This window comes from Subtercola sp. YIM 133946, assembly GCF_036553535.1.
GTDB lineage: Bacteria > Actinomycetota > Actinomycetes > Actinomycetales > Microbacteriaceae > Subtercola.
The window spans coordinates 225051-278920 of record NZ_JAZHPE010000051.1; the positions used below are offsets into that span (position 1 = coordinate 225051).

The window sequence follows — 53870 nt, forward strand, 5'->3', positions numbered from 1 at the left end:
GCGGCGGCCTCTTCGACGAGTTCGCCGCGCGGAATGCTGAAGCCGACAAGGCCCTCGAGCTTCTCGATGAGTGCCAGTGTGGCTTTCGGCGAGGGTGCGTTGTGAACGTAGTGCGGCACCGACGCCCACATGGTGACGGTCGGGATGCCCGCCTGCTCGGCCGCGTCGGCGAGCACGCTGAGAATGCCGACCGGCCCCTCGTAGGTGCTGCGCTCGAGGTCGAGTTCGGTGCGCACGGTCAGGTTCTCGCTCGTGGAGTAGACGCTGATGGGGCGGGTGTGCGGCACGTCTGCCAGCATGGCGCCGAGGAAGACCATGCCCGAGACACCGGAGTCGACGGCCACGTTCAGCACCTCGCTGGTGAACTGCTTCCACCCGCGGGAGGGCTCGGTGCCGATGAGTAGGAAGACGTTGCCCTCGGCGCCGGCGGCCGGCCCGTGGATCGTGGCCGTAGGCCAGACGAGGATGCGGTGGCCGTCGTCGTCGAACTCGCTGGTGGGGCGGTTGAACTGGTAGTCGAAGTAGTCTTCGGAGTCGATGTCGGCGACCAGGGCCAGCTCCAGTTCGTCTTTCACCATGCGCACGGCACCGGTGGCCGCCTCTCCGGCGTCGTTCCAGCCCTCGAAGGCGACGATCATCAACCGCCCGTTCAGGAATGCCCTGCCGTGCGCCTCGTTCGCGTGCGCCTCGTGCGCATCGTTCGCACGCGCTCGGTCGTCGTGCGCGTCGTTGCCGTGCGCCTGGTCGTCGTGCGCGTCGTTTCCGTGTGCCACCGTTGTGATAAACCTCTGGGTTGCTTGCCCGTTGCGAGCGACTCTCGCCGTGCGGATTGTTCAAGGATAGGCCGTCGCGGCACCCGCCGGGCGGTGAGTGTGCCGGTAGGCTGGCATCCCGTGACCGAACTGTATCCTGCCGCCGTACTCTGGGACCTCGACGGCACACTCGTCGACACCGAGCCCTATTGGATGAGCGCACAGACCGCCCTGATCGAATCGTACGGCGGCACCTGGAGCCACGACGAGGCGATGGACCTGGTCGGTTCGGGGCTCTGGCGCACCGCCCAGACCATGCAGCGACACGGCGTGCAGCTGACCGAAGACGCGATCGTGGCGCTGCTCAGCGACCAGGTCATGCAGCAGATCAGCGTGAGCGTGCCGTGGCGGCCGGGCGCGAAGGAGTTGCTGCTCGCGATTCGCGAGGCGGGCATCCCGACCGCCATGGTGACCATGTCGATCGGCCGCATGGCCGAGCACGTGCGCTCGTTCATCCCGTTCGACGCCTTCGACGTCGTCGTCTCGGGCGACCGGGTCGCCAACGCGAAGCCCGACCCCGAGGCGTACCTGCTCGCCGCGGTCGAGCTGGGGGTCGCCCCGGCCGACTGCCTGGCCATCGAAGACTCGACAACCGGCGTCGCCGCGGCAGCCGCGGCCGGCGTCGTGACCATCGGCGTGCCGCACATGCTCGATCTCGACGACAGCCCCGCCGACGTGCTCTGGCCGACGCTGGCCGGCCGCTCGGTCGCCGACCTCGTGGGTGCCTTCGCCGATGCCCGCGGCGCGGTCAGCCGCACCGGCTCGAACGGCGCACTCGCGTGAACAGCATCTTCAGCGGGCCGTTCCGCGCCGGCGACCGCGTGCAGCTGACCGGGCCGAAGGGCAAGCTCAACAGCATCAGCCTCGAGCCGGGTGCCGCCTTCCACACCCACCACGGCTTCATCGCTCACGACGACCTGATCGGGCAGCCCGACGGCACCGTGGTCGCCAACTCGGTGGGTGTCGAATATCTCGCGCTGCGGCCGCTGCTCACCGACTTCGTCATGGCCATGCCGCGCGGCGCCGCCATCATCTATCCCAAAGACGCCGCGCAGATTCTCGCCCAGGCAGACGTGTTCCCCGGCGCGACCGTGGTCGAGGCCGGTGTCGGTTCTGGCGCCCTCTCGCTCTGGCTGCTGCGGGCGCTCGGCGCCGAGGGGCGGCTCTCGTCGTTCGAACGGCGCGAGGAGTTCGCGGCGATCGCCCGCGAGAACGTGGCCTCGTTCCTCGGCTACGACCCCGACAGCTGGAGCGTCACAGTCGGCGATCTGGCTGAGGCTCTGCCGAGCATCCACCCCGATCACAGCGTCGATCGTGTGATTCTTGACATGCTCGCGCCCTGGGAATGCATCGATGCGGTGGCCGCCGCACTGCGCCCCGGGGGAATCGTGCTCTGCTACGTCGCCACCGTCACACAGCTCTCGCGGGTCACCGAGACCATTCGCAGCACCGGCCTCTTCACCAACCCCGACCCGAGCGAGACGATGGTGCGCACCTGGCACGTCGAGGGCCTCGCGGTGCGGCCAGACCACCGGATGATCGGCCATACCGGCTTTCTCGTCACCGCGCGCCGGCTCGCCCCCGGTGCCGTTCTGCCCGAGTTGAAGCGTCGCGCGTCGAAATCCGAGTACTCCGACGACGACGTCGAGGCGTGGACCCCGGGCGCCCTCGGCGAACGCGGCATCAGCCCGAAGAGCCTGCGCAAACGCGTGCGGCAGGCCGGTGCGGGTGGCGCCGTCGCCAGGCAGCGCGAGCAGGCGGCGAACGAGCCTGCAGAATCCGATCGATTAGAATAGGCGCGCTCCGTCTGCGAGCCGTTCTGTACCACCGGCCGACGCGTCTGTGGCCCGACATCTGTGAATTGAGGATCCGTGCGTAAGTCTGTCGCGCTCATCGTGGCCACCGGCCTGCTCGTCGCCCTGGCCGGGTGCAGCTCGAGTTCAGACTCCGCTGCCGCGGGATGCACGCCGCCCGCGACTGCCGGGGCCGCTTCAGACCTCATCTCTGCCACGACCGACCCGCAGAACCCGGCCGGCACGTTCGGCACCGCCCCCACGCTGACGGTGAACACCCCCGTCGACCTGCAGACCACACAGGTGACCACACTCATCAAGGGCACCGGCGCCACACTTCCCGCCGGCGGCGTCGTCAGCCTCGACTACATCCTCGCCGACGGAACGACCGGTGCGATCAGCAGCAAGACGCCCTTCGACGGATCGTCGTACGTCATCGCCCCGGTCTCGTCGATCAACCTGCCGGGCCTGCGCACCGCGCTGACCTGCGCCACAGAGGGCTCGCGCCTCGCCATCGCCATTCCGCCGTCCGAAGAGGTCGACCCGGCCTCGAGCACCAGCGGCATCCCCACCGACTCGGTCGTCATGATCGTCGACGTCAAGGGCGCCCTGCCGGCCCGCGCCGACGGTGCGGTGCAGCCCGCGCAGGCGGGGTTCCCGAGCGTCGCGCTCGGCCCCGACGGCCGCCCCGGCATCACCATTCCCTCGGGCTCGGTACCGACCACCGCCTCGACCGCGGTGCTGAAGAGGGGCGACGGGGCGACCGTCGCCGCCGGCGACGGCGTCTGGGTACAGTACACGGCCGTGTCGTGGAACACGAAGGCCGTCACCGGCTCGACGTGGAGCGACGGATCGCCCACCCAGGTGACCGCCGCATCCGACGGCAGTTCGAAGGTGCCCGACCTCGTCGGCCAGACCGTCGGTTCGCAGTACATCTCGATCGTGCCGCCCACGGTCACCGACGGCTCGACCACCGGCGACCCGACTGTCTACGTCGTCGACGTGCTCGGCGTCACCCCGGTCGTCTCCTCGACCCAGTAGCGCACCGGGCGCGCCGGTCGGTGCGCCGTCAGCGCAATTGTGCCGGTTCGCACGGCACCCACCGTAGAATTCTGGGGTGGGTACTGACAGCACCGGGGCAGCGCCTGTTCCCGTCGAAGAGCGGCTCTTCAGCCTCGTGCTAGCGCTGCTTGCGAGCGATGCGGGGCTGACGAAGAACGAGATCCTCTCGACCGTTCAGGGCTATCGGCAGAAGTACGCCTTCTCGGGTGAGAACGCGAGCCTCGAGCGCCAGTTCGAGCGCGACAAAGACGACATCCGCGAACTCGGCGTGCCGCTCGAGACCATCGAGCCGCTCGACGAGCCCGGCAGCAACCACAACCTGCGCTATCGCATACCGAAGGGCGCCTACGACCTGCCCGCCGACATCTCGTTCTCGTCTGACGAGATCGCCCTGCTCAATCTCGCCGCGCTCGCCTGGCGTGAGGGTTCGCTGTCGCGTGAGTCGCGGCACGCGCTGCTCAAGCTGCAGTCGCTCGGGGTCGACTCCACCGAGCCTGTACTCGGCTATGCCCCGCGCATCCGCACCCGAGAGGCCGCCTTCGACCCCCTGACCGACGCCCTCAGCCGCCGCGTGCTGGTGCGCTTCTCGTACCTGAAGCCGGGCGATCTGTCGCCGCGCGAGAGAACGGTCGCACCGCTGGCCGTCGTGCAGCACGAAGGGCGCTGGCACGTCACCGGCATCGACCAGAACGTGGGCGAGCCCCGCACCTTCCTGCTCTCGCGCATCATCGGCCCGGTCACCCGCACCCGTACCACGTTCGATGTGGTCGAAGAGCACTCGGCCGAGAACGCGCTCGCCCAGCTCGACGCCATCTGGCGGCGCAACGAGGCCGAGGTGCGGGTGCGCCCGAACTCCGACGCCGAGACCCGGCTGCTGAAGCGAAGGGGCAGCCGGCGCGCGGGCGACGGGATGCTCGCGCTGCACTTCACCGACCTGCACCTGCTCGCCGACGAACTCGCGGGTTTCGGGCCAGAGGTGTTCGTCACGGCGCCGACCGAGCTGGCCGAGGCCGTGCGCAGGCGGCTCGAACTCGTCGTCGCGACGCACCAACCTGAGGAGGGACGGGTTCATGCCGCAGAGACCGTCTGACCGCACCTCGTTCGTGCACGCTCAAGACAAGCTCGCCTTCCTCCTCTCGCTCGTGCCCTACCTGCTCGATCGCGACCGCGTGTCGGTGAACGAGGCCGCCCGCCACTTCGACGTGAGCGAGGAGCAGGTGCGTGAGGCCGTGCGCCTCATCGCCGTGTCGGGCGTGCCGGGCGAGACGGCGCAGTACCAGCACGGCGACCTGTTCGACATCGCGTGGGACGACTTCGAAGACAGCGACGAGATTCAGATCACCCACCGGGTGGCCCTCGACGACTCGCCGCGCTTCTCGGCGCGCGAGGCCGCGGCCCTCATCGCCGGACTGCAGTACCTGCAGGCGCTGCCCGAGACCCTCGACAGCGCGGTGCTGTCGTCGCTGATGGCCAAGCTCTCGCGCGGGTCGAGCGAGGCGCCCAGCCAGGTGGCCGTGGCGCCGTCAGAGGCGAGCGACAGCCTGCTGGTCATCCGTTCGGCCGTCGCGGCCGGCACCCAGATCGAATTCGACTACGTCAGTTCGCGCGGCGACCGCGAGCATCGCATCGTCGATCCGCTGCGCATCGACTCGAACAACGAAGACTGGTACCTGCGCGGCTGGTGCCACACCCGGCAGGGCATCCGCACCTTCCGGCTCGACCGCATGGCAGATCTCACGCAGACGGATGCCCCGAACACCTACAGCCCCGGCGACCTCTCGTTGCCCGACAGCCTGTTCGACGGGTCGGGCGAGACCCAGGGCGTCGTGCTCGAGGTGCTGCCCGCCGCGATCGGGCTGCTGGGGGAGTACCTGGCCGAGGGCGAGCCACAGGTGTCGCGCGGCGCGCTGACCCAGGTGACGGTGCGCGTGGCGCACATCCACGGCCTGAAGCGACTCGTTGCGAGCCTGCCCGGGGTGGTGCGCGTCGTCGGCCCGCCCGATGCCCGGCGGGCCGTGCACGACTGGGCGGCCACCGCGCTGGCCGCGTACGACGACTAGGATTCGGGTATGCCGTGGTGGTCGTGGGTCGTCATCTGGGTCGGGCTGACGCTCGGCCTGTTCGGCATGCTCGCCCTCGCCGGGTACCGGCTCTTCCGCAAGGCGACGGCTGTTCTGGCCGAACTTGCACGGTTGGGCGACCAGATCGCCAAAGTTAACGACAACGTAACAGCGTTGGCTCCCGAGCGGAATCTGCCCAACGCTATTCTGGAGGGGTACCCCGCCGTCTCTCGCCGACGCGATGCATACCAGCAGCGCAGAGAAGACCGCAAGCAAGTTCGCAGGGAGAAAGTGCTCCTTCGGGGTAAACTTCTCGTACGAACCGATTACAGACAAAGGACGTGGCCCCATGCTCGGTAACCTTCAGGGATGGCACCTGATTGTCATTCTCGCCATCGTGCTCCTGCTTTTCGGTGCTCCGAAGCTCCCCGGTCTCGCCCGCAGCGTCGGCCAGTCGATGCGCATCTTCAAGAGTGAAGTCAAGACCATGAAGACCGACGATCCGAAGGCCGACGCCGAGAATGCTTCGACCATCGCCGACCCGGCGCCCCTCGCCGCGCCGACCGTCGTCCAGGCACCCGCGCCTCAGGCCCCGGTCGGCTACGTGCCCGCCCAGCAGCCCCCGGCCCCGACAACGGCAACCCTCAACGGCGTTCCGGTCGACACCACCCAGCCCAAAGCCTGAGCGCCGAGGGTCTGCAGCCGGTGGCAATAGAGCCTAAAACCCGGCCCAAGAAGAATGCCAAGAACCGTGACGGCAGAATGTCGCTCGGTGAGCATCTGGTCGAGTTTCGTAAACGCATCTTCCGGGCGATCCTCGGCATAGCCATCGGGTCGATCGTCGGCTGGCTGCTCTCCGACCAGATCCTGGTCGCCCTCAGCTCGCCCGTCAGTGCCATCGTCGATTCGCAGGGCCGGGTCGCGTCACTGAACTTCACCGACATCTCCGAGGCCTTCGACCTGCGCCTACAGATCGCCATCACCGTCGGTGTGGTCATCTCGTCGCCCATCTGGCTCTACCAGATCTGGGCCTTCCTCGTTCCGGGGCTCACGCGCAAAGAGAAGCAGTACGGCGTCGGGTTCGTGCTCACGAGCATCCCGCTGTTCCTGCTGGGCTGTGCCGCCGGCTGGTACGTGCTGCCGCACATGGTGTCGCTGCTCACCGGGTTCGCCCCGCAAGACACCACGGCGATCATCAGCGCCCAGACCTACTACTCGTTCGTGCTGAAGCTCGTGATAGCCATCGGTATCGCCTTCGTGATGCCGGTGCTGCTGGTGCTGCTGAACTTCGCCGGCATCCTGAGCGCGAAGTCGATTCTGAAATCGTGGCGCATCGCCATTCTCGTGATCATCCTGTTCACGGCCATCGCGACACCGGCCGCCGATGTCTTCTCGATGTTCCTGCTGGCCATTCCGATGATCGTGCTGTTTTACTCGGCGGCGCTCGTCGCCTCGGTGCACGACCGGCGCAAGGCGAAACGGCAGGAGAAGTTCGACTCCGAACTGGTCGTGCCGTAATGGCGTCGGAGGCCATTCTCTCTCCGGCCGAACGGTATGCGCTGAGCAAGAAGAAGGTCGGCAGCCCGATCGTCGACGACTTTCGCCAGGGGCTGAAGTTCGATCTCGATCCGTTTCAGGTCGAGGCGTGCACCCTGCTCGAAGCGGGCAACAGCGTTCTCGTGGCCGCCCCCACCGGAGCCGGCAAGACCATCGTCGCCGAATTCGCGGTGTTCATGGCGATGAAGCAGCGATCGGCGAAGGTGTTCTACACCGCGCCGATCAAGGCCCTGAGCAACCAGAAGTTCCAGGAGTTCGTGGCCGAGTACGGGCCCGATGACGTGGGGCTGCTCACCGGTGACACCAACATCAACCCGCAGGCGCGCATCGTGGTGATGACCACAGAGGTGCTGCGCAACATGCTCTACGCCGGCTCCGACCTGCTCAGCAACCTGGCCTTCGTCGTGATGGACGAGGTGCACTACCTCGCCGACCGGTTTCGCGGCGCAGTGTGGGAGGAAGTGATCATCCACCTGCCCTCGTCGGTGCGCATGGTGTCGCTGAGCGCGACCGTGTCGAACGCCGAGGAGTTCGGCGACTGGTTGCAGGCCGTGCGCGGCGACACCGAGGTGATCGTGTCAGAAGAGCGGCCCGTGCCGCTCGACCAGCACATGCTGGTGCGCCACAAGCTGCTCGACCTGTTCGACGGCACCGGCCAGGCCACCACCAGTCGGGTGAACCCCGAACTCATGCGCATCGCCCGCTCGGCCGGGGCCCCCGTCTCGCGCAACCGCAACGACAACCGCGGGCGCGGCGGCAAGTCGCGCTACCGGCCGCAGATCAGCGAGAGCGCCCGCATGGACAGGGCCGAGATCACCGACCTGCTCGACGAGCACAACCTGCTGCCGGCCATCTTCTTCATCTTCAGCCGCAACGGCTGCGACCAGGCGGTCAAACAGGTGCTGCGCGCCGGGGTGCGGCTGACCACCGCCGAAGAGCGCGAAGAGATCCGCTACATCGTCGATGAGCGGTGCCGCACGCTGCTCGACGAAGACCTCGCCGTGCTCGGCTACTGGGAATGGCTCGAGGGCCTCGAACGCGGTGTCGCGGCGCATCACGCAGGGCTGCTGCCGGCGTTCAAGGAGGTCGTCGAAGAGCTCTTCCAGAAGAAGCTGGTTCGCGTCGTCTTCGCCACCGAGACCCTGGCGCTGGGCATCAACATGCCGGCGCGAACGGTGGTGCTCGAGAGCCTCGAGAAGTTCAACGGCGAAGGCCGCGTGCCCATCACGCCGGGGGAGTACACCCAGCTCACCGGCCGGGCCGGGCGACGCGGCATCGACGTCGAGGGGCACTCGGTCATCCAGTGGCGCGACGGCCTCGACCCGCAGGCGGTCGCCTCGCTCGCCTCCCGGCGCAGCTACCCGCTCAATTCGAGCTTCAAGCCGACCTACAACATGGCCGTCAACCTGATCGACCGGTTCGGGCGGCTGCGAACTAGGGAATCGCTCGAGCTGTCGTTCGCCCAGTTCCAGGCCGACCGGGCCGTCGTCGACCTTGCCCGCAAGGTGCGGCAGCAGGAGGAGACACTGGCCGGGTACGAGAAGGCGATGACCTGTCACCTCGGCGACTTCGGCGAGTACGCGGCGCTGCGGCGTGAGCTGAGCGACGTCGAGCGATCGGGTGCGGGCCGAGCCGACATCCAGTCGCGCGCCGAGCGCGACAGCCGCCAGAAGAAGATCACCGAGCTGCGCCGGCGCATGAAGGCGCACCCGGTGCATCACTGCCCCGACCGCGAGCACCACGCCCGCTGGGCCGAGCGCTGGTATCGGCTGAAGCGCGAGACCGACCACCTGGTCGCCCAGATCAACAACCGCACCGGAGCCATCGCGAAAGTGTTCGACCGCATCACCGAGGTGCTGCTGCAGCTCGAGTACCTCAGCGCCGATGCTGAGGGCGAGCTCACGCTCACCGACACCGGCAAGAACCTCAAGCGCATCTACGGCGAGCGTGACCTGCTGGTGGCGGAGTGCATCCGGCGTGGCGTGTGGTCGAACCTCGACCCGGCCGGGCTCGCCGCGATGGCCTGCTCGCTGGTGTACGAGCCGCGTCGTGACGAGAGCGAGATTCCCGAGCGTTTCCTTCCACGCGGGCCCTTTCGAGGCGCGCTCGAGAAGACCAACGAGCTCTGGCACGACCTGCAGGAGCTCGAGACGCGGCACCGACTGCCCGGCTCGTCGCCCCTCTCGGTGGGGCTCGCCAAACCGATGAACGAGTGGGCGCGCGGCGCCAGCCTCGACACCGTGCTCTTCGACGCCGACCTCGCGGCCGGCGATTTCGTGCGCTGGACCAAGCAGACCATCGACCTGCTCGACCAGTTGCAGAACCTACCCGATGTGAAGGTCGCCACCACGGCTCGCGCTGCGCTCGACCTCGTCAAACGCGGCATCGTCGCCTATTCGTCGGTCGCCTGAGCCACCCCGCGAACCGATGCAGCAGATCGCATGAGACACTCAGCCTGAGGCACTAGAAACTGACTATGACCACGCAACTCGCGCGCCCCGCCGTCGACGGGCACGTACCCCGCTCGGTGCTGCGACGTCTGTCGAAGACACGGCTCGGCACGCGACTGGCGGATGCCCGGCCGGCCATGACCGCACCGATTCTGCCGCTCTGGCTCGCCTGCCTGACGGCGGTCGCCGCGGGCGTGGCCCTGGCCGACGGATTTCCCGGCACCGATATCTGGCCCCTGACCCTGCTCGGTGTGGCGCTGCTGCTGCTCGGCCTGGTCGGCCGCAGCTGGGGCGGGGCGCTGCTCGTGGGGCTGGTCGGCGGTATCACCTTCTGGGGCTCGCTCATCTACTGGCTGACGCTGTACCTCGGGCCCGTGCCGTGGCTCGGCCTGGCGATCGTCGAGGCCGTGTTCTTCGCGGCGGGCGCCGTGGCGATCGGCGTGGTGTACCGCTACGCCGATGCGGTGTGGCCGACGAGGCTGGGGCGGCTGGGCATCCTGCCGGTCGTCGTCGCCGGATTGTGGACCGCGCGTGAAGCCATCACCGCCGTGGCGCCCGAGGGCGGATTCTCGTGGGGCAGGGTGGCGTTCTCGCAGTCTCAGGGCCCATTCGCTTCGCTCGTGGCCTACCTCGGCATCTCGGGGCTCAGCTTCGCCCTGGTCTGGTTCGTCGCGTTCGCACTGCAGCTCGCGCGCGAGGGCCGGGCGAGCGCGGTCGGGCGCGTGACGCTCGCGGTGGCCGCGGCCGCTGCGCTGCTCGTGATACCGGCGTGGGCGGCCCCGACGCAGGGCACCACCCGCATTGCGGCGGTGCAGGGCAACACGAAGTCGGGCCTGCTCGACCGCGTCGAGGCGGGTGACAATCTCAACGCGCACATCACCGAGACGCTGGCGCTCGAGGGGCAGAGCGTCGACATGGTGGTCTGGCCCGAGAACGCCTCTGACGTCGACCCCGAGGCGAATGCGGTGGCCGCCCAAGACCTCGACTTCGTGAGCGGCATCATGAAGGCGCCGCTGGTGGTCGGCACCATCGCCGAACGCGATGGAAAGTCATACAACACGTCGCTGCTCTGGGAGAACGGGCAGGTGGCCGACTACTACGACAAGCGTCACCCCGTGCCGTTCGCCGAGTACATGCCGGCGCGCTCGTTCTTTCACGCGCTGGCACCGAGCCTCGTCGACATGGTCACCCGCGACTACCAGGTGGGCACCACCGACACGGTGATGAACGTGAACGGCGTCATTGCCGGCATCTCGATCTGCTTCGACATCACCGACGACCAGGCGGTCTCGTCGATGGTTAACGACGGCGCTCAAGTGATTCTCGCCCAGACGAACAACGCCGACTTCGGCCAGACCGACGAGAACCTGCAGCAGCTCGCGATCGCGCGGCTGCGCGCCATCGAGACGGGCCGCAGTGTGGTCAACATCTCGACGGTCGGCCACAGCGCGATCATCGCACCCGACGGCTCGACGATCGACTCGATCGCGCCCTACCAGCCCGGTGCGATGGTCGACGATGTTCCGCTCTCGACGACGACCACGCCGGCGACTCTGTTCGGCAAGGGCATCGAGCTGCTGGTCTCGGGGCTCGGTGTCGCCGGGCTCGTGCTTGCGCTGGTGGCGGCCGGGCGCATCCGTCGTACGCGTCGCGCCGCTACTCAACCGGCGCAGCCGGCCGCGCCGGTTGAGTAGCGGCGCAGCCGCGTATCGAAACCCGCACGGCGTGGTTTCGATACGCTCCTACGGAGCTACTCAACCAGCGGGGTTCTGCGGAGCTACTCAACCAGCGGGGTTCGGCGAAGCTGCTCGACCGGCGTTAACGACAAACGCCCCGCAGCTGCGAAGGCTGAGGGGCGGGCGTCGTGTGTGAATCGTTCAGGCGCCGATCTTCTGCTGGCCGCGACGGGCCCGCAGGTAGTCGAGACGCTCTTGCAGCAGCTCTTCGAGCTCGGCACGGGTGCGACGCTCGAGAAGCATGTCCCAGTGACTGCGAGGCACCTTGGCCTCAGCACGGTCGAGCACAACAGGCTCTGAGCCGACCATCAGAATGGCCTCATTGCTGCAGAACTTGCATTCCCAGGTCTCGGGCGCTTCGGCCTCAGCCGAGAACACCATGTCGGTCTCTTTGCCACAGGTGCTGCAAAGATATGTGTGTGTCATGCGCGGAGAGAAAACGACTCCCTCTTCACTCTGGAGGCTTTGGCCCCCGAGTCTCATGCCGCGCAAGCTGCGATCTGCCATTGTGTGGTCTCCTCCCGCTTCGCTTACCTCTGTATAAACCCCTCAGCTGAGAGGTTCATTCGCATGCTGGGCTATTCTCAGAACACTCCCAGAGTGGGGTACAAATCACGTGTACTGACAGGCACAGCCTCCTACCGTGACCGATTCTCTACAAGGCCTAGCGCGATGTCTATGCGATCAGTGACAATGCCGTCGACGCCGAGATCGAGCAGGCTCGCCATCTGCAGCGGATCGTTGACGGTCCAGATATGCACCTCGACTCCGGCGGCGTGGATGCTCTGCACCACCCGCGCGCTGGCCACCGTGAGCCCGGCCGCACGCACCGGAACCTGCACTGCGTCGACGTCGCGCAGGGCGAACTTCACGAGCGGGCGCATGCCGAGCTTCGCCGCGACCAGCGCAACGAGAAAGCCGCCGGCCGAGGCCGAGGTGGCGACGCCAGACAGCCGTCTGACGGCGCTGCGGCGTCGGCGCCCGGAGAACGAGGTCACCAGCACCCGGCCGATGGCGTCGGCGCCCAGGATCGCCTGCGCGGCGGGCGCGGCGGCCGCGGCGGCTTTGACGTCGATGTTGATGCGCGCTTCGGGCAGTGCGGTCAGAACCTCGCCGAGGGTGGCGAAGCCCGAGCCGTCTCCGAGGTCGAGCTCGGCGAGCTGCTTCGCCGTGAGCCCGGCGATCGTGTCTGGCCGGCCGACGAGGCGGGTCAGGTCGGCGTCGTGCGCGACGATCGCCTCGCCGTCGCTCGAGGCGTGCACGTCGAGCTCGATGTAGGTCGCCCCGGCGTCGACGGCGGCGCGCAGGGCACCGAGGGTGTTCTCTGTCGCACCGGTAGCCAGCCCGCGGTGGGCGAGCAGCCGGGGGAGCGGCGAGTCGAAGTACGAACTGCGCGGTCGATTCGGCGTCACTGCGAGCCGTACGCCGGGCTGCCGGCTCGCGGCCGGGTCGCCCCACGTATTCTGCGGATCGGCCACGGACCCTACTCTTCGGGAGTCGAGCCGACCAGCGGAATCTCTGACAGGGGGGTGTCGAGCACCGAGGGCGGCGGCGGAGCGGCCGGCCGGGCCGATGACGTCGAGGCGGCGGCGCCCGGGTCGCCATCGGGTGCAGCCGAGCCGTCGGCACTGCCCGCACCGTCGCCGCTGCCGGCTCCATCGGCGGCCCCGGGCTGGAACGAACCGTACCCCGGCAGGTCGGGCGACTTCGCGCCGAAACCCTTGGCGATGCCCTGCAGGGCGTTGGTGAACTCGCTCGGAATGAACCAGAGCTTGTTCGCCGTGCCCTCGGCCAGCTTCGGCAGCGTCTGCAGGTACTGGTAGGCCAGCAGCTTCGGGTCGGGGTCGCCGCGGTGGATCGCGTCGAACACGGTGGTGATGGCCTCGGCCTCACCCTGTGCGCGCAGCACGGCGGCCTTCGCGTCGCCCTCGGCCGAGAGGATCTCGGCCTGCCGACGACCCTCGGCCTGCAGAATGGCCGACTGCTTCGTGCCTTCGGCCGTCAGAATCACGGCGCGGCGCTCCCGCTCGGCCCGCATCTGCTTCTCCATCGAGTCTTGAATCGAGATGGGCGGGTCGATGGCCTTCAGCTCGACGCGGCCGACCCGGATGCCCCACTTTCCGGTCGCCTCGTCGAGCACGATGCGCAGCTGAGCGTTGATCTCGTCGCGCGAGGTCAACGCCTGCTCGAGGTTCAGCCCACCCACCACGTTGCGCAGGGTGGTCGTGGCGAGCTGTTCGACGGCCCCGAGGTAGTTCGCGATCTCGTAGGTCGCGGCACGGGCATCCGTCACCTGGAAGAACACGACCGTGTCGATCGAGACGACCAGGTTGTCTTCGGTGATGACCGGCTGCGGCGGGAACGAGACGACCTGCTCGCGCAGGTCGATCAGCGGTCGCAGCCGGTCGATGAACGGCACCAGCAGGTTCAGCCCGGGCATCAGCGTCTTGTGGTACTTGCCGAGGCGCTCGACCACGCCGGCGTTCGCCTGTGGAATGATGCGGATCGCCTTCGCGAGCGTGACGATCACGAAGATGACGATGATCAGCACGACGATCAGGGCGATGATCTGCCCCACGAGTGTTGCGGTCACGGTTCACGCCTTTCTGGGGGGTCGGGTTCGACGAGCGCCGTTGCGCCGTCGATGGCCTTCACGAACACGGTCTCGCCGGGAAGCAGCTGCTGCGCGGGCGCGGTGGGAAAGACCCGGGCCGTCCAGGTGTCGCCGTTGCTGAGCCGAACCGTTCCGGTGGTGGTGGTGACGGGCGCCAGCACGCGGCCCTCGATGCCGAGCAGGGCCTCGACGTTGCTCTTCGTCGGGTCGCCGCCCCGGCGCAGGCGCCGCAGCAGGGGCGGCCGGAGCGTGAAGATCAGCAGCAGGGCGATGACACCGGCGATCGGAATCTGCAGCAGGAACGGCGCACCGGCGAAGTGGGCGAGCAGGCCGCCCACGCTGCCGACGGCCAGCATGAGGAAGATCAGGTCGAGCGTCAGCGTCTCGACCACGAGGAAGACGAGGATGAGAGCAAGCCAGATCACCCACGCGTACGAAGCCAGGAAGTCGGCCATAGGTGCTCCTTCGACAGTGTCGCCTCCAATGAAACTATCAGCCGCCGGCGCCCTGGCAACCAAAGTCACAGGGTGTCAGAAGCAATTATCTGAGCATAGCTCATGTAGTCGCGGCTGGCCGACCCAGAGCAGAGCCGCCAGTTGGTAGTCTCGATGCGGTGCCTCTGCCGGGCATCCGGCGCCGGCACAGAGCACTCGTTCGAATGAAGGAGACGTCGTGTCAAACCCCCTCACCCCCGGTTCGCTGACCGGCAAGCGCGTGCTCGTCACCGGTTCGTCACGGGGAGTGGGCGCCGACACGGTGTCGTACTTCGCCGAGGCCGGAGCAAGCGTCGTCATCAACTTCCGCAACAAGGAGGCCCGCGCGGTGAAGCTGGCCGACAAGCTGCGCGCGGGCGGAGCGACGGCGCTCACGGTCGGCGCCGACCTCACCGACGCCGGCTCGGTGGCGAAGCTGTTCGAGACGATTCGCGAGCAGCTCGGCGGCCTCGACATTCTCGTGCTCAACGCCTCGGGCGGCATGGAGAGTGGCATGGCCGCCGACTATGCACTCACGCTCAACCGTGACGCTCAGGTCGACCTGCTCACCGCTGCGCTGCCGCTGATGCAGCCCGGGTCGCGGGTGGTGTTCGTCACGAGCCACCAGGCGCACTTCATCCGCACCACCGAGACCATGCCCGAATACGAGCCCGTCGCCCTGTCGAAGCGAGCTGGCGAAGACGCCCTGCGCGCGATGATTCCGCAGCTCGACGATGCGGGCATCGGGTTCGTGGTGGTCTCAGGCGACATGATCGAAGGCACGATCACCGCCACCCTGCTCGAGCGCGCCAACCCCGGGGCCATCAGCGCCCGCAAAGAATCGGCGGGCCGCCTGTACAACGTGGCCGAGTTCGCGGCCGAGGTCGCCGCCGCGGCCGTCGACCCGATTCCCGCCGAGCACACCCGCTACGTGGGCGACACCAGCGACTTCGCCCGTGCCTGACCGGCAGCAGCCGCCGGCGCCCGAAGGCAGCGGGTTCGACTTCATCAAGTCGCGCGTGCTGCTCTTCGACGCGAACGACCGCGTGCTGCTGTTCTACACAAAGGCCCAGGTCGACACCAACCCGACGCGGTGGGTGACGCCCGGCGGCCACGTCGAACGGGGCGAGAGCCACGTCGAGGGTGCTGCCCGGGAACTGTTCGAAGAGACCGGGCTCGCGGTGACTCCGGATGCGCTCGGCGCCCCGGTGTGGTCGCGTGAGTTCAGCGACGAACGTCTTCCTGGCGTCTTCAAGACCAACTACGAAGAGTGGTTCGTGCTGCGCACCACGAACTTCGAACCGTCGAACGCCGGCTGGACCGACGACGAGCAGGTCGACATGGTCGCCAGTCGGTGGTGGAGCATCGACGAACTCGAGCAGACCCGCGACCCGATCGAGCCCGCCGGTGAGTTGGTCACGGTCATCCGGGGCCAACTGCAGAGGCTGCACGCGGGGAGTGAAGCCCCGCCGCGCGCCGTCAGACGTTCTTCGGGGTGCGCAGGGTGATCGCCGTGACGGCCTGCACGATGCCGAGCACGATCAGGGTCCACGCCGCGAATACGGTGAGGATGGCGAGCGACCAGATCGGCACGAAGATCATCACGATTCCGGCGATGATGGCGAGAATGCCGAAGACGATCGGAAACCACTTCGTCTTCGCACCCGACACCTGGGTCAGGGCGATGATGCCCTCGGTGATCCACGAGATGCCGATGAGCAGGGCCAGCAGAACGAGGGTCGCTCCCGGGTTCTTCAGCGCGAACACGCCCGCGATGAGCAGCAGCACGCCGAGAACGACGCTGAGCACGCGCCACCCCGTCGACAGGTCGCGGTCGATGATGCCCACGAACACCCGCACGAGCCCGATCACGAAGAAGTAGAGACCGAAGAAGAAGGCCACGACCTCGAGGGTCGACCCGGGCCAGGCCAGAATGACGATGCCGATGATGACCGACAGAACGGCGCCCACCCAGAGCGCGATCTTGAACCACCGCACGGTCGATGCGGTGACGTCTGCGGCCTCGTAGCTGTAGGTCGGTGTGGTGTTGCTCGACACGCGGAATCCCCTCGAAAACGTCTGCACAGCGGTGCGCTGCGCCTGTGTGCCCCCAACATAGCGCGCCCGGGCCCGCCGCCGCATCAGGCGCGTCGCCCCGTTACGCCCCAGCGTCTCCAGGGGTCAGGGCTCCTGGCGCAGGATGAAGTCGTGCATGCCCGGAACAGTGAAGGCGACCGAGCCGCGGCGCGGCATGAAGATCAGGCCGCGGCGGATGAGGTCGCGGCGGTTCACCGAGATGTCGGTGGTCGAACGCTTGTTCAGGCGCACGACGAGGTCGGCCATCGACGAAGGCTCGCCGGCGTCGGCAGCCATGGCCGCCATGAAGGCCTGCTGGGTGGCGGATGCCCGCTCCCAGCGTGACTGGTAGAGGCCCCGGTCGACCTCGGCACGGGCCGCCTCCACCCCGATCTCCACGTCGTCGAGCGTGATGAGGTTGGTGGCGCGGGAGGCCCAGATGTAGCTTCCGTACGCCTGAATGAAGTAGGGGTAGCCGCCGGTGGCGTCGACGGCTTCGTTCAGCGCCTCGTTCGCCCAGTCGGCGCCGTTGGCCTGCACAGGCAGCAGCAGGGCATCCGTCGTCGCCTGCTCGTCGAGCAGCCCGATGCGGCGGTAGTCGTAGAGGCGCTCGGCGTAGCTCGTCGCGTCGGCCAGAACCGCCGGCAGCGAGGGCAGCCCGGCACCGACGAACAGCACGGGAACGGGTGAGACGGCCTGCCCGAGCCCGTGCAGCGCACGGTTGAGTGCGGCGAGGTCGTTGGCGGGAGCCTCCTGCAACTCGTCGACGGCGAGCAGCAGGGCGGTGTTCTGCTCGCGAGCGGCCAGGCCGATGCGCTCGAGCAGCTCGTGCAGGTCGACGGCGAGATCGCCGCTGTCGGCCACTCCGGGCTGCGGTTCGATGGTCACGCCGAAGCTGTAGGCGCCGGTCGGGTCGACGCGCAGCTGGAACGACCGGAACGCCCGGGCTGCTGCGTGCCACGCCGTTCGAGCTCGGTCAGACGTCGACATGACCCGGCGCAGGGCGAGGTGAAGCTCCTTGGCCAGCGCGGACGCCAGGGGAGTGCTGTTCGAGGCCTCCACCTTGATGAACAGCAGCTTCAGGTCGGCCGCCTCGGCGCCGAGCTGGTTGAGCAGCACGGTCTTACCGACGCCGCGGAGCCCCGTGAGGATCCACGGACGGTCGCTCTCGCCCGTCTCTCGGGCCTGGTACAGCATGCGCCGGTACTGCCCGATGAGCTCGGCGCGCCCGGCCAGTTCGGGCGGGATGCGGCCGGCCCCCGGCTTGAACGGGTTCAGCAGGTACTCCATACCGACAACCTTATACCGTCGAGTAAAGACTCTTTATATAAGGCGTCATAAAGTAGCATCAGGGAGCGATCTGGCCGACGGCGCGGTCGCGCCAGGCGCCCGGCGGCATGCCGGTCTCGCGGCGGAAGAAGGCGGTCAGGGCCGAAGTGTCGCTGAACGCGAGGCGCCGCGCGACCTCTTTCAGAGGCAGCTGCTCGTGCGCCAGCAGACGCTTCGCCTCGAGCACCACCCGTTCCGTCAGGTAGGCCTTGGCGCTTCGACCCGTATTCGAGTGGGCGGCACGAGAAAGGGTTCGCTCGGAGAATCCGAGCGCTCGGGCGTAGTGGGCGACGTCGCGATGACGGCCGAGATCGGATTCGACCGCACTGCGGAACCGCTGGAAGAGGTCGTGGCCTGCACCCACCGCCTGCTCGGCGGGAACGGCCCGCAGCAGGAAGGCCGAGAGCACGCTGCCGAGAATCTCGCTGGGCGGCGCGGCGGTGGCGAGGGCATCCTCGAACTCCGAGCGAAGATGCGCAACAGCCCGGCAGACCAGCCGCCACTGGCGTTCGTCGACCGTGCGCACCGCGCCTGTGCCTGGAGCCGCAGTGAGTGCGCGTGCCGACGGCGCCACAGGGGCGGTGGGCGTGAACAGCACGATGTCGCCCTCGACGCGGGCGATGTCGAGCCACCGGTGCACGACCCCCGGGCCGACCCACACGATGGTGCGCCGTTCGAGCTCGTACTGCTGATAGTCGACGGCCACCGACCCGTGCCCCGATTCGATGAGCGCGACGACGAAGAAGTCGCCCCGCTCGCTCATCTCTTGGTCGAGTTCGCGCAGACGGGCGAACGACATCGTCTCGACGTTGGCCGCGATTCCTTCGGGCGGCTGGTAGGTCATCTGCCGGATGTTCGTCACGTGTCCAGTTTTCACCATGCGATGTCGGGTCCCGCCGATGCCACGCCGTGACTCACCGCGTTGACTGGATACCGAACACACGCACCACTGATCGTTGCGGCTGGAGAGCGCGATCGTCTGCGCGGGCTCCGACGCACAGAGCATGAGGAGTACCCCCGATGACCGATTCACCCACCGTCGTTCTCGTTCACGGCGCTTTCGCCGACGCCTCCGGATATGCCGGCGTCATCACCGAGCTGAAGGCCGCCGGCCATAGCGTCTTCGCCCCCGCCAACCCGCTGCGCAGCCTCACGATCGACGCGAACACGCTGAAGGCCTTCGTCTCGGCCATCGACGGCCCGGTCGTGCTTGTCGGTCACTCCTACGGCGGAGCCGTGATCACTCAGGCCTCGGCCGACCTCGACAACGTCACCGCGCTCGTCTACCTCACCGCGTTCGGGCTCGACGTGGGCGAGAGCCTGCAGACCGTTCAGGAGCCGTTCCCGGTCACACTGCTCGGTCAGAACATCGCGTTCACGGGCTACGACGCCGTCGGCGCACCCGGCGGACCCGACGTCTACGTGGCCAAGGACTTTCGCGAGACCTTCTGCGGCGACCTCGACGAGCAGACCTCTGCCGTGCTCGAGGCCACCCAGCGCTTCCTGAGTGCGGCCGCCTACACCGAGCCGGCCTCGGCTGCAGGCTGGAAGACGATTCCGAGCTGGTACCTGGTCTCCGAGCACGACCACTCCATCGCCCCCGAGGCCCAGCGCTTCATGGCCGAGCGCATGAAGGCGACGACCCAGTCGATCGATGGTTCGCACGTCGCGTTCATCTCGCACCCGCGCGAGGTGGCCGAGTTCATCGAACTCGCCCTCGTCTGACCGACGCGGGCGAGTGCCGGGTGTGAGACAGTCGGTCATGAGGGGGCGGGTTCGGGGGGCAATGGCTCGGCGGCCGCGGGCTCAGTCCGCCTTGGCGGGGTCAACGCGGACGCGGCGGCCGTGGATCCGGCGGCTGTTGCTCGGCGCGCTCGCCATCGTGCTGGGGGCCGCGGCCGCGGCTGGGCTGTACCAGGTCTCGGTTCAGCCCGGCGCGGCGATCGTCAAGGCGGTCTTCGAGGCCGGCAGCGAGGTCACCCCTCCTGCCGACTACGAGAGCATCGCCCAGACGGTGACCGAGACGCGCGGCGTCGTCATCACGGCACCGACGCCGGGCACGCCCGACAGCACCCTCAATCTGTACGCCCCGAGCATCCCGCACACGGGTCTGCCCGTGGTGCTCTGGATTCACGGCGGCGGCTTCATCTCGAGCTCGGCCGACACCGTGAAGCAGTACGTGACGATGCTGGCCGCACAGGGCTACGTCGTCGCCAACCTCGACTACAGCCTCGCTCCGGATGCCCGGTACCCGGTCGCCCTCGAGCAGGCGAATGCCGCGCTGTCGTACCTCGGCACCCACGCGACCGACTTCGGGGCAGACCCGTCGCTGCTCTTCGTCGGCGGGGACTCTGCGGGGGCGCAGATCGCCAGCGAGCTCGCGGCGGTGCAGACCAACCGAGCACTCGCCGATTCAGTCGGCCTCGCCGCGGCGGTGACCCCGGTCGACCTGCGCGGCGTGGTGCTGTTCTGCGGCCTGTACGACATGCAGACGGTCGGGTCAATCGGGTTTCCCGCGCTGCGAACGTACCTCTGGGCCTACACCGGCGCGCGCGACTACTCCTCTTTCGCCGCCGTCGACCAGCTCTCGACGACTCAAACCGCGACGAACGCATATCCGCCGACGTTCATCACGGTGGGTGACGCCGACCCGTTCCGCAGCCAGGCCGACGAGCTGGCAGCGAGTCTCTCGGGAAGGGGTGTGCCCGTGACGAGCCTGACGTGGGACGGCACGGGCGACCGGCTCGGCCACGAATACCAATTCGACTTCAGCCTGCCCGAGGCGAACACGGCGTTCACTGACACCGTGCGGTTTCTGGCCTCGAGATCGGAGAACAGATGACGCCAGCAGATTCACCGGCGCCCCGGCGCCGCACTCGCGTCGGCCGGGTGCTGTGGCCGATCGCCTGGGTGCTCCTCGCGCTGGCGTCGGCGACCGTGACCTACCTGCTCCTGGTGATCATCGGGCGGTGATTTAGGGCCTGCGGTCAGCCTGACTGTACAGGCGACCCTTGTACAGTCACGCTTAATGCTGCCATCATGGGCGGGCAGCGTCGACGCCGACGCCGTCGTCATCACGAAGGAGTGAATAGTGTTCGATCTGTCTGGAAGAGTAGCCGTCGTCACCGGGGGAGCACGCGGAATCGGGAAGGCCACCTCCACCCGCCTGCTCGAATTCGGCGCGACGGTCGTCATCGCCGACAGCCGCCTCGAGGCCGCCCAGCAGACGGCTGGCGAGCTCGGTGCCGGGGCGTCTGCGCGCCAGGTCGACGTGGCCGACAGCAGCTCGGTGCGAGCGCTCGTCGAGGCAGTCACCGCTGAGACAGGCCGACTCGACATCTGGGTGAACAATGCCGGCATCGTCGAAGACGCCCTCGCCCTCGACATGGCCGACGACGTCTGGCAGCGCACGATCGACGTCGACCTGACCGGCACGTTCTTCGGTGCCCGCGAGGCCGGACGCTACATGGTGCAGCACGGCGGCGGCGCGATCGTCAACATCTCGTCGATCGCGGCCTACCGGGCGACGCGCCCCGAACACCACGTGGCGTACGACGTGGCGAAGATCGGTGTGGCGCACATGGCGAAGGTGCTGGCATCCGAGTGGGCGCAATCGGGCGTCAGAATCAACGCCGTCGCACCCGGTTACACCAACACCGACATTCTGAAAGACGTCGGCAGCTCGAACCCCGAGATCATGCAGGCCTGGCTGGCGCAGATTCCGCAGGGTCGCCTGCTCGAGCCCGATGAGATCGCGAAAGTGATCGTCTTTCTGGTGTCGGATGCGGCCAGCTCGATCACAGGCCAGGTCATCCATGCCGACGCGGGCTTCACGGCCTGGTAGGCGGCCGCGCCGACTACGAGCGGTTGGCTTCGGCCCAGTCGAGCGAGTGCTGAGCCTGCTCTGCGGTGAGACCGGTGAGCGTGCCGCAGTTGGTGCACTGGTTCAGATATGTGGTCGAGTACGAGAACAGGGGCACGAAGAACAGCGTGAACCGACTGCGCCGCCGGATGACCTGCTGCGGTGCCGTGGTGTTGCAGTAGCCGCAGACGAACGTGACCACGTTGACGATGGTCTGGCTGACGCTCGACCCGAAGATGAACAGCATCAGCCGACGAGCCCTCGTTCGCGATCGATCTGGGCGAACTCGCGCAGGCCCGCGTCGAGGATGGCAGCGGCGAGCTGCGGCTGAAGATCGTCCCACGAGGCGGAGAGATTCTGCGCCTGCACCTCGTCGACGAGCTGGTCGAGGCGGGCGCCGCGCTGCCGGCGCGACTCCTCGATGGCGACTTTCAGGTCGCGCTCGAAGCTGCTCTGTCGGGGGGAGGGCTGCACGGATGACCTGCTTTCGTCCTGGCGCACGGTGCGCTGCGGGCAACACTACGTGGGGCGTGGTCGCGGCCAGGAGGGTTGACGGATGCCACCGCCAGCGACAGTCAGACCCGCAGTAGCCGGAGGGAGCGCGAGTAGGTGGCACTCAGTGCGTCGCCGCCGACGAGCAGGGCGGTCGCCGCCACGAGCACCGTACGGTCGCGGCGCGATCGAGTTGCCGCGGCGAGCGAGCCGATGGTGTTGATGATGGCTCCGATCACGATGAGCCGCTGTGCGGCATCCACCACGCCGCGGTCTGCCGTGGGGCGGTCTGGCGTGGGCCGCTCTGCCTTCGGACGGTCTGGCGCCGGGCGGTCTGCCTCGCGGAAGGAGCGACGTTGCCGACCCGCCGCCCGGGGGCCGGCGATCGCAAAACGCACAGCGCAGGCCGCGAGCGCGAGGCCCGCCACGCCGACGACCGCCAGGGCGCGTAGGCCCGATGCGACGGATGCCTCGGCGGCGGTGCGGCGCCCGGCTCGGGCGGCGAGCATCCCGAGCGTGGTCACGCCGGTGGCATCGAGCAGCAGGGTGAGTTCGAGCGCCCCGGCCGGCGAGAGCCGGGAGCGCGCACGCGTAGCCGCAGAAGGCGCTGCGGGCGAGGTCACTCGGCGGTGACTCCGCCTTCGCCGTAGCCGTCACCCGAGGAGGCGCGGTAGATGACGTCGTCGCCGTCGGGGTCGAGCTCCCAGACGACGTCGATGGTGGTTCCGTCGCGTTCGACGCTGAGCACAAAAGACTTCTGCGGCAGGCCGCCGATCGTCTCGAGCTCGCGGGTCTCGACTCCATCGTCATCGACGAGGTGGGCGGTGTAGGTCTGTTCGTCTGGCATTGTCTTCCTCGATCTGGGGGGCTTGTCGGCCGGCGTGTGCCGGGTGGCCTGATTCTGTGCGGCCTGTTCACGTGCAGCCGTCTGCGCGTTTACGCGCTGGTGGTCTATTCAACGGGGCGCAGCGGTCTCGCGCACGGGCTTGACTTCGGCCCCGGGCGCAGAGGGCTACGCTGGAAGAGATGGCACAGAACCGCTCGACGCCCAGCCCGTCGCGCGCCTGGCTCGCCGTCGCCCCCGCGGTGGTGGTGCTCGCCTGGGGCGGCAACCAGTTCTTGCCCCTGATGCAGCTCTACCGGCAGGTCGACGGGTTCAGGCAGGTCGAGGTCGACATTCTGCTCGCAACCTACGTGATCGGCATCGTGCCGGGATTCGCCCTGTCGGGAGCATGGTCAGATCGTTACGGCCGCAAGCCCGTGCTGATGGTGGGCCTCGCGCTCGGAGTGCTCGGCAGCGTCAATCTGGCGTGCTCGAGCACGAGCCTCGCGGGGCTCTGCGTGGGCAGGTTCGTGAGCGGCCTCAGTGTCGCGGCCGGCATGGTCGTCGGCACGTCGTGGATCAAAGAACTCTCGGTGCGGGGTGGGGCATCCGGTGCCGGGGCGCGCCGCGCATCGGCTGCGCTGACGATCGGGTTCGGCGCCGGCGCGGGTATCGGCGGAGCTCTCGCACAGTGGGCTCCCTGGCCGGCCGTGCTGCCGTATGTCGTGCAGATCGCGGCGTGTGTGGCCGCGTTCCTCGGGCTGCTGGTCGCGACCGAGACGCGCTCGTTCGACGCCGCGGTTAGGCGGCTGGTCGGCGACCTGCGCATTCCGAAGCCGGCCCGCGCCCGGTTCGTGGCGGTGGTGCTGCCCCTCGCACCCTGGGTGTTCGCCGCGCCCGCCCTGGCGTTCGCCGTGGGGCCCAGTCTCGTCGGCGGGGCGGTGTCGGGCTACGCCGTGGGCTTCGCCACCCTCGTCACCGTCATCACCCTCGGCTTCGGCTGGCTGACCCAGTTCTTCTCCGGGCCGCTGATGGTCGCACTCCGCGGCCGCGCCGGCCTGGTCGGTGTGCTGCTGATCGGGCTCGGCGCCCTTCTGCTGATTCCCGCTGCGCTGAACCAGCAGGTGTGGTCGGTGCTCGTCGCAGCACCGGTGTTCGGCATCGGGTACGGTCTCGCCATGGTGTCGGGGCTGAGTGCCGTGCAGGAGATGGCGACGCCCCACGACCTGGCCGGGCTCACCGCCGTGTACTACTCGCTGACGTACGCCGGATTCCTGCTGCCGGCGACGCTGGCCGCCCTGACGGCGGTGACGACGATGGGGGTGCTGCTAGGTGCGACGGCGGCGGCCTGCGGTGTCTGTGCGCTCGTCGCCGCGCCGGGCATCCGCCGCTTCCGGCAGGGCTCGCGCGGCTTCTAGGATGGTGGCCATGGCATCCTCCGTCGAAGCGGCGTACAGCGATCGAGCCGAGGAATACATCGAGAAACTCGGCTCGACGACGGCCGTTCATCCCTCAGATCTGCAGCTGGTCACGACGTGGGCCGAGCACATCGAGGGGCCGGTGCTCGACGTGGGCTGCGGCCCCGGCCATCTGACTGCACACCTCGCCGAACGAGGGGTCGACGCCCGCGGCATCGACCAGGTCGCCGGGTTCATCGAGCACGCGCGCAGGGCGCACCCGGGGGTACCGTTCGAGGTCGGCGACATCGACGAACTGCCGGATGCCGCACAGAGCCTCGGGGGAGTGCTCGCCTGGTACTCCCTGATCCACCGCGAGCCGGCGACGCTCGGCGTCGCTCTGGCCGAGTTCGCGCGGGTTCTGAGACCCGGTGGAGGGCTTCTGGTCGGATTCTTCGTGGGGCCCGTGCTCGAGCCCTTCGACCACGCGGTCACCACGGCCTACCGCTGGCCCGCCGAGGCGCTCGCCGAGGAGCTGCGCGGGGCGGACTTCGACGTCGTCGAGACGCACACGCGAACCGTCTCGACGCCCCGGCCGCGGCCGCACGGAGCCATCATGGCCCGCCTCGCCGGCGTGCCTTCGGTGTAGCGCGCCTGCCGGCCTGTCGTAGGCGGCGGCCGTCTCGGTGGCGTTCAGGCGTCGGCGTAGAGCCCAGCCAGCGCCTGCTCGATGGTGTCGAACGAGGCGATGACCCGATCATCCTCGTCGCAGAGGTCGAAGCCGGGGCCATCGCCGGTGCCGCTGCCGGTGCCGGTGCCGTGACTGTGGCGCCTGATCACGCCGGCGGGCTCGTCGGTGATCCTGTGTTTGATCTGCCATCGGCCCTGGCCCGCGTGAACGAGGTAGAAGAACTCCGAGAATGCGAGCATTCTGACTCCTGGTCGAAGACGGTCACGTGATGACGCGGCGTAGTGCGTCGCGCCAATCGGGGGAGTGCACGTTTCGGCCCGCGTCGACGGGCGCGGCCACCCACTCGTGTCCGCGAACGTGCAGAAGGTGCGTGACCCGCGGTACTAAGCGTTCGATTCGCACCAGATGCCACGTGCCCTGGCTGGAGTTGCGCAGCGCGTACGAACTGTGACTGGTGCAGAATGTCACCTCGTTGTCGACAGTGTCGGGCAGTTCGATGTCGGCGAGTGTCGGATTACCGTTCAGCACGCTCCGAACGTACGTGTCGAGGGGGAACGGCAGATGACGGGCGCCTGCACAACGGGTGACGGGAAGCGAACGCTTGGCGCGGGGGAGCCGGGCGGCGATACTGGGGTCATGGATGCTGACAAGGAGAAAGAAGCCGTCGAGCAGGTCGCCGAGCGACTGGCCGAGAAGTTTCCCGACACCGACCGCGCGCACATCGAGGAGGTCGTGCACGACGAGTACGAGGCGCTCGACGGCGCGAGAATCCGAGACTACATTCCGGTTCTCGTCGAGCACGAGGCCCGCGCCGACCTCATCGACGAGACCCGCTCGGACGCCTCAGCCGACTGATTGCCGCGAGAACCCGGCCAGCCGCGGACCGGCCGGAGCACGCGCGACGGGGGCCTGCTGTAGCGGGTGCCTAGAGCACCTTGCAAACAATTTCTTGCAAACAGATACTTGCAAAGGGTTCTTTGCAAGAGTAGCTTTGCATCATGACCGAACCGATCCCCGAGGCCACGCCGAGCCGCTCGATCGACATGACCAGCCTGAAGGGGCTGGCGCATCCGCTGCGCGTGCGCATGCTCGACGCCCTCTCGACCTACGGACCCAACACATCGAGCGGGCTGGCCGAGCGTTTTGGCGAGTCGAGCGGATCGATGAGCTACCACCTGCGGCAGCTCGAGCGGCACGGCTTCATTCGCGAAGACACCTCGCGCGGCTCGACCCGTGAGCGCTGGTGGGAGCGTGTGCCCGGCGGCATCGAGGTCGACCACGTGTATCCGCCGCAGAGCGCCGAGCGGGCGGCGAGCGACCTGGTGGTGCGCGAGTGGCAGACCACCCGCACCGCACTGCTGAACGACTTTCTGATGCACGGAGCAGACGAGCTCGAACCGCGCTGGTACGAGGCATCGGCCTTCGACACCGTGAACCTGCGCCTGACGTCAGACCAGCTCGGGGCTCTGGTCGCCGAGTTGCAGAGCATCAGCGCTCGCTACAGCCAGCGCTACCGCAACCAGCAGGGCCCCGGGGTACGCCCGGTGCAGCTGCACCTGAACGCGTTTCCTGTCATGGATGCGCACGAGACCCCACCGAACGAGGAGGCACACGGATGACCGTTCCACCCGCCCTGACGCACGACGCGGCCGCGACGGCATCCGCCGCGCAGACCGCCGCGGCTCCCGCCGACACGACGCCGACCTCCCCGGGGCTCGCGAGCTCGACCCCGGTCGAACCTGCGACCCTGACCTCCGCCGAGCGCGCTGCGCTCAGGCCCGTCGACCGGGTCGCCCTGGCGCTCGGCACGGCGCTTGTCGCGTGGAGCCATCGCGCCGAACGCCGCGTGGCGTCTGATCGCCGCGTGCAATCTGCGGCGACGGCGGCGGCGACCACAGCGTCGACTGCGACGGTGGCGCCCGCCACGACCGCCTTGAACGAGGCGGCAGCTGCCGTTGCGCCCGCACCCGATCGAGACGCGGGGGAGCTGCACAGCATCCGTCGCCGGGCCCTGCACGACGTTGCGGCGATCGAGGCCCGTCGCGGCCTCGGCATCAACCAGCTGCTGCGGTGAAGTGACGGCAGACCGCCGCGACACTAGACCCCGTCGTGCCCGTCTTTTCGGAGCCAGCTGCGCCTGCCCAGAACAGAGGCCGCAATGGCCACCGTCGAGACGATGCTGATCATGATGACTCCGTGCCAGAAGAATTCCACGTTACGCCCCATTCGTAAACCGTGATCATCGGCGCCTGTGCCGACACCCCGATACTGCCCCTCATCGGGGCGGGGCGACGGGGTCTCGACGTGAGGCCCGGCAGGGCGTACTCTTGAGCGCCTGGCCCAGCGCCTGCCTCAGTGCCTGGCGATATCGCGGCACGTGTGCCCGACCCGCAGCCTCGTGCCACCCTTGGTGTATGGACCTCGTCGTGTCACCCGCCCTCACGATTCCGTCGTCTGAGCTCACGTGGCGGTTCTCCCGGTCATCGGGACCGGGCGGCCAGCACGTCAACACGTCCGACAGCCGGGTGGAGCTGATCTGGAGCATCGCAGGCTCGCCGACTCTGACTGAAAGCCAACGGCAGATGCTCCTGGCGAGGCTGGGGCGTCGGCTCGTCGGCGGCGCGGTGACGGTCACGGCCTCCGAGCGCCGGTCGCAGGTGCGCAATCGCGAGACGGCGCTCGCCAGGCTGGCAGAGATCGTCGCCGCCGGGCTGGCTCCGGATGCCGCCCCTCGCCGCCCCACCCGGGCCACTCGCGGGTCGAAGCTCAGGCGCCTCGCCGCCAAAGGGGAGCGTTCGGCGACGAAGCAGCAGCGGCGCCGGCCTTCCGAGGAGTGACGAGCCACACGGACCCCGGCAGCCGAGGGTATGTTGAGACCATGAACAACCGTGGTGGTCGAACAGTCCTCGTGATTCTGGGCGTCATCGCCCTGATCGTGGGCGTGGTGTTCGCGGGGCAGGGTGCGAACCTCATCCCCGGCAGCTCGATGACCGGCGATCGCACGTGGTTGTACATCGGAATCATCGTCGCTGTGGTCGGTGTCATCCTGATCGTGCTCGGCCTGCGCCGGCCGGGTCGCGGCCGCCCGGATGGTGAGAGCTGAGCGTGATGGTGCCGTGAGCGTCATCGGTGCCGTGCGAAGTGCCGCGGTGAGTGTCGACCGGGAGGGCCGGGGAGTGGCGCGATCGTCGTGAGAGCGTGAGGGCGAAAGCCGAGCATCCGATCGTCGTAGACCGTCGAGAATGGAGACCGTCGAGAATGGAGACCGTCGAGAATGGAGACCATGCAGAACCCGATCGGTCGTGCGCTCCGAAACCGCCCTGCCGGGCAGCACACCCTCGTATGGGCCGACCCCCGCGCACGGGCAGCCGACAACTTCGTTCTCACCAGCCCGGCGTTCGAGCACGGAACACCGATTCCCGAGCACCACCGCGGCCACATCTTCGGCGCCAATGTCTCGCCCGCGTTGGCGTGGACGGCACCTCCGGCCGGAACCGAGGAGCTTCTGCTGGTCGTGCAAGATCCGGATGCCCCGGGCAGGCGCCCGGCCACCCATGCCCTCAGCGCGGGCATCGATCCTGCGCTGTTGGGCATTGCGGAGAATGCCCTGACCAGCCCCAGCCCGATCAGCGGACTACGGCACGGAAAGGGCCCCCTCGGGCGGCTCGGCTGGGCGGGCCCTGCACCGATACCGTCACACGGCCCGCATTCGTACGTCTTTCAGCTCTTCGCTCTCGACCGCCGCACAGAGCTGCCCGAGAGGTTTACCCTCGATGAGGCGGTGAACGCCCTGACCGGGCATGTCATCGGCCGCGCGCGGCTCGACGGCACCTACGAGATCGCCTGAGAAGGCCGAGGAGCGCCTTCGGCGTCTCGCGCCGGCGTCGCGTCGTACCGCACCGACGGCCGCTTCTGAGACCGAACGCGCGCGTCGGAGCTCGCGTTCGACGGCGGCCGACGGCGGCCGACGGCTCAGCTTCGAGCGGCAACGACGTGATTGGGCAGCACGCCGGTCAGTGCGAGAACGATCAACACGAATCCGCCCACGGCCAGAAGGATTCCAATGAGGCGCACGTAGCGCGGGGTCATCATGTCGGCCGCGCGCTGACCGTAGACTCGCTGAATATGCTTCATGAACCGCGAGGCCCAGCCGTTGAAGACCGCGACGATCGAGCCCAGACGATCAGCACCGCGCCAGAGATCGAAAAGAAGACCGCCGGATTCACCCCTCGAGTTTATCCGGCGCCGATCTGCCGGTCATCAGTGTCAGCCCGCCAGGTTCCAACGCGCTGATAATGCACATTATGTCAAGAGATAGTCAGAGATACGCAGGCGACGCTTACTCGAAGAAGTCGGCGAGCAACGGGGCGACGAGCTCGGGATGCCCGCGCTCAGCGCGGTTTCCTGTGACGCTGTGCCCTTGCTTGTCGAGAGAGACGCGTTGCGCGCCTGGGATCGTCTCGGCCAGCGTCTCGACCGCGAGGCGCAGATACGGTCGGGTGGATGTTCCGTCAATGAGCAAGGTCGGCTGCAGAATCGCGGCGAAATCATCAGCCCGTTCCGCGTTCTCGCACACCACTGCGAAGTCGGCTCGCAGGGCCTCGGCCAGCCGTCTCATCTCGGACATGCGCAGGATCGGGCGGGAAGCAAGCGCCAACACAGGGATGGGCAGACCGAACATCCACGGGGGGCCCATTTCCGCGGCCTTCATTGCGATGCCCATCGCACGCGACAGGTCATTGCGGTCGAGAGCCGCGTCAACCCGAGACGTCAACTCGACCTTGATCGAGCCGCCGATGGACAATGGAGGTTCAAAGAGAGCCACCCTTTCGACCGCAGAATCTGCGAGTGCCACTCGGCCGGCCACGATTGCGCCGGAGCTGACTCCGAACACTCTGACCGCTCCGGTGGCTCGCAGCACCGCGCGCACGTCGTCCACCTCCTGCACTGTGCTCGGATTGGCGGCCAGTGGGCCCGAACCGCCGCGTCCGCGACGATCGAGTAGGTGCACCCGAAATGTCGGGCCGAGTAGTCCAGCCAATTCGCTATGGCTCAGCCCTGACTGCATCGCGCCGTGCAAGACGACGACTCCGGGCCCATCCCCCATCGAATGCAGGCACAGCTTGGTACCGTCTGAAGCATCGACCGTCGTGGTCGTAAAATGATCCATGCAATTACCTTAGCAACTAAGATAACTGGACGAGGAGGAATGAATGGATGAGCGAGAAGTACTCATCGACCGGCTCGCAGTCCTCGGCGAGAATGAATCCACCCAGACCGCCCTTTTTCACCAGATGGCTGCAGCCCGCTACGGGCTGGGCATCACAGACATGAGGGCATTGAGCATCCTGCTCAGGGAGGGCCCACAATCGGCGGGCGACCTCATGGCCCGACTGCACGTCACTTCGGGAGCGGTCACCGGGGTCATAGATCGACTTCAGGACGCGGGCGTGGCACGACGCGAAACGGATCGGCGGGACCGTCGGCGCGTGCTTGTGTCCGTGGACACCGTTGGGCTCGCGGAACGCGAGAATGTCTACCTGTCGATCGGAGCTGCGTTTAGCGAACTGTATCGTGAATACACTCATGACCAACTGACGTTCCTCGTGCAGCACTTCGAACGCGCGATTGCGATCACGCAGGCGCAAGCGGCGTTACTCGCCCCCTGAATGTGGAAAAGCTGCAGTACGGGTTCGTGGCGATGCACTTCAGTAGGCTTCGATCGGGCACTGCAAACGAAGCCCAGACCTGGGTGAAGATGCCGGGATTGCAGACGGGGAGACGTATGGGTGGAGATGCTTTACTTGCGATCATCTATCGGGGTAGGCCGGATACGGTGGCGGAGCTTGCTGCACTGTCGCATCTTGGGAGGTCGGAGGCCCGTGCGGCCGTTGACGACCTACGTCTTCGCGGTTTGCTGGGCGGCGTAGGCGAGGAACTGGTCTACACGAATCCGGCGTTTTGGGCTGCGGAGGCTGTCTCCGCCCGTTCCGCCGAGTTGCGCCGCACCGCCGCGGAGGCGTTGGCAGACCTCGAGAACATTGTCACTGAGTTACCCGAGATGCTTCGGTATTGGGCTGTCGGCGAAGCGTCGGACGACCCAGTGCCTGTTGTCATCCGGCATGGGCCGCATGCTTCCGAGGATCTGTGGTTCGATACGGTGCGGCACGACACGGGCACGTTGAACGCCGTTCTGCCTCAGGTCGATCGCTTCGCTGGAAGCTCCGCGGAGCGGGCTGAGCGTTTTGGTCAGGCGTTGGCCGGCAAGGATGCGGTGCGTGTCATCATGCCGACGTGGGCAGCTGATGATGCGGATACTCAGCCGAGTACGGCACATTACGGCTCTGTGGGTGTCGAATACCGCCTGATGGACACTCCCCCAAGCTGGTTCTGGGTCGACGGTGAACAACTCGCTGTGCCGTTCGAGTGGGGCGAAGGCCGACCGACGAGTGTTCTCGGGGTTCGGAACGTCGCTCTTGCGGGGATGGCGCGAGCCTACTTCGAGTGTCTCTGGCAGCTCGCCGAGCCTGTACTGCCAGCGGAGAACTCCTGGTCGCCTCTGCTACGGCTCATGCGTCAGGGGGTCACACTCGACACGGCGTCTCGCCGTATCGGTATCGCCCCGCGCACCGGACGGCGCCGGATCGCCGCCGCGATGGCTCATTACGGCGTCTCGACGCTGTTCGCTCTCGGTGTCGCCTGGGCAGCCGACGGGTCGACCACACCCACGACTGGCTAAGCGCCGACGCGCGGGAAGACGAAGGGCGCGTTAGGTACCGCTACTGCTGAGACGGCCTCGGCGATCGCTGCGCTTGGCGGGATGGGTGTGCCGTCAGCACGATTGACGAGGATGTTCGTTGTGGTGAGAACAATGAGCACGGAACCATCATCACGGGCGTACATGGTGGAGGAGTACCCGGGAAGGTCGCCGCTGTGACCGGTCCAGCCGTTCGTGGCCAGGATGCCGAGGCCGTACCCTGTGCCGGTGGGATTGCCTGGGATGTTGATCATGCTCAGGCGTTCCTTCTGGGTCTGTGGGCTGAGGAGAGATCCTGTGGTGAGTTCGTGTAGCCACGTTTCGAGGTCTCCTGCGGTGGAAGCTGCCGCTCCGGCGGCCTGTGCCCATGAGGCGTTCCACTCCGTCGCGTCGGCTTCTGTGCCGTCAGCGGTGAGGTTCGTATAGCCCTGGGCGCGAGGATCGGTGAAGGCGGCGGCCGCTTCTGCATACGTGGTGTGGGCGAGACCGGCTGAGTCGAAGAGGTTCTGCATGGCGGAGGCGTATGGCGTGCCGGAGATTCTCTCGATGAGCTGTCCCAGGATGACGGTGTTGGTGTTCGAGTAGTCGAAGTTCGTTCCGGGAGTGAAGAGCAGACTCAGGGGCTCGACCATAGCAAGCAGCTCGGCGGGGGTGAATTGGCGTTTCGAATCAGCAAGGAACTCTTTGTCGAACGTCGGGGTGCCCGTGTAACTGGGGATGCCGCTTCGCATCTCGGCTAGCTGTCTGACGGTGACGTCTTTCCAGGTCTCAGGGAGTTCGGGCAGATATGCGCGGGCGGGGGTGTCGAGGTCGACCTTCTTCTGGTCGACGAGTTGGAGCACCAGGGTCACGGTCATTGTCTTGGTGATGCTGCCGATGCGGAGATGGTCATCGATGGCCAGCGGTGCGTTGGTCGCTTTGTCGGAGACGCCGAGCGGTTCTTCGAATCGACCTTCTGGCGTTTGGAGGAGCACGATGGCGCCGGGGATGTTGTTCGCCGTCATCACAGTGGTGGCTGCGTTCCTGATCGCGGTCGCCGTGTCAGCGGGATACGCGGATGCCGTCGGGGTCGATGCGGTCAATGAGGTCGATGAGGTGGCTGTGCTGGTGGGGGTGGGGCTTGCGCATCCGGCCAGCAGGCAAGTGAAGACGACGAGTGCGGTGGTAAGGGCGAGGCGGCTGGGCCGGTGCATAGTCATTCCTGGTTCAGAAGGGTTCAGAGGGGCGGGGTGTGAATGAGCGGGTCAGGGGCGGGGGGCGTTCTGCCGGCTGCGTGTTTGTTGGTGGCCGGTGGGGTTTGAGCTGGTTGTTGCGCTGACATGACTGTTGCGACGAGGGCGGCGCCCAGGGCGCCAGTGAAAACCCGGTCAAGAGTCGCGTGTGCCCAGTCCGCCAACCAGCCCTGAGTGGAGTTCTCCCCCACGGCGGCGGCGATGAGCACCGACACGAGGGCGAGAACGAAGGTGATGACCCACAACACGAGCGGCGCACCGTGCGTCGCCGCAGAAAGAAGGACGCGTGCCCGTTTCATCCGTCGCACCCGCTCATGGCCGATTGCACTCCGCCCTCCGTCCACTCCGTCACCCTTTCGCCCGTCTCTGCGCCGAGCACGGCGTGATGATCGTCATGCGCTAGGAGGGACGCTCTGCGGGAAGCGGAACACGTCGGTCGGGTCGTAGGCCCGTTTCACGGCCGACAGCCGCGCGACGTCAGGGCCCCAGTAATCCATCGCCCAGGAGACGGCCCCGGCGTTGGGTACGTTGGGGTACGCACCGTTCGTGAACGGCTCGAGCGCGGCAGCGAAGGCCGCCACCCAGGCGAGGCACACGGGGGTCAACGGGTCGTCTGGCGCGCCGACTCCCCCGCGAACGCCCCAGCCTGCGCCCGGCTCTGCGTAGAACAGGGCATCGCGGTGCGCGAATGCGCTGCCGCCGTGGGGCTCGCTGGTCGCCACGACACCCCCGAACGCGTTCGTGAAGTAGTTGCATCCGTCGGTCGGAGCACCGGCCAGGAACGATCGGATGACCGCGATAGCCTCGGGCGGGAAGGGCTCGGTCACGAACTGCGAGGCGAATTTCCAGTTGGCCGGCTCCTCGCCCAATGGAACCTGGAAGCCCTGGTACGTCTCGGGCCATGGCGCATCGGTTGTCGCGACATCGGGTGAACCGATCGCGAGCAGGGGCTCGAGCATGCGCAGTGCTTCGCGTTCGTCGCCCGACGCGAGTACCGCGAACAGCACCATCGACCCGCGGTTGATCTCCAATTGGCTGGTCAGGCGTTCGTCGGCGAACGGCGCTGAGCGCTGCCAGAGGTCGAACACCTCGGCCAGCGCGTCGAGGCCCGGCCACGTCACCGTGACCGAGGCGACCCGGGCGAGCGGATGCACGGCGAACGTCAGCGACGTGACCACCCCGAAGCTGCCGTTGCCCGCACCCCTGAGCGCACGCAGCAGCTCGACGTGATGATCTGCGTCGACCGTGATCGCCTCTGCGCCGTGCGCCGATGCCACCACGATCTCAGCTGCGAGCAGGTTGTCACACGCCATGCCGAACGCGCGGGTGAGCAGCCCGAAGCCCCCGCCGAGCGTGGCTCCGACGAGCCCGACCGATCCCTCCGTTCCGGTCGGTGCGGCGAATCCGGCCGCACCGAGCGCGGCGACCGCCGCCGCCTGCGACACCCCCGCGCCGACGGTGGCCGTGCGGTTCTCTGCATCGATCGACACCGAGTGCAGGTCACTCACGTCGATCACGAGACCGTCGTCGAGGGTCGACCAGCCCTCGAGGCAGTGGCCGCCGCTCCGCACTCGCAGGGGAAGACCGGCCGTCCGCGCCCAGCTGACCGCGTCGACGGCATCCTGGGTCGACTGCGGATACACGACGGCGGCCGGCTGGTGCGAGAAGAGGTGGTTCCACGACCTGCGGGCTGCGTCGAACCCTTCGTCACCGGGCAGCACGACCCGGCCGGGTAGTGCGCTGGCATCGAGGGGAACCGTGGCAGCCGACGTCTGAACGGAGACGCTCACTCGACAGCCTCCACAGCCGAACCGCCGTCGGGTTCGCTCTCGAGAACGCGCCGCCGGAAGATCATCAGCCAGGCGAAGTACACCGCTCCCGCCAGCAACAGCCCGAGCACCACCAGCGAGGGAACGAAGGCATCGGGCGGCGTCACCAGCACGAACAGCACCAGCGCGACCCAGACCAACGCCACCACCGTCACCGGCAGTTCGAAGCGCCCGAGACTGAAACCCCCGGGCTTCTTCTCCAGCTTGCCGCGCACCACCAGGTAGAGCACCACGATCCCCCCGTACATCAGGGCCGGCAACAGGGTTCCTCCGACGATCAGCTGGATCAGCGCGTCCCCGGGAAGAGAGACCATCAGAACGATCCCGATGACGACGATGAGCACCGTCGCCGCAACGGGCGTTCGCGTGACGGGGTTGACCCTGCTCATCAGCCGCGGCGCAGGGAACCGGCCGTCGCGGGCCATCGCGAAGACCTGACGTGAACAGGCCGCCATCACCACCATGCCGGCTCCGAAGAACGCGAAGGCGATACCGCAGAGCAGGATGCGCTCCCAGACCGGTCCGAGCTGGCCCCGGATGATCGCCGCTACCGGCGAAGGATCGGCCGTGACGGCATCCACATCTTTGATCGACACCGTGAGCACGATGAGAAAGACCAGGCCGGCGACGCTCGCCGCGATCACCGAGCCCACGATTGCGCGCGGAACGGTGTGGAAGGGGTTCTTGGCCTCTTCGGCCAGGTTCGCTGCGGAGTCGAAGCCGACGAGTGTGGTGAGCCCCATCAGTGCCCCGGCCATGAGGCCTCCGCCGATGGCGAAGTAGTTCGGGTCGGCGATAGACGGCCCGCGGGAGACGAGGTTGCCTGGCTCCCCACCTCCGGTCACAGACAGCACGATCAGCAGCGCGACCACGAGCACCACGATGATGCCGAGCTCGACAGCCACCGCGGCTGAGGTGATCAGGCCGAAGAGTCTCGTCGATGCGATGACGAGGGCTGCCTGCACGACGAGGATCACCAGGGTGAGCATGCGCGCCATGCCCTCGTCGGCGTCCATTCCCAGCAGGGGCATCACCGCCTGGCTCGCCATCGCGTTGGCCATGGTGACGACGGCGATGGCGAGGTACCAGAAACTCAGCCAGCCGAAGAACCAGCCGACCTTCGGATTGGCGAGCCGGGAGGCCCACTGGTACGACGAGCCGCTCAGCGCGATCCGCGCAGCGAACTGGGCGACGACGAGCGCGACAAGGGTCTGCCCGACAGCGGCGATCACCCAGAGCCAGATACCGACGGGGCCCGATGTCTGCAGCACCTCGCCGTAGGTCGCAAAGACGCCGACCGCGACCGAGATGAACGCGAACGAGATCGCGAAGACCTGAAATCCGCCCAGAGTGCGCTTGAGCTGCGGTGAGTCACCAGCCGTTGTCGCAGAGTCGATGCGGCTGGACGACGTGAGTCGGTCGGTCATGGCTGCCCCCCAGTTCTAGACGCCTTCAGTGTGTTGGCGTCTGTGCGATGGTGACAAGCTCCTTAAGCGGCCATGACCGCTAGAGGACGCCCCAAATGGTTTCGCCGCGCGTCTCCCCCCGACCATGCTTGTCACGATCTTCGTGCGACGGGCTGTCTCGGCCCGGCGGAGAAAGGAACCTGACATGCCCCGGCCACTCGCCCGTGTTCACGCCGTGGTAGGCATCGCCGCGATCATCTCGTTGGCGGTATCTGTCAGCGGCTGCTCGACGGCCGGGACGCCCGGAACCTCATCGGCACCAACGGGTTCCCCTGACCCAAGCGTCGACAAAGACTTTGCCGCGGCGATGACCGACCCGATCGCTGCGTGGCGCACGTCGTATCTCACCAGCTCGATGACCTTCGCTGTTCCGGGAACAGTGGTTGCGGCATCCGTCGGCACCGGGCCGGTCGCGCGCGTTGCGAGCGGAGACGCCGTGCTCGGCTCGGAACAGTTGGAGGTCGACGACGCCTTTCACATCGGCAGTATGACCAAGCTCTTCACGGCTGCACTCATCATGCAACTCGACCAGGAAGGCGTGCTCTCTCTCGACGACACTCTCGACCGCTGGTACCCCGAAGCTCCCAACGCCTCAGCCATAACGGTGCGGATGCTGCTGCAGCACGAAAGCGGACTGGCCGAACTCGACTTCGACCTCGTCGGCACAGCAACCACCCAGCAGGTGATCGACGACGTCTTCGCCCAACCCCCCGTGAGCCCGCCCGGAACCGCCTACGCCTACCTCAACGCCGGGTACATCATCCTGGGCAGCATCGCCGAGAAGGCCACCGGCTCCTCGTACGACACGCTCATACAGACCCGCTTCATCGGCCCGCTCGGACTGACCAACACGTACCTCGACGGTGCAGGCACAGGCCCGGCGGCAGTCGACGGGTTCGATCTCGGCTGCGCCCAGGGCACAGGAGGCGACTGTCTCGGCAAACCCTCGACCGCGACCCCGGTCACGCCCACCCCGTCACCCCAGTGGGTCGGCGCATTCTCCGCCGGTGGCATGGTCAGCACCGCACACGATCAAGCCGTATGGATTCGCGACCTCGTCGCGGGCGACGTGCTCGACGCACCCCACCGCGCCGAAATGCAGACCCTCACCCCGCTTTCCTCGAACTACTACGGCGCCGCATACGCCAAAGCCGGCGTCCCCGCCATCCAGCTCGGAGAAGGCACCGGGCTCGCTTCGTGGGCCGTGCCCGGCGTAGGCACCTGCTACGGTCACGCCGGCTCCATTCCCGGCTCGAACGGCATCGCCGCTTTCTGCCCGGATACCGACCTCGCCATCGTCATCCTCAACGACCTCAACCCCGCCGGACTGACCCCCGGCTACCCAGGCCTCCTCGAACTCGCCCCACCCGCACTCCACGCCCTCACCGGAAATACGAGCACTCGATCCTCGTCGTGACGTAGTCGTGAACGCCTGACGCCCGTTCGTCGCGCTCCCTCCCGCCATCTACGCTGGAAATCAACCAGGAGATGCTCGGAATGGATGAAATGAACGGCCCACCAGCCGGAACCGCGTTCGACCGCGTGAGCGTGCGTGGTGCCCGTGAGCACAACCTGCGTTCGATCGACGTCGATATCCCGCGTGACGCCCTCGTAGCCTTCACCGGCGTATCAGGATCAGGCAAGAGCTCTCTCGCCTTCGGCACCATCTATGCCGAGGCCCAGCGCCGATTCTTCGAATCAGTCGCGCCGTACGCGCGTCGCCTCATCGACCAGGTCGGCGTACCCGACGTTGATTCGATCGACGGCCTGCCGCCCGCGGTCGCCCTCCCCCAGCGCCGAACGGGTGGCACCGCACGCTCGACGGTGGGAAGTGCCACGACGGTCGCGAACGTCGTGCGCATGCTGTTCTCCCGCGTCGGAACCTACCCGCCCGGCGCGCCGATGCTGTTGGCGGAGGATTTCTCGGCCAACACCGTGCAGGGCGCCTGCCCCGCGTGCCACGGACTCGGTCGCATCTACGACGTGCCCGAAGAACTCATGGTTCCAGACGACACCCTCTCTATTCGCGAACGAGCACTCGCGGCCTGGCCCACGGCCTGGCACGGCAAACAACTCCAGGACAGCCTCGTCTCCCTCGGCTACGACATCGACGTGCCGTGGCGCGAACTCCCCGCCGACAAGCGGAACTGGGCGCTCTACACCCAGGAGTCTCCGCAGGTGCCGATCTTCCGCGACCTCTCCCCCAGCCAGGTACGCCAAGCCGTCGCAGCTGAAGCAGAACCGTCGTACATGAGCACCTTCCTCGGCGTGCGGCGGTACGTGCTCGACACGTTCGCGGGCTCGAAGAGCGCTCGAATGCGGCAGAAGGCCGCCGAGTTCATGGTGAGCGTGCCCTGCCCCACCTGCGGCGGAAAGCGATTGAAGCCGGAAGCCCTCGCCGTCACCTTCGAGGGTGCTGACATCACCGACATCTCGTCGATGCCTCTGCATGACGTCGCCCGCCTGATGGGGCGGGTGCTGCTGCCCGACTGGGGAACAGCCGGGCAGACCTCCCGGCCCGTGTCACAGGATGATCTGCCCCCCGAGAAGCGTCTGGCCGCCCAGCGGCTCGCTGCCGAGCTGCTTCAGCGCCTGTCGCCGATCATCGACCTCGGTCTCGGCTACCTGACGCTCGACCGCACGACTCCCACCCTGTCGTCGGGTGAACTCCAGCGCATGCGGCTGGCAACTCAGGTTCTCTCACGTCTCTTCGGCGTCGTGTTCGTACTGGATGAACCGTCGGCAGGGCTCCACCCCGCCGACACCGAAGCGCTTCTCCGAATTCTGAGGAGTCTTCGAGACTCCGGCAACACGGTCTTCTATGTCGAGCACTCCCTCGACGTCATCCGCGAGGCCGACTGGATCGTCGACATCGGTCCAGGGGCAGGTACCGCCGGAGGCACCGTCGTCTACTCGGGCGCGATCGAGGGCCTGCGCGACGTGGCGGAGTCCGCCACTCGCCGCTACCTCTTCGAGAACACTGGTGCGGCGGATGCTCGAGCCCGCCGGCGACGAACCGGTGACGCGCAGCTCACCCTCACCGGCGTCACTCGGAACAACCTCTCCGCCGTCTCCGTGACATTCCCCCTCGGGGCTTTCACCGCTATCACCGGCGTCTCCGGATCCGGCAAGTCCACACTCATCAACCACGGCATCCCAGACCTGATACATGCTGACCTCGCCGGCGTCTCGGACGAGGTGCACATCGAGGGCGAGCCAGAACTCGCAACAGACGATCCGCTCCTCTCAGAGGCGCCCGTGTCGACATCCGGTCGCGCCTCCGCACCGGCCGACCGGGTTCGCCGGGTGGTGCAGGTGACCCAGAAGCCGATCGGGCGAACGCCGCGGTCGAACGTGGCGACCTACACCGGCGTCTTCGACCAGATCCGTCGGCGTTTCGCTGCGACACCGGATGCCCGGCAGCGCCACTTCGGTGCGAGCCGGTTCTCCTTCAACCTCCCGAGCGGCCGGTGCCCGGTCTGCAAGGGCGAGGGGATGATCGAGGTCGAACTGCTGTTCCTGCCGACGGTGCACGCACCCTGCACCGCCTGCGGCGGCACGCGCTACAACCCGGAGACCCTGGAGATCCGTCTGAGCGGTATGACCGTGGCCGACACGCTGGCGATGAGCGTGAGTCGCGCGCGGGAATTCTTCGACGGTGACGCCGACGTCACGCCACATCTCGACGCACTTCTCGACGTGGGTCTCGGCTACATCGCGCTTGGACAGTCGGCCACCGAGCTGTCAGGCGGCGAGGCGCAGCGGGTGAGGCTGGCCTCGGAACTGCGCCGCGCCCAGCGGGGTGACACACTCTACCTTCTCGACGAGCCCACCTCTGGGCTGCATCCGGCCGACTCCGACCGACTCATCGGGCACCTTCAGCGCCTCGTCGACGCCGGAAACACCGTGATCATCGTCGAACACGACATGCGTGTCGTCGCGCAGGCGGACTGGGTCATCGACCTCGGGCCCGGAGCGGGCGACGCGGGAGGTCGGATCGTCGCTGAGGGCACCCCGGAGACCATCGCTGGCAACCCCGTGAGTCGCACAGCCCCGTTCCTCACAGCAGCGCTCGACCGGCTCGCACCTCGGCCTTCGTCGAGATCCTCCACCTGAGGGTCTGGCAGTCGGAACCTCGGCGAGCTGCCGGTGCATCTCGCCCGCAAGCTCCCAGAGGTGGGCTCGGCATTGCGGGGCGTAGCGAACATGCAGGGCGTAGGAAGATGGACTCCGCGCCGGCCGAAGAGGAGACTGGCGATAACTCTTCGACGCCGGCGGCACCGCTGACCTGGATGTCTCTTGTGTCTGAGTCGACCTTGGGAGACGTGATGGGTTACATCAGATATGACGGCACGCAGGTTCAGTTCGACGATCGCCTGCTCACCCATCTGCAGATCGTCATCGTGCAGAAGTTTCAGCGCGAACAGTCGTTTCTGATGTCGTGGAAAGACTCCCCCGTCACCGGAGACGGCCGCGCGTCGATCTGGCTCACTCCGAACATCCCGATCTACTTCAAGTTTCTCGGCGGCCGCATGCCGACGATAAGCCGGGTGTGGCTCGAAGCGCTCGCCACCTCAGCCGACAGCTCGACTGGACTGATTGTCACTGCCGAGGATGGCAGGGTCGCCTACAGCACTTCTGACCACGATTTCCTCGGATCGTATTCGTGATCCACACGCCTCTGCCGAGACGTTGCACTGGGTGCGCAGCTGAGCGATATCGATTGTCCTCCTGTTACAGAGGTGTGTGAAGCCCCACTTCCACGCAGTCGGCCGGTGCCTACGATTGCCGCGTTCATGTCGAGGGCGCCTTTCGGAGAAGATCCGCCCTCCGTGACTAAAGGAGGAGAAATGGGCGTGAAGACATCAGTCGCCGCCGGCGCGGTCGGCGTGGCCGCAGGCCTCGTGGCGAGAACACTCGTTCGGGAGCGACCCGATTCGAACGGGGATGCTCGGCACCCCGAGGGCTGGAAGGCAGTGACGATTCTCGGGGATGATGCGGCCTTCACGTCAGGCGGCTACCCCGATCCGCTGCAGCGGATCGCCGAGCTGCTCGTGATTCGAGTGGACAAAGCTCCCGGTGACAAAGGATTCGAGGTTCATGCGCGCCTGCGAGCTGACGCAGACACCTCGACGCTCACCGCTGACGACCCGCAGCGGGCCGTGCGTGCGGCGTTGCGCGATGCGAAGCAGCTCTTCGAGACGGGCGAGAATCTACGGGCGACCCCGCGGCCCCACGGGCATCGGCCGACCACGCTCTTCGGAGCGGCCGTCGACAAGGCCGAAGACGAGGCGAAAGGCGAGGGTGTGCTGTGAAGGCTCTGTGCTGGACCGGAGTGAACAAACTCGACGTCGAGAGGGTCGATGATCCGGTCATCCTCAACAGCCAGGACATCATCGTGCGGGTGATCCTGACCACCACGTGCGGGTCAGACCTGCATCTGCTGGGCGGTTACGTGCCGACCATGCGAGCCGGGGATGTGCTCGGCCACGAGTTCCTCGGAGAGGTTGTCGAGGTCGGGTCTGCCGTGACGAGACACCGTGTCGGCGACCGCGTGGTGGTGTGCTCGTTCATCAGCTGCGGCAAGTGCTGGTACTGCCAGAACGAGCTGTATTCGCTCTGCGACAACGGCAACCCCAACGCCGGAATCCCAGAGATGCTCTGGGGTCAGGCGCCCGGTGGTTGCTACGGCTATTCACACGCGCTGGGCGGCTGGGCGGGCAGTCACGCCGAGTACATCCGGGTGCCGTACGCCGATCAGGGCGCGTTCACGGTTCCCGAGGGCGTGAGCAACGAACGAGCGCTCTTCGCCTCGGATTCAGCACCGACCGGATGGATGGGAGCGCATTTGGGCGGCGTGCAGCCGGGCGACACCGTGGCGGTGTGGCATCGAAGCAGTGGGAATGGAAGCACACAGCGACGGAATCGACTTCGCCTATGACCAGGTCAAGCAGCAACTGCGATTGCAGACCGACCGGCCCACCGCCGTTCGAGAGGCGATCTTCGCCGCCCGCAAGGGTGGAAGCGTCTTCGTTCTGGGCGTGTTCGGCGGTTTCGTCGACAAATTCCCGCTGGGGCCACTCATGAACAAGGGCCTCACCCTCCGTTCCGCGCAACAGCACGGACACCGGTACATCCCGATGCTTCTTGAACGGATGGCGCGGAACGAACTCACGACAGAGCACCTCGCAACCCATGTCATGCCCCTCGACGATGCGCCTCACGGTTACGCGATGTTCAAGGAGAAGAGCGACGGATGCGTGCGGGCGGTGTTCCAGCCCTAACCGCGTCCGATGATCCAGACAGCGTGCTCGCACGCTGGCAGCCGAAGAAATCGAGGACATTCATGACAGCCGACATCATCTGTTGATTCCCATTCATCGTTCACCATAGTTGGAAGGCAAGAAAATGAAAGCGGTAGTCTACGAAGGTCCGCGCAAGGTCAGCGTCATCGACGTTCCCGACGCCCGGATCGAGCGTGCGACCGATGTGCTGGTACGTATCACCACCACGAACATCTGCGGGTCAGATCTGCACATGTACGAAGGCAGAACCGACTTCGAAACCGGTCGGTGGTTCGGCCACGAGAACTTAGGCCAGGTCATCGAGGTCGGCGACGGTGTCGACAAGGTGAAGGTCGGCGATTACGTCGTCATCCCGTTCAATGTCGCGTGCGGGCACTGCAAGAATTGCGAACGCGGCCTCACGAACTACTGCCTTACGGCCCAGCCCGTCCCAGAATGGGCAGGTGCGGCCTACGGCTTCGCCGACATGGGTCCATGGGCCGGCGGCCAGGCAGACCTGCTGCGTGTGCCGTGGGGCGACTTCAACTGCCTACGACTGGGCGACGACGCCGAAGAGAAGCAGGCCGACTATGTGATGCTCGCCGACATCTTTCCGACCGGATACCACGCCACCGAACTCGCTCACGTCAAACCAGGTGATCAGACCGTCATCTACGGAGCCGGGCCGGTGGGCTGCATGGCCGCCTACTCGGCCATCCTCAAAGGCGCGAGCAAGGTGATGGTCGTCGACCGACACCCCGACCGGCTGAAGAAGATCGAAGAGATCGGAGCGATCCCGATCGATGACTCGAAGGTCGACCCCGTCGAAGCCGTCAATGAGATGACGATGGGGCTGGGTGCCGACAACGGCTGCGAATGCGTCGGCTACCAAGCCCACGATCCGCAGGGAAACGAACAACCGAACCTGACGCTGAACCGATTGGTGAGGTCGGTGCGCTTCACCGGCGAGATCGGTGTCGTGGGGGTGTTCATCCCCCAGGATCCTGGGGCATCCGACAAGCTGGCCAAGCAGGGCGAGGTCGCTCTCGATTTCGGCGAGTTCTGGTTCCGCGGGCAGAAGCTCGGTAGCGGCCAGTGCCCGGTCAAACGGTACAACCGTCAGTTGCGCGACCTCATTGCCGCAGGAAAAGCCACCCCGTCGTGGATCGTCAGCCACGAGTTGTCGCTCGAAGACGCTCCCGACGCGTACGAGCATTTCGACAACCGTGACGACGGCTGGACCAAGGTCGTTCTGCACCCCGATCTGGCGTCGGCGGCGGCGTGAGATGGCTGCCGAGTTGAATTGACGGCGCGTCGCCGAAGCCGACCGGACACGAGGACGACGTCTCACGATGTGGTCGAGCATCCGCACCGATCTGCGCAACGCCAAAGCCGAGGTCGTCGACGAAACTGTGGCCACCGGTGGCACGCTCACCATCAGCCGATCACCAGGCGACCTCCCCGCCTTCTGCGAGCGCATCCTGCGCGAATTCGCAGAGACACACGAGGAACGAGACTCGAGCACGGCGGCAGGCCATCGGTCTGCCGCCGAGAAGGGTGCAGCCAGTGACACAGAGCGATGAGGGTGACCAGCGAAAGCGGCGAAACACGGCGACACGCTCGGAGCCCGGCCGAGCGATCGCCTTCAGCGACGCGATCATTGCGATCGTCATCACGCTCCTCGTGCTCGATCTCAGGCCACCCGACACCGAGCCGGGAGGGCTGTTGGCCGGTCTGCTGGATGAGTGGCCGACCTACCTCGCCTATGCGGCCTCGTACACGTACCTGGCGGTGATCTGGCTCAATCACAAGGCCGCGTTCACACGAATCCGCGAGATGGATGTCGGGCTGCAGTGGGCCAATCTGGGTATCCTCGCCACACTCGCCCTGGTGCCCTGGCCGACGGCCGTCATCGCCAACACGGCCAGAACCGGTAACCCGACCGACGAACGTGTCGCGGTCGCGCTGTACGCGCTGGTCGGCGCGCTTCTGTGCCTGTCATGGCTGGTGTTCTTCTGGTATCTGGCGCGCCACCCAGAACTCACGAAGGAGAACGTCGACGATCGCTACTTCGCACGCGAACGCCCACGGGCCCTCATTGGCGTGCTGCTGTATCTGGCGGCGGGAACGGCCGGTCTTCTCATCGACCCTCTGATCGCGTCAGTGATCTTCTTGCTCCTGCCCGCGTTCTACGCGCTCACGAGCCACGGAATCGACCAGATGCCGTTGTTCGGTCGAGACGCGCAGCGCGAGGGACGATCGCATCTCTGACCACCGCAGACCTGCCCTGCTCCCCCATCCGCACGGCTCTGCATGCGCGCCACAGATCGTCATGCGAGAGACGGAAGGCTACGGTCGATCTCCGACGCGGAGGGAGCGCAGGCCTGTGCGGATTTCGTCGACCAGGATGCCGGGCTGTTCAAGGGCCGCGAAGTGCCCTCCCCTGTCGGCCTCCCCGTAGTGGATCAGGTCGGTGTAGGTGACTTCGATCCAGCTTCGTGGCAGACGCGGAATGTCTGCCGGAAAGACAGTCACAGCGACCGGCAACGTCAGCTTCGGGCCGGCCAGGCCGCCTGCGTAGTTCTCCCAGTAGATGCGGGCAGATGATGCGGCGCTGTTGGTGAACCAGTACAGCGAGATCGCGTCGAGCATGTCGTCCGTGCTGAGCGCGTCTTCGGCGAGCCCGTCGTTGTCGGTCTTCGACTGGAACTTCTCGTAGATCCAGGCCGCCTGCCCCGCCGGCGAGTCGGCCAGCGCGATGCCGACCGTTTCGGGCTTCGTGGCCTGCAGGTGGTTCGACCCGCCGAGTTCACCGGTGTAACGGGCGAGAGTGGCCACGGCGTCGCTCTCTTCGGGCGACAGGATGTCGGGTATCTGCGCCGGGAAGGCATACTGCGTGTTCAGGTGGATGCCGAGCAGCCCCTCAGGCCGCATGGCCCCGAGTGCGGTGGTCACGATGGCGCCCCAGTCGCCCCCCTGTGCCGCCCACTTCTCATAACCCAGCCGTGCCATGAGTTCGCTCCAGGCGCTCGCGATGCGCGCAACACTCCATCCGGTCTCTGTCGGTTTACCCGAGAACCCGAATCCGGGCAGCGATGGGATGACGACGTCGAACGAGTCTGCCGCGTCTCCCCCGAACGCCACCGGGTCGGTCAGTGGCCCGATGAGCTTCAGAAACTCGACGATCGACCCCGGCCATCCGTGCGTCAGGATGAGCGGCAGGGCGTTCGCGTTCCTCGATCTGACGTGGATGAAGTGAATGTCGAGCCCGTCGATCGCGGTCATGAACTGAGGCAGACGATTGAGCTCCGCCTCGAACCGGCGCCAGTCGTACTCACTCTGCCAGTAGTCGACGAGCGATCGTGCGCTCTCCAGGCGCACACCCTGCGACCAGTCAGCGACCGTCTCCGCGTCGGGCCACCGAGTTCGGGCCAGTCGGAGCTTCAGGTCGTCGATCTCGGAGTCTGGCACCGCAATGGTGAAGGGCCGGATGAGCGGGGAAGATGCAGGGGTGGCTGAGGTCGTCACTGTGGTCTCCTGAGGTGGATTGCTGACGGTCGGATGCGAGCGGATACCATTCCACTGCACACGGATGTGCAATGCACACCACTGTGCAACCTACTCCATTGCACACGGATGTGCAATGATGGGCTGGTGCAGATCGAATCCGCCCGTGCTCGCGCCATGAACGACACACGCGACCGCATTCTCGACGTTGCGCTCGAGGTTCTGGGCGAGAACCCCGAGGCCGGAATGGGCGACATCGCCTCAGCCGCCGGCGTAGTGCGCCGCACGGTCTACGGGCACTTCCCCACCCGCTCAGATCTCGTGCGCACCCTTGCACAGCGGGCGGTGGGCGAGATCGAAGCCGTGCTGACCGAGGTGACCGGTGCCGAGGTGAGCGGCGCCGTGGTGACCGGTGCAGAGGTGACCGGCGCCGCAGTGAACGGTGTCGAGGTGGCCGGTGCCGAGGCAACGGCCGACCAGGAGTGGGTCGACTTCGTCGCGCGCCTGTGGCCGTTGGCACACCGCTACCGAGTGTTGTTGGCGCTGCGGCGCGGCGAGTACGGCGACGAGATCCACTCCCTGCTGGGATCGGTCGACCGGGCACTCGCCGCACTCGTGCAACGGGGCCAGAACAGCGGGGTGTTCGCCCGGCATCTGCCGGCGGGCATCCTCAGCCAGGTCGCCTACGCCACCGTGTTCTCCATTGCCGACAGCGATCGGTCGCAGGGCAACCTCGGCGCCCGCGCGGCGACCATGGCGAGCCTGCTCCTGCTCGGCGTTCCCGAGAGCCGTGCCACGACACTCCTGGATGCCCGCCCGTAGCTCAGCGCCGGTTCGACAGGCACACGACGTGACCGTCGCGGTCGCGAACCACCGCCATGGTCTCTCCCCACGGCTGCGCGGCGGCCTGCTGCATGATCGTGCCGCCGCGACCGCGCCACCGCACAACCATTCCCTCCACGTCGTCGACCACGAAGCCGATCGCGACCGCCGTGTCGCTCGGCGACGACTCCCGCTCGTGCAGCAGCAGTTCGATGCCGTCGGCCGTCGACAACCAGGCGAACCCACCGACGCTCTTCGCCAGCTCGAGCCCCAGGATGCCCCGATAGAACTCGAGCGCGGTGTCGACCGATGAGACAGAGACGATAAGGCGCGCGATCGAGGCTGCAGACGTGGTCATGAACAGATCTTCTGCCTTTTGACAGGGGCCTGTCAATATGGGAGAGTGGTCGACGTGGATGACATCTTCACGACGTTGATCGACGAGATCTTCCAGCTGAACGGCGCACTGCTGGCTGCCGGTGATCGAATCGCCGCAACCTCCGGCCTGTCTGCCGCGCGGTGGCAGGTGCTCGGCCGGGTTGCCGATGCACCCGCATCTGTCGCGTCGATAGCCCGCGGCCGGGGGCTTCGTCGTCAGAGCGTGCAAGAGACTGTCGCACGCCTCGAGCGCGCCGGCCTGGTGGTGCGCTCCCCCAATCCCGCCGATCTGCGGGCGCCGCTGGTCGCGATCACCGACGCCGGAGAGGCGGCCCTGGCCCGCATAGAGCCGGTGCGGTCGGCCTGGGCGGCTTCGACGCCGTCAGCCATCCCCCGCGCCGAGCTCGAGGCTGCTCTGAAAACGCTTCAGAGGCTACAGCGACTCATCGAATGACTATCGGCTCGCCCAATCCCGCCACCGAAGGGCGGTGTGCCGCCAGTCACCCCAGCGGCGTGCCCTTGTGTTGAGGCGTGTGCGAGGCTACGTTAAGTACGCAGATCGGTGTACATAAACGGACGGAGCCACACCATGAGCAGCATCAGCATCATCGGGTCGGGAAACATGGCCGGAGCGATCGGCACCCTGGCCCTGCGGGGCGGTAACTCTGTCGAGGTCATCGGCCGACACACCGCTAAGACCGCGGCCCTCACCAGCGAGCTCGGCAACGGTGCCACGGCCGGAACGTGGGGTGCGGTGCCCGCCGGTGACATCGTCATTCTGGCGGTGCTGTTCGAGAGCGCCGTTGCGGTCGCGAAGGAGTTCGGCGAGGCGCTGGCCGGCAAGATCGTCGTCGACATCACGAACCCCTTCAACGCCGATGCGACGGGACTGGCCATTGCCCACGACACCTCGATCGCCCAGCAGGTCGCCGAGGTCTCCCCCACGAGCACCCATGTGGTGAAGGCGTTCAACACCCTCTTCCGCGGCGTTCTGGCCGCCGGCGGCCCGCTCGACGTGTTCATGGCCGGCGATGACGCCGACGCCAAGGCCAGCCTGTCGGAGTTCATCACGAGCATCGGACTTCAGCCGCGAGACGCCGGAGCCCTGAGCATGGCGCACTGGCTCGAGGGAGCGAGCCTGCTGGAGATGGGCGTGGCCCGCAACGGCGTGGGGTTCGACTTCTCGCTCGGGCTCAACCTACGCTGAGGTCGCCGGCGGCCGGCTCATGCACGGGCACAGGCGCACGCGCCGGCACAGGCACAGGCGGGGCCACGGGAACCGCGCTGTCGATGAGCACGACGGCAATCGCGGCAGCGGTCGCGAACGAGTCGGCGTCGAGCACACGGCTGCGCGCCGAAGCGCCATCGAGCAGCAGCGCCAGCTGGTCACCGAGCCGCTCGGGGTGGTCGGCCCCGGCCTCGCGGGCGGCATCGGTGATGCGAGCAGCGAACGCGATCTTGTAGTCGCGGGCGAACTGGCGGGCCGGATGCGCGGGGTCGCCGATCTCGACGGCCGCCTGGATGAACGGGCACAGCGGCGCGTGCACGTCGAACACAGCGAAGAGTTTCTCGCGAGAGGTGAGCTCGGCGTTGTCGAAGACCTCGGGCAGGATGCCGGGATCGAATCGTCGCAGATACTCGGCCACCAGCTCGTCTTTGCCGACGAAGTGCTGGTAGAGCGTGCGCTTCGACACGCCGGCCACGGCACAGAGCTGATCGACGCCCGTGGTGTTGATGCCCCGAGCGGGGAACAGCTGCTGCGACGCGCCGAGGATGCGCTCGCGTGCACCCCGGCCGCTGCGCAGACCCCGCGGTCCCTTCTCCACCTCTGTCATGCGCTCCAGCGTAGTCCACTGGTACCGACCGGTGTGCATAGAGGTCAGCGCGGGCGGTTCGGGCGGTAGACGGGGCGGCCCGCGGGGCGGTACACCTGAACGGTGACGCCGCGGGTGTCGGAGTGCGACTGGAGCAGCTCGAGCGCCACGTCGCGACCATCCTCGGGAAACAGGCGCGCACCCTGCCCCAGCACGACGGGCACCGTGAGCAGCGTGAGCTCGTCGATGAACTCGTTCGCGAGCAGCCAGCGAATCAGCATCGTGCTGCCGTGCACCTGCAGCTCGCCGCCGGGCGCCGCCTTCAGCGACGCGATGGCGGCGGCGACATCGCCCGACAGGATGGTGGTCGGGTTCCATGTCGGGGCCGTCAGCGAGTTCGACACCACATACTTGGGGGCGCTGTTCAGTGCGACGCCGATCGGATGCTCGCGCATCCGCTCGTCTGTTCCCCAGCTCTGCTCGAACATCTCATAGGTGCGCCGGCCGAAGAGAAAGGCGTCGGCGCGCCGGTAGGTCTCGGTGATGAGGTCGCCGGTGTCATCGGCGAAGACCCCCATCGCCCAGCCGTCGCGCTCGAACCCGGCGGCCAGTTCGTCGGGCGTCGCGTGACCGTTGGCCTGCACCACCCCGTCGACGGTGATCTGCGTCATGGTGGTGAGCTTCACTGCGCCGCCTCGGTTCGGCGCAGCACGCGATAGTGCAGGTGCACCATGTTGCCCGCGCCCTCGAGGGTGCGCACGCGTTCGAGCTCGATCTGGTGCGCCGGCAGGCCGTCGAAGAGGCGTGTGCCGCCACCCAGCAGCACGGGCACCAGGTGGATCTCGAGTTCGTCGAGCACTCCCGCGGTGAGGGCGAGCCGCGCGGCGGTCGCTCCGTGCATCAGCACCGTGCGCTCACCCGCAGCCCGCTTCGCCGCCTCGACAGCGCTCACGATGTCGCCGACGTACGTCACGCGCGAAAAACCGCTCCACTCGGGCTCGGGCTCGCCGCGCCTCAGCACGAAGATGGGAACGCCGTCGTGGTGATCGCCGCCCCACCCGCCCGCCGCCTCGAACGTGCCCCGCCCGGTGACGACGGCGCCGGTCGACATCAGCTCGCCGGCCACCTGCTGGTTCGCGCCGTCGAGCCGCGCCGCGGTCTCGGTCAGGTCGTCGGGCACGGGGGCGCCATCGAAGATCCACTCGTGCAGTCGCTCGCCCCCATCGCCGAGGCCGTTCTCTCTGCTCTGGTTCGGTCCGGCGATGAAGCCGTCGAGCGACATCGACATGTACAGAACAACCGCCGACATGACGAACCCTCCGATTCTTCGTTGACTGGAAGACTACGACCACGTCCATCGGTCGCACCAGGCTCGGCCACCCTGGGCTGACTTCGGCGCTCGAGCGTGGAAAAATCGGGGGATGCTGATCTACTCGATGAGCGCGTCGATCGACGGGTTCGTCACCGACCGCGCCGGCCGGTTCGACTGGACCATTCCGAGCGACGAGGTGGTGCGGTTCCACCTCGAGCAGGTCGGGGCGCTCGGCGGCTACCTGCTGGGGCGACGACTGTATGAGACGATGCGGGTCTGGGAGACCGACCCGTCGCTGAGCTCCACCGAGGAGGGGGCCGCGTTCGCAGACGTGTGGACGGCGCTGCCCAAGGTCGTGTTCAGTCGCACGCTCGGCGGGGCGGGCGACCTCGGACGCAACACCCGGCTCGCCGAGGAATCAGTGGCCGAGGAGGTCGCCCGGGCGCTCGAGGCGACGAACGACGACGTCTCGATCGGCGGCGCAGACCTCGCGGCTCAGGCGTTGCGGCTCGGCCTCATCGACGAGCTGCGGGTGTTCCGCTATCCGGTGGTGCTGGGTGGTGGCACGCCCTACCTGCCCCCGCTCGCCGAACCACGGCCGTTCAGCATGATCGAGGCTCGCACGTTCGCCTCGAGCGTCGTGTTCGAGCGGTATCGGAGCATCCGATGACCGGGGACGCCGAACGCGACACAGGCGAGGACGCGCGCCCCACGAGCGGCTGACGGGGCTACTGCAGGTCATCCTCGTGGAAGTCGGGCGTACCGTCGCTGGTGAGCGGTGCCGGGTCGCCGAGGCGCGCGGCCTGGGTGTTGAACGCCCCGACGAGCTCGGCATCGGTGATCTCTTCGGCGTCGCCGGGCTGGGGAATTGCGACGAGCTGACTGGCCGGTCCGAGCAGCAGGCTCACCTGCACAATGCTGCCATCGGCGAGCCGAGAGGGGATCTCCACCGCCGCAGACGTGTTCTTACGGGCAAGCGCTTCGGCGTAGTGCACGACCGCGTCGGCAATGTCGTCGCCGGTGAGCAGCTCGCCGCCCGCGTAGTGGATAGCTTTCATTCTCAGAACCTAACTAATGTGTCCGGCTGACCATAGGGCTTGTACGCGTGAGGTATGGCAGATAGGGCGGGGGCTCAGCGGGCCTTCGGCGGCGGCGCCTCGCCCGACGACTCGGCAGCGTCTTCGTCGACCCCGGGCACCGGGATGATCGCCAGGTCGACACCCGACGTCAGCAGCAGCCGCACCTCACGGGGCATGCCCTCGCCGAAATTCGCCGTCAGCCAGCGCGGTTCGGGCGAGCGCAGTCCCGCGCCGATCTCGGCCATGACGTCATCGAGCTCGCGGCCGCCGATGCTGTACGGCTGGCCGCCGTAGATGATGTTGATGCGCTTCACAGCCCGCCCCCGTTCGGAGTCGGCGGGGTGACCTCGGGTTCGGGCAGCAGCTGCAGCCCGCCGTTCGAGTTGGCCGACTCGGTGAGCAGCTCGATCCAGGCGGGGTTGATGCGCGGCATCTTGCTGCCGAAGTACTTGTAGACGAGCGGCAACGAGGGGTGCAGCCACACCGTGGTGCGGCCGTCGCCGATGCCGTCGTCGTCGCGCCAGCTGAAGTAGAGCGACTCTCCCCGGCGCAGCTTCGCGCCGATGACGATCTGGATGTGCGCCAGCACACGATCGTCGAAGTCGATTTTCAGTACCGTGTCATAGTTCAGGGTTCCCATGACCACCTCATCTGCGTCGCGTTGCACATCGGCTCGGGCTGTCGCCCTTGTCTGCGGCCCTGCGTGGGCGGGCCGGCGGCAAGTCTAACCGTGCGGCTGCGTGTACGCCGCAATACGGTTGCTGGGCCTCCACAACACCGGCCATGTCTGCTATGTCGCCGGCAACCCGACGACGTCGCCGACCCCCCTGCACCAGCCGTCAGGCGTTGTCGGCCAGGCGCTGCAGGAAGGCGGGCAGGCGGCCTGCCCCGAAGTCGTAGTAGCGCGCCCAGCGGGGCACCAGCGAGATGCGCACCATCTGCGGGTACATCGTCTGCACCTGCTGCTCGAACCCGGCGACCTCCTCCTCAGACATCGTCTTGTGGGCGGCCGCCAGGTATTCCGCCGGAATACCGTCGACCGTCTCGAGCGTCACGGTTCCGCGCAGCAGCAGAGACCTCGCGTCGGCCGGAGTTCCGCCGACGTCGATCGTGACCGCGACCTGCGGCCGTTGCGCGAGCGCCCGCACCTTCGGCGACGGCACGGCGGTGCAGAACACCACCGCCGAACCGGTCCAGAAGAACCCGGTGGGTATCACGCGGGGCTGTGCGTCGAGACCGTTGTAGGCCAGCCGTGCCAGCGCTGCGGTCTCGAGCAGCGTCTGTGCGCCATCCTGAGCCAGCTCAGACTGCACCTCGTCGTCGTTCATGTCACGCCCCGTCATCGTCGAAAGCCGTTCGCTCGAGCTTAGGGCCCTGCGTAGGCTGTCGCCATGAAGCTGCAGTTTCGGGGCGACCTCTGGTACTGGCGGGGGCCGGCGCCCTACCACTTCGTGACGGTGCCCGAGCCGGAGTGCGATCTCATCCACCAGGTCGCCCCGCTCGTGACGTACGGCTGGGGCATGGTGCCGGTCGCTCTGCGCATCGGCCGCACCGAGACCACGACGGCGCTCTGGCCGAAAGACGGCGGCTACATCGTTCCGGTGAAGAGGGTGGTGCAGCTGCGCGAGGACCTCGACGTGGGCAGCCTCGTCGAGGTGCACCTGCACATCGACGCCTGACCGCCGGATGCTCGTGCACCCGCCGCGTCCCGCCGCCGACCGCCCCGACCTCTCGGCCGACTCGACGACACCGTTCTGCGGCGAGTTCGCTAGCGTGAAGGCATGAGTGGGTTCAACGACAGGATCATCGCCGAGTTCCGCGCCAACGGCGGCCGCGTCGAGACGGCGGGGTTCGGGTCGAGCCTGGTGCTGCTGCACACGATCGGTGCGAAGAGCGGTGTGGAGCGCATCAGCCCGGTGATGGGCATCCCGCAGCCCGACGGGTCGTGGCTGGTCGCGGCGTCGGCGGCGGGTGCGCCCGACAATCCGGCCCGGTATGCGAATCTGCTTGGGCATCCGGAGGTCGCGGTGGAGGTCGGCGTCGGCGACACGATCGAGACGATCGACGTGCGCGCGGAGGCACTGCAGGGCGAGGCCCGTGACGCCGGCTGGGCGCAGTTCACCCGCCGCTCCCCCGGCTTTCGCGACTACGAGGCCAAGGCGG

General features: G+C 67.3%; 68 protein-coding genes and 1 pseudogene (2 of these 69 cut by a window edge). 41 read left to right on the forward strand and 28 right to left on the reverse strand.

The window, feature by feature from the left end; genetic code table 11:
- Positions 1 to 638 carry the 5' portion of a proteasome assembly chaperone family protein gene (locus V3W46_RS18815; RefSeq protein ID WP_331784752.1) on the reverse strand. It extends 214 nt beyond the left edge of the window, so 638 of the gene's 852 nt are visible here — the first part of the coding sequence; its start codon is at positions 636 to 638; its stop codon lies off the left edge, out of view.
- A gap of 255 nt (positions 639 to 893) precedes the next feature.
- On the opposite strand from V3W46_RS18815, the gene V3W46_RS18820 reads away from it, so the two are divergent.
- The 10 genes from V3W46_RS18820 to lnt all read left to right on the forward strand — a co-directional run bounded on the left by V3W46_RS18820 (position 894) and on the right by lnt (position 11428).
- Positions 894 to 1595 carry an HAD family hydrolase gene (locus V3W46_RS18820; RefSeq protein WP_331784667.1) on the forward strand — a complete coding sequence of 234 codons (702 nt, stop codon included), beginning with the start codon at positions 894 to 896 and terminating at the stop codon, positions 1593 to 1595.
- On the forward strand, positions 1592 to 2608 hold the full coding sequence (locus V3W46_RS18825) for a tRNA (adenine-N1)-methyltransferase (protein ID WP_331784668.1): 1017 nt from the start codon (positions 1592 to 1594) through the stop codon (positions 2606 to 2608). The genes V3W46_RS18820 and V3W46_RS18825 overlap by 4 nt, the downstream gene beginning before the upstream one ends.
- Positions 2609 to 2683: 75 nt before the next feature.
- Positions 2684 to 3646, forward strand: a complete 963-nt coding sequence (locus V3W46_RS18830) for an FKBP-type peptidyl-prolyl cis-trans isomerase (protein ID WP_331784669.1) — start codon at positions 2684 to 2686, stop codon at positions 3644 to 3646.
- A 76-nt stretch (positions 3647 to 3722) separates the two neighbouring features.
- A complete protein-coding gene (locus V3W46_RS18835; protein WP_331784670.1) occupies positions 3723 to 4757 on the forward strand; it encodes a helix-turn-helix transcriptional regulator in 1035 nt (344 codons plus the stop codon).
- Positions 4738 to 5727: a helix-turn-helix transcriptional regulator gene (locus tag V3W46_RS18840; protein WP_331784671.1), complete on the forward strand. Its 990-nt coding sequence runs from the start codon at positions 4738 to 4740 to the stop codon at positions 5725 to 5727. Before V3W46_RS18835 ends, V3W46_RS18840 begins: the two co-directional genes overlap by 20 nt.
- 9 nt (positions 5728 to 5736) lie before the next feature.
- A complete protein-coding gene (locus V3W46_RS18845) occupies positions 5737 to 6087 on the forward strand; it encodes a hypothetical protein (protein WP_331784672.1) in 351 nt (116 codons plus the stop codon).
- Positions 6077 to 6412 carry a Sec-independent protein translocase subunit TatA gene (tatA, locus tag V3W46_RS18850; protein ID WP_331784673.1) on the forward strand — a complete coding sequence of 112 codons (336 nt, stop codon included), beginning with the start codon at positions 6077 to 6079 and terminating at the stop codon, positions 6410 to 6412. Before V3W46_RS18845 ends, tatA begins: the two co-directional genes overlap by 11 nt.
- A gap of 20 nt (positions 6413 to 6432) precedes the next feature.
- Positions 6433 to 7245, forward strand: coding sequence for a twin-arginine translocase subunit TatC (gene tatC, locus V3W46_RS18855; RefSeq protein WP_331784674.1), 813 nt, complete (start codon positions 6433 to 6435; stop codon positions 7243 to 7245).
- Positions 7245 to 9695, forward strand: coding sequence for a DEAD/DEAH box helicase (locus V3W46_RS18860; protein ID WP_331784675.1), 2451 nt, complete (start codon positions 7245 to 7247; stop codon positions 9693 to 9695). The genes tatC and V3W46_RS18860 overlap by 1 nt, the downstream gene beginning before the upstream one ends.
- Positions 9696 to 9760: 65 nt before the next feature.
- Entirely contained in the window at positions 9761 to 11428 is a 1668-nt protein-coding gene (gene lnt / locus V3W46_RS18865) for an apolipoprotein N-acyltransferase (protein WP_331784676.1), read from the forward strand.
- 183 nt (positions 11429 to 11611) lie between these two features.
- On the opposite strand, the gene V3W46_RS18870 is transcribed toward lnt, so the two are convergent.
- The 4 genes from V3W46_RS18870 to V3W46_RS18885 all read right to left on the reverse strand — a co-directional run bounded on the left by V3W46_RS18870 (position 11612) and on the right by V3W46_RS18885 (position 14539).
- On the reverse strand, positions 11612 to 11977 hold the full coding sequence (locus tag V3W46_RS18870) for an RNA polymerase-binding protein RbpA (RefSeq protein ID WP_331784677.1): 366 nt from the start codon (positions 11975 to 11977) through the stop codon (positions 11612 to 11614).
- A 131-nt stretch (positions 11978 to 12108) separates the two neighbouring features.
- Entirely contained in the window at positions 12109 to 12948 is an 840-nt protein-coding gene (locus V3W46_RS18875; RefSeq protein WP_331784678.1) for a glycerophosphodiester phosphodiesterase family protein, read from the reverse strand.
- Between the two features lie 5 nt (positions 12949 to 12953).
- Positions 12954 to 14030, reverse strand: coding sequence for an SPFH domain-containing protein (locus V3W46_RS18880; protein WP_443070016.1), 1077 nt, complete (start codon positions 14028 to 14030; stop codon positions 12954 to 12956).
- 29 nt (positions 14031 to 14059) lie between these two features.
- Entirely contained in the window at positions 14060 to 14539 is a 480-nt protein-coding gene (locus V3W46_RS18885; protein ID WP_331784680.1) for an NfeD family protein, read from the reverse strand.
- A 217-nt stretch (positions 14540 to 14756) separates the two neighbouring features.
- On the opposite strand from V3W46_RS18885, the gene V3W46_RS18890 reads away from it, so the two are divergent.
- Together V3W46_RS18890 and V3W46_RS18895 are read left to right on the forward strand one after the other, a co-directional pair.
- A complete protein-coding gene (locus tag V3W46_RS18890) occupies positions 14757 to 15521 on the forward strand; it encodes an SDR family oxidoreductase (RefSeq protein WP_331784681.1) in 765 nt (254 codons plus the stop codon).
- Positions 15514 to 16065, forward strand: coding sequence for an NUDIX hydrolase (locus V3W46_RS18895; RefSeq protein WP_331784682.1), 552 nt, complete (start codon positions 15514 to 15516; stop codon positions 16063 to 16065). The genes V3W46_RS18890 and V3W46_RS18895 overlap by 8 nt, the downstream gene beginning before the upstream one ends.
- Here V3W46_RS18895 and V3W46_RS18900 read toward each other — a convergent pair.
- The 3 genes from V3W46_RS18900 to V3W46_RS18910 all read right to left on the reverse strand — a co-directional run bounded on the left by V3W46_RS18900 (position 16037) and on the right by V3W46_RS18910 (position 18824).
- The gene (locus V3W46_RS18900; protein ID WP_331784683.1) at positions 16037 to 16615 is read right to left on the reverse strand and encodes an HdeD family acid-resistance protein; all 579 of its coding nucleotides are present in this window, start codon (positions 16613 to 16615) and stop codon (positions 16037 to 16039) included. The genes V3W46_RS18895 and V3W46_RS18900 overlap by 29 nt on opposite strands.
- Before the next feature lie 123 nt (positions 16616 to 16738).
- Positions 16739 to 17923 (reverse strand): ATP-binding protein, encoded by a 1185-nt coding sequence (locus tag V3W46_RS18905; protein WP_331784684.1) that lies wholly within the window; start codon positions 17921 to 17923, stop codon positions 16739 to 16741.
- 58 nt (positions 17924 to 17981) lie between these two features.
- On the reverse strand, positions 17982 to 18824 hold the full coding sequence (locus V3W46_RS18910) for an AraC family transcriptional regulator (RefSeq protein ID WP_331784685.1): 843 nt from the start codon (positions 18822 to 18824) through the stop codon (positions 17982 to 17984).
- 158 nt (positions 18825 to 18982) lie between these two features.
- Between V3W46_RS18910 and V3W46_RS18915 the strand changes: the two genes are divergently transcribed.
- The 4 genes from V3W46_RS18915 (at position 18983) to V3W46_RS18930 (ending at position 21806) form a co-directional block, all read left to right on the forward strand.
- Positions 18983 to 19687, forward strand: coding sequence for an alpha/beta fold hydrolase (locus V3W46_RS18915; protein WP_331784686.1), 705 nt, complete (start codon positions 18983 to 18985; stop codon positions 19685 to 19687).
- Positions 19688 to 19823: 136 nt separating this feature from the next.
- On the forward strand, positions 19824 to 20804 hold the full coding sequence (locus V3W46_RS18920) for an alpha/beta hydrolase (protein WP_331784687.1): 981 nt from the start codon (positions 19824 to 19826) through the stop codon (positions 20802 to 20804).
- Positions 20801 to 20935: a hypothetical protein gene (locus V3W46_RS18925; protein WP_331784688.1), complete on the forward strand. Its 135-nt coding sequence runs from the start codon at positions 20801 to 20803 to the stop codon at positions 20933 to 20935. The genes V3W46_RS18920 and V3W46_RS18925 overlap by 4 nt, the downstream gene beginning before the upstream one ends.
- 118 nt (positions 20936 to 21053) lie before the next feature.
- Positions 21054 to 21806 carry an SDR family NAD(P)-dependent oxidoreductase gene (locus tag V3W46_RS18930; RefSeq protein ID WP_331784689.1) on the forward strand — a complete coding sequence of 251 codons (753 nt, stop codon included), beginning with the start codon at positions 21054 to 21056 and terminating at the stop codon, positions 21804 to 21806.
- Between the two features lie 13 nt (positions 21807 to 21819).
- Here V3W46_RS18930 and V3W46_RS18935 read toward each other — a convergent pair whose 3' ends face one another.
- The 4 genes from V3W46_RS18935 to V3W46_RS18950 form a co-directional block, all read right to left on the reverse strand.
- Entirely contained in the window at positions 21820 to 22071 is a 252-nt protein-coding gene (locus tag V3W46_RS18935) for a zinc-ribbon domain-containing protein (RefSeq protein ID WP_331784690.1), read from the reverse strand.
- Positions 22071 to 22298: a hypothetical protein gene (locus V3W46_RS18940; protein ID WP_331784691.1), complete on the reverse strand. Its 228-nt coding sequence runs from the start codon at positions 22296 to 22298 to the stop codon at positions 22071 to 22073. Before V3W46_RS18940 ends, V3W46_RS18935 begins: the two co-directional genes overlap by 1 nt.
- 101 nt (positions 22299 to 22399) lie before the next feature.
- Positions 22400 to 22939 carry a hypothetical protein gene (locus V3W46_RS18945; RefSeq protein ID WP_331784692.1) on the reverse strand — a complete coding sequence of 180 codons (540 nt, stop codon included), beginning with the start codon at positions 22937 to 22939 and terminating at the stop codon, positions 22400 to 22402.
- Positions 22936 to 23163 (reverse strand): hypothetical protein, encoded by a 228-nt coding sequence (locus tag V3W46_RS18950; protein ID WP_331784693.1) that lies wholly within the window; start codon positions 23161 to 23163, stop codon positions 22936 to 22938. Before V3W46_RS18950 ends, V3W46_RS18945 begins: the two co-directional genes overlap by 4 nt.
- Before the next feature lie 179 nt (positions 23164 to 23342).
- Between V3W46_RS18950 and V3W46_RS18955 the strand changes: the two genes are divergently transcribed.
- Positions 23343 to 24557, forward strand: a complete 1215-nt coding sequence (locus tag V3W46_RS18955) for an MFS transporter (protein WP_331784694.1) — start codon at positions 23343 to 23345, stop codon at positions 24555 to 24557.
- 10 nt (positions 24558 to 24567) lie between these two features.
- Positions 24568 to 25185, forward strand: a complete 618-nt coding sequence (locus tag V3W46_RS18960; protein ID WP_331784695.1) for a class I SAM-dependent methyltransferase — start codon at positions 24568 to 24570, stop codon at positions 25183 to 25185.
- 44 nt (positions 25186 to 25229) lie between these two features.
- Here the strand turns inward: V3W46_RS18960 and V3W46_RS18965 are convergent, their stop codons facing one another.
- Both V3W46_RS18965 and V3W46_RS18970 read right to left on the reverse strand, forming a co-directional pair.
- On the reverse strand, positions 25230 to 25466 hold the full coding sequence (locus V3W46_RS18965; RefSeq protein WP_331784696.1) for a hypothetical protein: 237 nt from the start codon (positions 25464 to 25466) through the stop codon (positions 25230 to 25232).
- Positions 25467 to 25488: 22 nt separating this feature from the next.
- Positions 25489 to 25755 (reverse strand): hypothetical protein, encoded by a 267-nt coding sequence (locus V3W46_RS18970; protein ID WP_331784697.1) that lies wholly within the window; start codon positions 25753 to 25755, stop codon positions 25489 to 25491.
- A gap of 108 nt (positions 25756 to 25863) precedes the next feature.
- Between V3W46_RS18970 and V3W46_RS18975 the strand changes: the two genes are divergently transcribed.
- From V3W46_RS18975 to V3W46_RS18985, 3 genes are all read left to right on the forward strand, one after another.
- Entirely contained in the window at positions 25864 to 26082 is a 219-nt protein-coding gene (locus V3W46_RS18975) for a three-helix bundle dimerization domain-containing protein (RefSeq protein ID WP_331784698.1), read from the forward strand.
- A gap of 143 nt (positions 26083 to 26225) precedes the next feature.
- Entirely contained in the window at positions 26226 to 26846 is a 621-nt protein-coding gene (locus tag V3W46_RS18980) for an ArsR/SmtB family transcription factor (RefSeq protein ID WP_331784699.1), read from the forward strand.
- Positions 26843 to 27301, forward strand: a complete 459-nt coding sequence (locus V3W46_RS18985; protein ID WP_331784700.1) for a hypothetical protein — start codon at positions 26843 to 26845, stop codon at positions 27299 to 27301. Before V3W46_RS18980 ends, V3W46_RS18985 begins: the two co-directional genes overlap by 4 nt.
- A gap of 23 nt (positions 27302 to 27324) precedes the next feature.
- On the opposite strand, the gene V3W46_RS18990 is transcribed toward V3W46_RS18985, so the two are convergent.
- Positions 27325 to 27453, reverse strand: a complete 129-nt coding sequence (locus tag V3W46_RS18990) for a hypothetical protein (RefSeq protein WP_331784701.1) — start codon at positions 27451 to 27453, stop codon at positions 27325 to 27327.
- A gap of 188 nt (positions 27454 to 27641) precedes the next feature.
- Between V3W46_RS18990 and arfB the strand changes: the two genes are divergently transcribed.
- The 3 genes from arfB (at position 27642) to V3W46_RS19005 (ending at position 29074) form a co-directional block, all read left to right on the forward strand.
- Complete coding sequence (arfB, locus tag V3W46_RS18995) at positions 27642 to 28064, forward strand: alternative ribosome rescue aminoacyl-tRNA hydrolase ArfB (protein ID WP_331784702.1); 423 nt, start codon at positions 27642 to 27644, stop codon at positions 28062 to 28064.
- 41 nt (positions 28065 to 28105) lie between these two features.
- A complete protein-coding gene (locus tag V3W46_RS19000; protein WP_331784703.1) occupies positions 28106 to 28330 on the forward strand; it encodes a hypothetical protein in 225 nt (74 codons plus the stop codon).
- A 180-nt stretch (positions 28331 to 28510) separates the two neighbouring features.
- Positions 28511 to 29074 carry a YbhB/YbcL family Raf kinase inhibitor-like protein gene (locus V3W46_RS19005; protein ID WP_331784704.1) on the forward strand — a complete coding sequence of 188 codons (564 nt, stop codon included), beginning with the start codon at positions 28511 to 28513 and terminating at the stop codon, positions 29072 to 29074.
- A gap of 492 nt (positions 29075 to 29566) precedes the next feature.
- On the opposite strand, the gene V3W46_RS19010 is transcribed toward V3W46_RS19005, so the two are convergent.
- Complete coding sequence (locus tag V3W46_RS19010) at positions 29567 to 30397, reverse strand: alpha/beta fold hydrolase (protein WP_331784705.1); 831 nt, start codon at positions 30395 to 30397, stop codon at positions 29567 to 29569.
- Positions 30398 to 30440: 43 nt separating this feature from the next.
- Between V3W46_RS19010 and V3W46_RS19015 the strand changes: the two genes are divergently transcribed.
- Together V3W46_RS19015 and V3W46_RS19020 are read left to right on the forward strand one after the other, a co-directional pair.
- A complete protein-coding gene (locus V3W46_RS19015; protein ID WP_331784706.1) occupies positions 30441 to 30896 on the forward strand; it encodes a MarR family winged helix-turn-helix transcriptional regulator in 456 nt (151 codons plus the stop codon).
- Between the two features lie 2 nt (positions 30897 to 30898).
- Positions 30899 to 31966 carry a hypothetical protein gene (locus V3W46_RS19020; RefSeq protein ID WP_331784707.1) on the forward strand — a complete coding sequence of 356 codons (1068 nt, stop codon included), beginning with the start codon at positions 30899 to 30901 and terminating at the stop codon, positions 31964 to 31966.
- On the opposite strand, the gene V3W46_RS19025 is transcribed toward V3W46_RS19020, so the two are convergent.
- From V3W46_RS19025 to V3W46_RS19035, 3 genes are all read right to left on the reverse strand, one after another.
- Entirely contained in the window at positions 31963 to 33177 is a 1215-nt protein-coding gene (locus V3W46_RS19025; RefSeq protein ID WP_331784708.1) for a serine hydrolase domain-containing protein, read from the reverse strand. The two genes, V3W46_RS19020 and V3W46_RS19025, sit on opposite strands and share 4 nt — an antisense overlap.
- A 431-nt stretch (positions 33178 to 33608) precedes the next feature.
- Positions 33609 to 35006 carry an FAD-binding oxidoreductase gene (locus V3W46_RS19030; protein ID WP_331784709.1) on the reverse strand — a complete coding sequence of 466 codons (1398 nt, stop codon included), beginning with the start codon at positions 35004 to 35006 and terminating at the stop codon, positions 33609 to 33611.
- On the reverse strand, positions 35003 to 36472 hold the full coding sequence (locus V3W46_RS19035) for an APC family permease (RefSeq protein ID WP_331784710.1): 1470 nt from the start codon (positions 36470 to 36472) through the stop codon (positions 35003 to 35005). The genes V3W46_RS19030 and V3W46_RS19035 overlap by 4 nt, the downstream gene beginning before the upstream one ends.
- Before the next feature lie 346 nt (positions 36473 to 36818).
- Here V3W46_RS19035 and V3W46_RS19040 point away from each other — a divergent pair, with 346 nt between their 5' ends.
- The 9 genes and pseudogenes from V3W46_RS19040 (at position 36819) to V3W46_RS19080 (ending at position 45066) form a co-directional block, all read left to right on the forward strand.
- Positions 36819 to 37928 (forward strand): serine hydrolase domain-containing protein, encoded by a 1110-nt coding sequence (locus V3W46_RS19040; protein WP_331784711.1) that lies wholly within the window; start codon positions 36819 to 36821, stop codon positions 37926 to 37928.
- An 80-nt stretch (positions 37929 to 38008) separates the two neighbouring features.
- The gene (locus V3W46_RS19045) at positions 38009 to 40627 is read left to right on the forward strand and encodes an excinuclease ABC subunit UvrA (RefSeq protein ID WP_331784712.1); all 2619 of its coding nucleotides are present in this window, start codon (positions 38009 to 38011) and stop codon (positions 40625 to 40627) included.
- A 185-nt stretch (positions 40628 to 40812) separates the two neighbouring features.
- Positions 40813 to 41181 carry a DUF7882 family protein gene (locus tag V3W46_RS19050; protein ID WP_331784713.1) on the forward strand — a complete coding sequence of 123 codons (369 nt, stop codon included), beginning with the start codon at positions 40813 to 40815 and terminating at the stop codon, positions 41179 to 41181.
- A 186-nt stretch (positions 41182 to 41367) separates the two neighbouring features.
- The gene (locus V3W46_RS19055) at positions 41368 to 41826 is read left to right on the forward strand and encodes a hypothetical protein (RefSeq protein WP_331784714.1); all 459 of its coding nucleotides are present in this window, start codon (positions 41368 to 41370) and stop codon (positions 41824 to 41826) included.
- Positions 41823 to 42452: an alcohol dehydrogenase catalytic domain-containing protein gene (locus V3W46_RS19060; RefSeq protein WP_331784715.1), complete on the forward strand. Its 630-nt coding sequence runs from the start codon at positions 41823 to 41825 to the stop codon at positions 42450 to 42452. The genes V3W46_RS19055 and V3W46_RS19060 overlap by 4 nt, the downstream gene beginning before the upstream one ends.
- Complete coding sequence (locus tag V3W46_RS19065) at positions 42415 to 42795, forward strand: hypothetical protein (protein WP_331784716.1); 381 nt, start codon at positions 42415 to 42417, stop codon at positions 42793 to 42795. The genes V3W46_RS19060 and V3W46_RS19065 overlap by 38 nt, the downstream gene beginning before the upstream one ends.
- A gap of 124 nt (positions 42796 to 42919) precedes the next feature.
- Positions 42920 to 44080 carry a glutathione-independent formaldehyde dehydrogenase gene (locus tag V3W46_RS19070; protein WP_331784717.1) on the forward strand — a complete coding sequence of 387 codons (1161 nt, stop codon included), beginning with the start codon at positions 42920 to 42922 and terminating at the stop codon, positions 44078 to 44080.
- A gap of 43 nt (positions 44081 to 44123) precedes the next feature.
- A pseudogene (locus V3W46_RS19075) lies at positions 44124 to 44378 on the forward strand (DJ-1/PfpI family protein); the annotation flags it as partial.
- Positions 44362 to 45066 carry a TMEM175 family protein gene (locus V3W46_RS19080; RefSeq protein WP_331784718.1) on the forward strand — a complete coding sequence of 235 codons (705 nt, stop codon included), beginning with the start codon at positions 44362 to 44364 and terminating at the stop codon, positions 45064 to 45066. The pseudogene V3W46_RS19075 and the gene V3W46_RS19080, both read left to right, overlap by 17 nt.
- A 78-nt stretch (positions 45067 to 45144) precedes the next feature.
- Here V3W46_RS19080 and V3W46_RS19085 read toward each other — a convergent pair whose 3' ends face one another.
- Complete coding sequence (locus V3W46_RS19085) at positions 45145 to 46323, reverse strand: epoxide hydrolase family protein (RefSeq protein ID WP_331784719.1); 1179 nt, start codon at positions 46321 to 46323, stop codon at positions 45145 to 45147.
- A 126-nt stretch (positions 46324 to 46449) separates the two neighbouring features.
- Here V3W46_RS19085 and V3W46_RS19090 point away from each other — a divergent pair, with 126 nt between their 5' ends.
- Entirely contained in the window at positions 46450 to 47124 is a 675-nt protein-coding gene (locus V3W46_RS19090) for a TetR/AcrR family transcriptional regulator (protein ID WP_331784720.1), read from the forward strand.
- A gap of 1 nt (position 47125) precedes the next feature.
- Here V3W46_RS19090 and V3W46_RS19095 read toward each other — a convergent pair whose 3' ends face one another.
- A complete protein-coding gene (locus tag V3W46_RS19095) occupies positions 47126 to 47482 on the reverse strand; it encodes a VOC family protein (RefSeq protein WP_331784721.1) in 357 nt (118 codons plus the stop codon).
- Positions 47483 to 47536: 54 nt separating this feature from the next.
- Here V3W46_RS19095 and V3W46_RS19100 point away from each other — a divergent pair, with 54 nt between their 5' ends.
- Together V3W46_RS19100 and V3W46_RS19105 are read left to right on the forward strand one after the other, a co-directional pair.
- Positions 47537 to 47956: a MarR family winged helix-turn-helix transcriptional regulator gene (locus V3W46_RS19100; RefSeq protein ID WP_331784722.1), complete on the forward strand. Its 420-nt coding sequence runs from the start codon at positions 47537 to 47539 to the stop codon at positions 47954 to 47956.
- Between the two features lie 135 nt (positions 47957 to 48091).
- The gene (locus V3W46_RS19105) at positions 48092 to 48709 is read left to right on the forward strand and encodes an NADPH-dependent F420 reductase (protein ID WP_331784723.1); all 618 of its coding nucleotides are present in this window, start codon (positions 48092 to 48094) and stop codon (positions 48707 to 48709) included.
- On the opposite strand, the gene V3W46_RS19110 is transcribed toward V3W46_RS19105, so the two are convergent.
- The 3 genes from V3W46_RS19110 to V3W46_RS19120 are packed head-to-tail and all read right to left on the reverse strand — an operon-like array spanning position 48696 to position 50625.
- The gene (locus V3W46_RS19110; RefSeq protein WP_331784724.1) at positions 48696 to 49337 is read right to left on the reverse strand and encodes a TetR/AcrR family transcriptional regulator; all 642 of its coding nucleotides are present in this window, start codon (positions 49335 to 49337) and stop codon (positions 48696 to 48698) included. The two genes, V3W46_RS19105 and V3W46_RS19110, sit on opposite strands and share 14 nt — an antisense overlap.
- Positions 49338 to 49381: 44 nt before the next feature.
- Entirely contained in the window at positions 49382 to 50002 is a 621-nt protein-coding gene (locus tag V3W46_RS19115) for a dihydrofolate reductase family protein (protein WP_331784725.1), read from the reverse strand.
- Entirely contained in the window at positions 49999 to 50625 is a 627-nt protein-coding gene (locus V3W46_RS19120; protein ID WP_331784726.1) for a dihydrofolate reductase family protein, read from the reverse strand. Before V3W46_RS19120 ends, V3W46_RS19115 begins: the two co-directional genes overlap by 4 nt.
- A gap of 112 nt (positions 50626 to 50737) precedes the next feature.
- On the opposite strand from V3W46_RS19120, the gene V3W46_RS19125 reads away from it, so the two are divergent.
- The gene (locus V3W46_RS19125) at positions 50738 to 51298 is read left to right on the forward strand and encodes a dihydrofolate reductase family protein (protein WP_331784727.1); all 561 of its coding nucleotides are present in this window, start codon (positions 50738 to 50740) and stop codon (positions 51296 to 51298) included.
- A gap of 58 nt (positions 51299 to 51356) precedes the next feature.
- Here V3W46_RS19125 and V3W46_RS19130 read toward each other — a convergent pair whose 3' ends face one another.
- The 4 genes from V3W46_RS19130 to V3W46_RS19145 form a co-directional block, all read right to left on the reverse strand.
- Entirely contained in the window at positions 51357 to 51686 is a 330-nt protein-coding gene (locus tag V3W46_RS19130; RefSeq protein ID WP_331784728.1) for a hypothetical protein, read from the reverse strand.
- A gap of 74 nt (positions 51687 to 51760) precedes the next feature.
- On the reverse strand, positions 51761 to 52021 hold the full coding sequence (locus V3W46_RS19135; RefSeq protein WP_331784729.1) for a hypothetical protein: 261 nt from the start codon (positions 52019 to 52021) through the stop codon (positions 51761 to 51763).
- Positions 52018 to 52347 carry a DUF7882 family protein gene (locus V3W46_RS19140; protein ID WP_331784730.1) on the reverse strand — a complete coding sequence of 110 codons (330 nt, stop codon included), beginning with the start codon at positions 52345 to 52347 and terminating at the stop codon, positions 52018 to 52020. The genes V3W46_RS19135 and V3W46_RS19140 overlap by 4 nt, the downstream gene beginning before the upstream one ends.
- Before the next feature lie 199 nt (positions 52348 to 52546).
- Positions 52547 to 53035, reverse strand: coding sequence for a pyridoxamine 5'-phosphate oxidase family protein (locus V3W46_RS19145; protein ID WP_331784731.1), 489 nt, complete (start codon positions 53033 to 53035; stop codon positions 52547 to 52549).
- A 63-nt stretch (positions 53036 to 53098) separates the two neighbouring features.
- Between V3W46_RS19145 and V3W46_RS19150 the strand changes: the two genes are divergently transcribed.
- Positions 53099 to 53386: a DUF1905 domain-containing protein gene (locus tag V3W46_RS19150; RefSeq protein WP_331784732.1), complete on the forward strand. Its 288-nt coding sequence runs from the start codon at positions 53099 to 53101 to the stop codon at positions 53384 to 53386.
- 102 nt (positions 53387 to 53488) lie between these two features.
- Positions 53489 to 53870: the 5' portion of a nitroreductase/quinone reductase family protein gene (locus V3W46_RS19155; RefSeq protein ID WP_331784733.1), read on the forward strand. It continues 41 nt past the right edge of the window; 382 of the gene's 423 nt are visible here — the first part of the coding sequence; its start codon is at positions 53489 to 53491; its stop codon lies off the right edge, out of view.

Excerpts from the sequence above, each read along its gene's own strand:
- V3W46_RS19000 (WP_331784703.1), top strand. The coding sequence starts at position 28,106 with ATGAACAACCGTGGTGGTCGAACAGTCCTCGTGATTCTGGGCGTCATC.
- V3W46_RS19035 (WP_331784710.1), bottom strand. The coding sequence starts at position 36,472 with ATGACCGACCGACTCACGTCGTCCAGCCGCATCGACTCTGCGACAACG.
- V3W46_RS18965 (WP_331784696.1), bottom strand. The coding sequence starts at position 25,466 with ATGCTCGCATTCTCGGAGTTCTTCTACCTCGTTCACGCGGGCCAGGGC.
- V3W46_RS19065 (WP_331784716.1), top strand. The coding sequence starts at position 42,415 with ATGGAAGCACACAGCGACGGAATCGACTTCGCCTATGACCAGGTCAAG.
- V3W46_RS18990 (WP_331784701.1), bottom strand. The coding sequence starts at position 27,453 with ATGGGGCGTAACGTGGAATTCTTCTGGCACGGAGTCATCATGATCAGC.
- V3W46_RS19010 (WP_331784705.1), bottom strand. The coding sequence starts at position 30,397 with ATGGATCATTTTACGACCACGACGGTCGATGCTTCAGACGGTACCAAG.
- V3W46_RS18980 (WP_331784699.1), top strand. The coding sequence starts at position 26,226 with ATGACCGAACCGATCCCCGAGGCCACGCCGAGCCGCTCGATCGACATG.
- V3W46_RS19120 (WP_331784726.1), bottom strand. The coding sequence starts at position 50,625 with ATGTCGGCGGTTGTTCTGTACATGTCGATGTCGCTCGACGGCTTCATC.
- V3W46_RS19105 (WP_331784723.1), top strand. The coding sequence starts at position 48,092 with ATGAGCAGCATCAGCATCATCGGGTCGGGAAACATGGCCGGAGCGATC.
- V3W46_RS18870 (WP_331784677.1), bottom strand. The coding sequence starts at position 11,977 with ATGGCAGATCGCAGCTTGCGCGGCATGAGACTCGGGGGCCAAAGCCTC.
- V3W46_RS19130 (WP_331784728.1), bottom strand. The coding sequence starts at position 51,686 with ATGAAAGCTATCCACTACGCGGGCGGCGAGCTGCTCACCGGCGACGAC.
- V3W46_RS19150 (WP_331784732.1), top strand. The coding sequence starts at position 53,099 with ATGAAGCTGCAGTTTCGGGGCGACCTCTGGTACTGGCGGGGGCCGGCG.
- V3W46_RS18845 (WP_331784672.1), top strand. The coding sequence starts at position 5,737 with ATGCCGTGGTGGTCGTGGGTCGTCATCTGGGTCGGGCTGACGCTCGGC.
- V3W46_RS19025 (WP_331784708.1), bottom strand. The coding sequence starts at position 33,177 with ATGCACCGGCCCAGCCGCCTCGCCCTTACCACCGCACTCGTCGTCTTC.
- V3W46_RS19005 (WP_331784704.1), top strand. The coding sequence starts at position 28,511 with ATGCAGAACCCGATCGGTCGTGCGCTCCGAAACCGCCCTGCCGGGCAG.
- V3W46_RS18860 (WP_331784675.1), top strand. The coding sequence starts at position 7,245 with ATGGCGTCGGAGGCCATTCTCTCTCCGGCCGAACGGTATGCGCTGAGC.
- V3W46_RS19070 (WP_331784717.1), top strand. The coding sequence starts at position 42,920 with ATGAAAGCGGTAGTCTACGAAGGTCCGCGCAAGGTCAGCGTCATCGAC.
- V3W46_RS18985 (WP_331784700.1), top strand. The coding sequence starts at position 26,843 with ATGACCGTTCCACCCGCCCTGACGCACGACGCGGCCGCGACGGCATCC.
- V3W46_RS18975 (WP_331784698.1), top strand. The coding sequence starts at position 25,864 with ATGGATGCTGACAAGGAGAAAGAAGCCGTCGAGCAGGTCGCCGAGCGA.
- arfB (WP_331784702.1), top strand. The coding sequence starts at position 27,642 with ATGGACCTCGTCGTGTCACCCGCCCTCACGATTCCGTCGTCTGAGCTC.
- V3W46_RS19045 (WP_331784712.1), top strand. The coding sequence starts at position 38,009 with ATGGATGAAATGAACGGCCCACCAGCCGGAACCGCGTTCGACCGCGTG.
- V3W46_RS19095 (WP_331784721.1), bottom strand. The coding sequence starts at position 47,482 with ATGACCACGTCTGCAGCCTCGATCGCGCGCCTTATCGTCTCTGTCTCA.
- V3W46_RS18925 (WP_331784688.1), top strand. The coding sequence starts at position 20,801 with ATGACGCCAGCAGATTCACCGGCGCCCCGGCGCCGCACTCGCGTCGGC.
- V3W46_RS18950 (WP_331784693.1), bottom strand. The coding sequence starts at position 23,163 with ATGCCAGACGAACAGACCTACACCGCCCACCTCGTCGATGACGATGGA.
- V3W46_RS18840 (WP_331784671.1), top strand. The coding sequence starts at position 4,738 with ATGCCGCAGAGACCGTCTGACCGCACCTCGTTCGTGCACGCTCAAGAC.
- V3W46_RS19145 (WP_331784731.1), bottom strand. The coding sequence starts at position 53,035 with ATGAACGACGACGAGGTGCAGTCTGAGCTGGCTCAGGATGGCGCACAG.
- V3W46_RS19040 (WP_331784711.1), top strand. The coding sequence starts at position 36,819 with ATGACCGACCCGATCGCTGCGTGGCGCACGTCGTATCTCACCAGCTCG.
- V3W46_RS19015 (WP_331784706.1), top strand. The coding sequence starts at position 30,441 with ATGGATGAGCGAGAAGTACTCATCGACCGGCTCGCAGTCCTCGGCGAG.
- V3W46_RS19140 (WP_331784730.1), bottom strand. The coding sequence starts at position 52,347 with ATGGGAACCCTGAACTATGACACGGTACTGAAAATCGACTTCGACGAT.
- V3W46_RS18935 (WP_331784690.1), bottom strand. The coding sequence starts at position 22,071 with ATGCTGTTCATCTTCGGGTCGAGCGTCAGCCAGACCATCGTCAACGTG.
- V3W46_RS19110 (WP_331784724.1), bottom strand. The coding sequence starts at position 49,337 with ATGACAGAGGTGGAGAAGGGACCGCGGGGTCTGCGCAGCGGCCGGGGT.
- V3W46_RS19125 (WP_331784727.1), top strand. The coding sequence starts at position 50,738 with ATGCTGATCTACTCGATGAGCGCGTCGATCGACGGGTTCGTCACCGAC.
- V3W46_RS18960 (WP_331784695.1), top strand. The coding sequence starts at position 24,568 with ATGGCATCCTCCGTCGAAGCGGCGTACAGCGATCGAGCCGAGGAATAC.
- V3W46_RS18955 (WP_331784694.1), top strand. The coding sequence starts at position 23,343 with ATGGCACAGAACCGCTCGACGCCCAGCCCGTCGCGCGCCTGGCTCGCC.
- V3W46_RS18885 (WP_331784680.1), bottom strand. The coding sequence starts at position 14,539 with ATGGCCGACTTCCTGGCTTCGTACGCGTGGGTGATCTGGCTTGCTCTC.
- tatA (WP_331784673.1), top strand. The coding sequence starts at position 6,077 with ATGCTCGGTAACCTTCAGGGATGGCACCTGATTGTCATTCTCGCCATC.
- lnt (WP_331784676.1), top strand. The coding sequence starts at position 9,761 with ATGACCACGCAACTCGCGCGCCCCGCCGTCGACGGGCACGTACCCCGC.
- V3W46_RS18915 (WP_331784686.1), top strand. The coding sequence starts at position 18,983 with ATGACCGATTCACCCACCGTCGTTCTCGTTCACGGCGCTTTCGCCGAC.
- V3W46_RS18905 (WP_331784684.1), bottom strand. The coding sequence starts at position 17,923 with ATGGAGTACCTGCTGAACCCGTTCAAGCCGGGGGCCGGCCGCATCCCG.